At 62.1% G+C, this 54,162-nt stretch carries 42 protein-coding genes, 1 tRNA gene and 1 pseudogene; 25 read left to right on the top strand and 19 right to left on the bottom strand.

The window, feature by feature from the left end:
* Window positions 1-432: 432 nt before the first annotated feature.
* Complete coding sequence (locus M5G11_RS16255) at window positions 433-873, top strand: hypothetical protein (protein WP_273910639.1); 441 nt, start codon at window positions 433-435, stop codon at window positions 871-873.
* 167 nt (window positions 874-1,040) lie between these two features.
* On the opposite strand, the gene M5G11_RS16250 is transcribed toward M5G11_RS16255, so the two are convergent.
* Window positions 1,041-1,925 (bottom strand): dihydrodipicolinate synthase family protein, encoded by an 885-nt coding sequence (locus M5G11_RS16250; protein ID WP_273910638.1) that lies wholly within the window; start codon window positions 1,923-1,925, stop codon window positions 1,041-1,043.
* 25 nt (window positions 1,926-1,950) lie between these two features.
* The gene (locus M5G11_RS16245; RefSeq protein WP_273910637.1) at window positions 1,951-2,733 is read right to left on the bottom strand and encodes an aldolase; all 783 of its coding nucleotides are present in this window, start codon (window positions 2,731-2,733) and stop codon (window positions 1,951-1,953) included.
* Window positions 2,734-2,838: 105 nt separating this feature from the next.
* On the opposite strand from M5G11_RS16245, the gene M5G11_RS16240 reads away from it, so the two are divergent.
* Entirely contained in the window at window positions 2,839-3,381 is a 543-nt protein-coding gene (locus M5G11_RS16240; RefSeq protein ID WP_273910636.1) for a helix-turn-helix domain-containing protein, read from the top strand.
* A 25-nt stretch (window positions 3,382-3,406) separates the two neighbouring features.
* Window positions 3,407-4,192, top strand: coding sequence for a helix-turn-helix domain-containing protein (locus tag M5G11_RS16235; protein ID WP_273910635.1), 786 nt, complete (start codon window positions 3,407-3,409; stop codon window positions 4,190-4,192).
* Here the strand turns inward: M5G11_RS16235 and M5G11_RS16230 are convergent.
* Window positions 4,181-4,768, bottom strand: a complete 588-nt coding sequence (locus M5G11_RS16230; protein WP_273910634.1) for a LysE family translocator — start codon at window positions 4,766-4,768, stop codon at window positions 4,181-4,183. The genes M5G11_RS16235 and M5G11_RS16230 overlap by 12 nt on opposite strands.
* A 317-nt stretch (window positions 4,769-5,085) precedes the next feature.
* On the opposite strand from M5G11_RS16230, the gene M5G11_RS16225 reads away from it, so the two are divergent.
* Window positions 5,086-6,657 (top strand): TerC family protein, encoded by a 1,572-nt coding sequence (locus tag M5G11_RS16225; protein WP_273910632.1) that lies wholly within the window; start codon window positions 5,086-5,088, stop codon window positions 6,655-6,657.
* On the opposite strand, the gene rarD is transcribed toward M5G11_RS16225, so the two are convergent.
* From rarD to M5G11_RS16210, 3 genes are all read right to left on the bottom strand, one after another.
* Entirely contained in the window at window positions 6,620-7,507 is an 888-nt protein-coding gene (rarD, locus tag M5G11_RS16220) for an EamA family transporter RarD (protein ID WP_273910631.1), read from the bottom strand. The genes M5G11_RS16225 and rarD overlap by 38 nt on opposite strands.
* An 85-nt stretch (window positions 7,508-7,592) precedes the next feature.
* Window positions 7,593-9,125, bottom strand: a complete 1,533-nt coding sequence (locus M5G11_RS16215; protein ID WP_273910629.1) for an EAL domain-containing protein — start codon at window positions 9,123-9,125, stop codon at window positions 7,593-7,595.
* Between the two features lie 76 nt (window positions 9,126-9,201).
* Entirely contained in the window at window positions 9,202-10,083 is an 882-nt protein-coding gene (locus tag M5G11_RS16210) for a LysR family transcriptional regulator (protein ID WP_273910640.1), read from the bottom strand.
* Window positions 10,084-10,174: 91 nt separating this feature from the next.
* Here M5G11_RS16210 and M5G11_RS16205 point away from each other — a divergent pair, with 91 nt between their 5' ends.
* The gene (locus tag M5G11_RS16205; protein ID WP_273925318.1) at window positions 10,175-11,098 is read left to right on the top strand and encodes a DMT family transporter; all 924 of its coding nucleotides are present in this window, start codon (window positions 10,175-10,177) and stop codon (window positions 11,096-11,098) included.
* A 250-nt stretch (window positions 11,099-11,348) separates the two neighbouring features.
* Entirely contained in the window at window positions 11,349-12,425 is a 1,077-nt protein-coding gene (gene hppD, locus M5G11_RS16200) for a 4-hydroxyphenylpyruvate dioxygenase (RefSeq protein WP_273910625.1), read from the top strand.
* A gap of 57 nt (window positions 12,426-12,482) precedes the next feature.
* Here hppD and preA read toward each other — a convergent pair whose 3' ends face one another.
* The 3 genes from preA to hydA form a co-directional block, all read right to left on the bottom strand.
* A complete protein-coding gene (gene preA / locus M5G11_RS16195; RefSeq protein WP_273910623.1) occupies window positions 12,483-13,757 on the bottom strand; it encodes an NAD-dependent dihydropyrimidine dehydrogenase subunit PreA in 1,275 nt (424 codons plus the stop codon).
* Window positions 13,758-15,125 carry an NAD(P)-dependent oxidoreductase gene (locus M5G11_RS16190; protein WP_273910622.1) on the bottom strand — a complete coding sequence of 456 codons (1,368 nt, stop codon included), beginning with the start codon at window positions 15,123-15,125 and terminating at the stop codon, window positions 13,758-13,760.
* A gap of 145 nt (window positions 15,126-15,270) precedes the next feature.
* The gene (gene hydA / locus M5G11_RS16185) at window positions 15,271-16,710 is read right to left on the bottom strand and encodes a dihydropyrimidinase (RefSeq protein WP_273910621.1); all 1,440 of its coding nucleotides are present in this window, start codon (window positions 16,708-16,710) and stop codon (window positions 15,271-15,273) included.
* A 356-nt stretch (window positions 16,711-17,066) separates the two neighbouring features.
* On the opposite strand from hydA, the gene M5G11_RS16180 reads away from it, so the two are divergent.
* The 3 genes from M5G11_RS16180 (at window position 17,067) to M5G11_RS16170 (ending at window position 20,953) form a co-directional block, all read left to right on the top strand.
* Complete coding sequence (locus M5G11_RS16180; protein WP_273910620.1) at window positions 17,067-18,554, top strand: NCS1 family nucleobase:cation symporter-1; 1,488 nt, start codon at window positions 17,067-17,069, stop codon at window positions 18,552-18,554.
* 41 nt (window positions 18,555-18,595) lie between these two features.
* Window positions 18,596-19,879: a Zn-dependent hydrolase gene (locus M5G11_RS16175; protein ID WP_273910619.1), complete on the top strand. Its 1,284-nt coding sequence runs from the start codon at window positions 18,596-18,598 to the stop codon at window positions 19,877-19,879.
* 165 nt (window positions 19,880-20,044) lie between these two features.
* On the top strand, window positions 20,045-20,953 hold the full coding sequence (locus M5G11_RS16170) for an MBL fold metallo-hydrolase (protein WP_273910617.1): 909 nt from the start codon (window positions 20,045-20,047) through the stop codon (window positions 20,951-20,953).
* A gap of 7 nt (window positions 20,954-20,960) precedes the next feature.
* Here M5G11_RS16170 and M5G11_RS16165 read toward each other — a convergent pair whose 3' ends face one another.
* Window positions 20,961-21,845 carry a LysR substrate-binding domain-containing protein gene (locus M5G11_RS16165; protein WP_273910615.1) on the bottom strand — a complete coding sequence of 295 codons (885 nt, stop codon included), beginning with the start codon at window positions 21,843-21,845 and terminating at the stop codon, window positions 20,961-20,963.
* Between the two features lie 143 nt (window positions 21,846-21,988).
* Here M5G11_RS16165 and M5G11_RS16160 point away from each other — a divergent pair, with 143 nt between their 5' ends.
* Window positions 21,989-22,468, top strand: coding sequence for a VOC family protein (locus M5G11_RS16160; protein ID WP_273910614.1), 480 nt, complete (start codon window positions 21,989-21,991; stop codon window positions 22,466-22,468).
* A gap of 12 nt (window positions 22,469-22,480) precedes the next feature.
* On the opposite strand, the gene M5G11_RS16155 is transcribed toward M5G11_RS16160, so the two are convergent.
* Window positions 22,481-23,458, bottom strand: coding sequence for a DMT family transporter (locus M5G11_RS16155; RefSeq protein WP_273910612.1), 978 nt, complete (start codon window positions 23,456-23,458; stop codon window positions 22,481-22,483).
* A 106-nt stretch (window positions 23,459-23,564) separates the two neighbouring features.
* Here M5G11_RS16155 and M5G11_RS16150 point away from each other — a divergent pair, with 106 nt between their 5' ends.
* Complete coding sequence (locus tag M5G11_RS16150) at window positions 23,565-24,455, top strand: LysR substrate-binding domain-containing protein (RefSeq protein ID WP_273910611.1); 891 nt, start codon at window positions 23,565-23,567, stop codon at window positions 24,453-24,455.
* A 216-nt stretch (window positions 24,456-24,671) separates the two neighbouring features.
* Entirely contained in the window at window positions 24,672-33,647 is an 8,976-nt protein-coding gene (locus M5G11_RS16145; RefSeq protein WP_273910609.1) for an autotransporter-associated beta strand repeat-containing protein, read from the top strand.
* A gap of 196 nt (window positions 33,648-33,843) precedes the next feature.
* Here M5G11_RS16145 and M5G11_RS16140 read toward each other — a convergent pair whose 3' ends face one another.
* Window positions 33,844-35,022, bottom strand: a complete 1,179-nt coding sequence (locus M5G11_RS16140; RefSeq protein ID WP_273910607.1) for a trans-sulfuration enzyme family protein — start codon at window positions 35,020-35,022, stop codon at window positions 33,844-33,846.
* Window positions 35,019-36,395: a cystathionine beta-synthase gene (locus tag M5G11_RS16135; protein WP_273910606.1), complete on the bottom strand. Its 1,377-nt coding sequence runs from the start codon at window positions 36,393-36,395 to the stop codon at window positions 35,019-35,021. Before M5G11_RS16135 ends, M5G11_RS16140 begins: the two co-directional genes overlap by 4 nt.
* A gap of 321 nt (window positions 36,396-36,716) precedes the next feature.
* Here M5G11_RS16135 and M5G11_RS16130 point away from each other — a divergent pair, with 321 nt between their 5' ends.
* The 3 genes from M5G11_RS16130 to M5G11_RS16120 all read left to right on the top strand — a co-directional run bounded on the left by M5G11_RS16130 (window position 36,717) and on the right by M5G11_RS16120 (window position 38,254).
* On the top strand, window positions 36,717-37,166 hold the full coding sequence (locus M5G11_RS16130; RefSeq protein WP_273910604.1) for a hypothetical protein: 450 nt from the start codon (window positions 36,717-36,719) through the stop codon (window positions 37,164-37,166).
* Between the two features lie 78 nt (window positions 37,167-37,244).
* On the top strand, window positions 37,245-38,033 hold the full coding sequence (locus M5G11_RS16125; protein ID WP_273910603.1) for a hypothetical protein: 789 nt from the start codon (window positions 37,245-37,247) through the stop codon (window positions 38,031-38,033).
* 147 nt (window positions 38,034-38,180) lie between these two features.
* Window positions 38,181-38,254, top strand: a tRNA-Cys gene (locus M5G11_RS16120).
* A 137-nt stretch (window positions 38,255-38,391) separates the two neighbouring features.
* Here the strand turns inward: M5G11_RS16120 and osmE are convergent.
* Window positions 38,392-38,754, bottom strand: coding sequence for an osmotically-inducible lipoprotein OsmE (osmE, locus tag M5G11_RS16115; protein WP_273910602.1), 363 nt, complete (start codon window positions 38,752-38,754; stop codon window positions 38,392-38,394).
* A gap of 114 nt (window positions 38,755-38,868) precedes the next feature.
* Between osmE and M5G11_RS16110 the strand changes: the two genes are divergently transcribed.
* The 4 genes and pseudogenes from M5G11_RS16110 (at window position 38,869) to M5G11_RS16095 (ending at window position 40,713) form a co-directional block, all read left to right on the top strand.
* The gene (locus M5G11_RS16110; protein ID WP_273910600.1) at window positions 38,869-39,045 is read left to right on the top strand and encodes a hypothetical protein; all 177 of its coding nucleotides are present in this window, start codon (window positions 38,869-38,871) and stop codon (window positions 39,043-39,045) included.
* Window positions 39,041-39,300: pseudogene (locus M5G11_RS16105) on the top strand (transposase); the annotation flags it as partial. The gene M5G11_RS16110 and the pseudogene M5G11_RS16105, both read left to right, overlap by 5 nt.
* A gap of 525 nt (window positions 39,301-39,825) precedes the next feature.
* Window positions 39,826-40,251, top strand: a complete 426-nt coding sequence (locus M5G11_RS16100) for a hypothetical protein (protein ID WP_273910599.1) — start codon at window positions 39,826-39,828, stop codon at window positions 40,249-40,251.
* Between the two features lie 114 nt (window positions 40,252-40,365).
* Entirely contained in the window at window positions 40,366-40,713 is a 348-nt protein-coding gene (locus tag M5G11_RS16095; protein ID WP_273910598.1) for a hypothetical protein, read from the top strand.
* A gap of 377 nt (window positions 40,714-41,090) precedes the next feature.
* On the opposite strand, the gene M5G11_RS16090 is transcribed toward M5G11_RS16095, so the two are convergent.
* From M5G11_RS16090 to M5G11_RS16075, 4 genes are all read right to left on the bottom strand, one after another.
* Window positions 41,091-41,690, bottom strand: a complete 600-nt coding sequence (locus M5G11_RS16090) for a hypothetical protein (protein ID WP_273910597.1) — start codon at window positions 41,688-41,690, stop codon at window positions 41,091-41,093.
* Entirely contained in the window at window positions 41,683-43,473 is a 1,791-nt protein-coding gene (locus M5G11_RS16085; protein WP_273910596.1) for a hypothetical protein, read from the bottom strand. Before M5G11_RS16085 ends, M5G11_RS16090 begins: the two co-directional genes overlap by 8 nt.
* Before the next feature lie 615 nt (window positions 43,474-44,088).
* A protein-coding gene (locus tag M5G11_RS16080) for an IS5 family transposase (RefSeq protein ID WP_420793809.1) occupies window positions 44,089-44,945 on the bottom strand; the annotation gives its coding sequence in 2 pieces (ribosomal slippage) (window positions 44,089-44,597 and window positions 44,597-44,945; 858 coding nt in all).
* Between the two features lie 211 nt (window positions 44,946-45,156).
* Window positions 45,157-45,582 (bottom strand): hypothetical protein, encoded by a 426-nt coding sequence (locus M5G11_RS16075; RefSeq protein ID WP_273910594.1) that lies wholly within the window; start codon window positions 45,580-45,582, stop codon window positions 45,157-45,159.
* A gap of 458 nt (window positions 45,583-46,040) precedes the next feature.
* On the opposite strand from M5G11_RS16075, the gene M5G11_RS16070 reads away from it, so the two are divergent.
* A complete protein-coding gene (locus tag M5G11_RS16070; RefSeq protein WP_273910593.1) occupies window positions 46,041-46,217 on the top strand; it encodes a hypothetical protein in 177 nt (58 codons plus the stop codon).
* Between the two features lie 63 nt (window positions 46,218-46,280).
* Here M5G11_RS16070 and M5G11_RS16065 read toward each other — a convergent pair whose 3' ends face one another.
* A complete protein-coding gene (locus tag M5G11_RS16065; protein ID WP_273910592.1) occupies window positions 46,281-46,565 on the bottom strand; it encodes a hypothetical protein in 285 nt (94 codons plus the stop codon).
* 453 nt (window positions 46,566-47,018) lie between these two features.
* Between M5G11_RS16065 and M5G11_RS16060 the strand changes: the two genes are divergently transcribed.
* The 5 genes from M5G11_RS16060 to M5G11_RS16040 are packed head-to-tail and all read left to right on the top strand — an operon-like array spanning window position 47,019 to window position 54,160.
* The gene (locus M5G11_RS16060) at window positions 47,019-48,641 is read left to right on the top strand and encodes a hypothetical protein (protein WP_273910591.1); all 1,623 of its coding nucleotides are present in this window, start codon (window positions 47,019-47,021) and stop codon (window positions 48,639-48,641) included.
* Between the two features lie 46 nt (window positions 48,642-48,687).
* Complete coding sequence (locus M5G11_RS16055) at window positions 48,688-50,526, top strand: hypothetical protein (protein ID WP_273910590.1); 1,839 nt, start codon at window positions 48,688-48,690, stop codon at window positions 50,524-50,526.
* 12 nt (window positions 50,527-50,538) lie between these two features.
* Complete coding sequence (locus tag M5G11_RS16050; protein ID WP_273910589.1) at window positions 50,539-52,953, top strand: SAM-dependent methyltransferase; 2,415 nt, start codon at window positions 50,539-50,541, stop codon at window positions 52,951-52,953.
* Window positions 52,953-53,696 carry a phytanoyl-CoA dioxygenase family protein gene (locus M5G11_RS16045; protein WP_273910588.1) on the top strand — a complete coding sequence of 248 codons (744 nt, stop codon included), beginning with the start codon at window positions 52,953-52,955 and terminating at the stop codon, window positions 53,694-53,696. Before M5G11_RS16050 ends, M5G11_RS16045 begins: the two co-directional genes overlap by 1 nt.
* On the top strand, window positions 53,693-54,160 hold the full coding sequence (locus M5G11_RS16040) for a hypothetical protein (protein ID WP_273910587.1): 468 nt from the start codon (window positions 53,693-53,695) through the stop codon (window positions 54,158-54,160). The genes M5G11_RS16045 and M5G11_RS16040 overlap by 4 nt, the downstream gene beginning before the upstream one ends.
* The last annotated feature ends 2 nt before the right edge of the window (window positions 54,161-54,162 follow it).

Here is a 54,162-nt window from a genome sequence, read left to right as displayed (position 1 = left end):
TGATACTGTTGGTGCAAAAGCAACAAGTAAGGTAATTGCTGAGTATGGGCCTATGAATCAAGTCCCATTGCCTAAACCCTTGGCTGTAGGCCGCGCAATTTCTGAGATTGGGCGACTACAAGCTGTGTACGGCCGCTGTAGCTGCGTTTTTATTTAGCTGCCAGCTCTGTTGTCGGTGTCCGTTCCCATGATTTTCGATGCCTGATACTTGAGAACCATCCCATCGAGCAGCGCCTTGATAACCGACTTCTCGGCTTCGGGCATATGGCTGACGGCCTCGAAACGCAGGCGCAAATCGTCGGACGGCGCTGTTGCTCTCTTTTGAATGATTGCCTTTGATGATCGAGCGCACCCGCCTTGTGCGCCGGTGTCATTCTATCGACGTACTGCATAATCTCTCTTATTTTCCTTGAGCAATGGACCGACGCTGTTATGGATAAGCAGGTTTACGATCTAACGGGTGAAGACCTCACCGACGCCGGCGTCTGGTACTTCCCCACGGATGACTCGGTGGACGATGAGTTGTCGGTCCGTCCCTTGCTCGCAGCCGAAGAAGGCAGTGACGTTCAGATAATCGTCAGAACCCGCTTCGAGGCAGCTGATGGTGCTGTCTTTCTTGGCTACATCTATTGGGTCGGTGAGCAGACCGTCAACTATCGCCAGCCAAATATGTTCGTGGGCGACGAGTGTGTGTCGTTCTGGAATGGCCTGCGCGAGCCGCATTGGGAGCACTATTCGCAGCAGGTCCAGGCACTGCGAGGCGTATTCCCGATCCGCTATGTTTCCGAGGCATTGATGGGCTTGCCCTCGCTGAGCGGGACGCTTGAAGGGCTTTACTACGTTGGCGGTGTTTCAACTGATAGCGCCAAATAGCAGCCGCCAGAGAGATTTTTGAACATCACGAGAATCTCTGCGGCACAGTAGACTCCTGTGGGAGCCGGCCTTGCCGACGATGAGGCACTGACGGTACAGCGCCCATGATTGCTGCGCAATCAATCGCCGGCAACGCCGGCACCCACAGAATCGTGCCGGCTTGTCTTTTAGCGCAGTGCTTCCAGCAACGCTGCCAAGCGTGCCCGGCCTGGTGCATCCAGTGGGAACACCGGCAACCTCGGCTCACCCATTTCCAGCCCGGTAAGCGCGAGGCCTGCCTTCACCGTCGCCGGCAAGCCACCCTTGAGAATGAACTCCAGCAATGGCAACTGGCGGTAGAACAACGCGCGTGCCTGTACCAGGTCATTGGCCAATACGGCCTGATACAACTGCTGGTTCAAATCAGGAATCAGGTTCGCCGCCGCCGTACACCAGCCCGCCGCACCCGCCACGAAGGCTTCCAGGGCCAATGGGTTGCAGCCGTTGTAGAACGGCACCTGGCCTTCGCCCAGTTGTTGCAGCTTGTGCATGCGCTGGATATCGCCCGTGCTCTCCTTGACCATGGTCACGTTCTCGACCTGGCGCACGATGCGCATGATCAACTCAACCGACATGTCGGTGCCGCTGGTGGCCGGGTTGTTGTAGAGCATGATCGGCACGCCGATGCTGTCACCAATACGCTGGTAGTGCGCGAGGATCTCCGCTTCGCTGAGCTTCCAGTACGCTGCCGGCAACACCATCACCGCATCGGCGCCATGTTCCTGGGCGTAACGCGCCCGGCGCACGGCGCTGGCAGTGGTCAGGTCGGAGACGCTGACGATGGTCGGCACCCGCCCGGCAATGTGCGACAGGCTGAAGGCCGCTACTTCATCCCATTCGCGGTCACTCAGGTAAGCGCCTTCGCCGGTGCTGCCCAGCGGGGCGATGGCCTGCACGCCGCCGTCAATCAAACGGTCGATGGAATGCCCGAGCGCCGCCAGGTCGAGCGTTTCGCCACCTGCGTCGAACGGGGTGACGGTGTAGCCGATGATGCCGTGAAAAGTCGTGGTCATGGAAAAGTGCTCCGTAAAAGGCAGGTCAGTTCAGGCAGTCGGCATGCACGCGCAGGCACTGGCGAGCATAGTAATTGAACGCGGCGCCGTGGCGCTTGGGACGCGAAATCCAGTCGTGCGCCTCGCGCCCCAGCTCAGGTGCAATCGGCTTGATTTCACCCGCCGCCATGGCCAGCAGTTGCAGCTTGGCTGCACGCTCGATCAGCTGTGCGATCACGCAGGCTTCCTCGATGCTCGCCCCGGTAGACAGTTGGCCGTGGTGCGACAGCAGGATGGCGCGCTTGTCGCCCAGCGCGGCACTGATGATCTCGCCTTCCTCGTTGCCCACCGGCACCCCCGGCCAGGCTTCGAGGAACGCGCAGTCCTCATACAGCGGGCACAGGTCCATGTGCGATACCTGCAACGGCACTTCGAGCATCGACAGCGCGGCAACATGGGTCGGGTGGGTGTGGATGATGCAGTGCACATCCGGCCGTGCACGGTACACCCAGCTGTGGAAGCGGTTGGCCGGGTTGGGCATGCCGTCGCCTTCAAGCACTTCCAGGTCTTCGTTGACCAGCAGCAGGTTGCTGGCGGTGATTTCGTCAAAACCCAGGCCCAGTTGCTGGGTGTAGAAGGTGCCCGGCTGCGGGCCGCGGGCGCTGATCTGCCCGGCCAGGCCAGAGTCGTGACCGTTGTCGAAGAGGATGCGGCAGGTGAGCGCCAGCTTTTCTCGCACAGTCCACGTATTATCCGCGAGCGAACCCTGCATCTGCGAAAGGGCCTGCTTGACCAGCTGGTCCTTGGGGAGTGCTAATGTCTTGGCCATGGGGAGTGTCCTCGGTGGCAGTTGATGACACAAAACAAGCTATATGACACAGAGTGTCATTGGCAAGTAAAAAGTTGCCTGCCGCATGGGGAAGATCCGCGTCACATGTCTATCCGATTGAAATTATTAAGAAAAAAACTTGGCATCACCCTGGAAGGGTTGGCTGAAAAAACCGCCATGACCAAGAGTTACCTGTCCAAGGTCGAGCGCGGGCTCAACACGCCGTCGATTGCGGCGGCGCTGAAACTGGCGCGGGCCTTGAACGTCAACGTCGAGGAGCTGTTCGCCGAAGACCAGCCCGGCCAGGCGCGCTACAGCCTGGTACGCAGTGGCGAGCGCCAGCCACTGGCGGGCCGCAGCGATGGCCCGGGTTACGCGGTGCTGGCCAACCAGATCGGCCAGCGCAGCCTGCTGCCGTTCATCATCTGCCCGCCAATGGACTTCAGTGATTCCACCTTCAAGGAGCACCTGGGCGAGGAGTTCCTGTTTGTTCATGAAGGGCAGGTCGAGGTCGACTTCATGAACGAGCGGGTGCTGCTGGAGCGCGGCGACGCCCTGTACTTCAACGCCCAGACCCCGCACCGGCTGCGCTCGGTGGGCGATGTGCAGGCGCAGTTGCTGGTCGTGGTGCACGACGCCGACGAGTAGTCACAAGGTTGCCGGGAGACTTGCGATGCGTACCCCTTCACGATTCTGGCGAGACCCGGCGCTGCCCTTTATCGAGGCGCGTGAAGTCGCCGACGGGCGCAAGGTCTGTTACGCGTTGCACTCCCATGCGAGCTTTTCGATCGGCGCGGTTACAGCGGGGCGTAGCAGCTACCTCAATGGGGACTGCTGGCAGGAGATCGACGCTGGCAGCGTGGTGATCATGAACCCGGGCGTGGTGCATGCCTGCAACCCGATTGCCGAGCAGCCCTGGTCGTACCTGATGCTGTTCGTCGAGCTGCCCTGGCTGGCCGAGCTTGGTTTTACCCCGGTGAACGCAACGCTGAGCCGCTCGCCGGCGCTGTTCGAAGCGCTGACGGCGTTCTACGCATTGCTGGTCGATGAGCGCATCGAGGCGGCGCACAAGCAGGCGGCGGCTCGGCAATTCTTCCTGGGCTTGAGCCAGCACCTGCAGGCCCCGCCAGCCAGGGCAACACCGGCTGACCTGCGCCTGGAGCGGGCGGCAGCGTTCATCCGGGCGCATTGCACCGAGCCGCTGAAGCTGGACGACATTGCCGAGGCGGCCGGGTTGTCCGCCTCGTACCTGATTCGCGCGTTCAAGCGGCACTTCGGCCTGACACCCCATGGCTACCTGCTGGATCGGCGCGTGCAATATGCCCGCGCCCAGTTGCGTCAGGGCCGGTTGATTGCCGAGGTGGCGCTGGACGCCGGCTTTGCCGATCAGGCGCATTTGCAGCGTGCCTTCAAGCAGCACCTGGCGGCTACGCCGGGCCATTACCGCTCAGCCCAGTAGCAGGTACACCGCGCTGGCTATCAGCAGCAGCGCAAGGCTTCGGTTGAACAGGCGGATGCGCCGAGGGTTGTCCAGGTAGCGGCGGATCGCGCTGCCGGCCCAGGCCCAGCAGCCCAGCGACAGGTAGCAGATCACCAGGTAGATCAAGGTGAACTGCCACAGCACGGTATTTTCACCCTGGCCGACGAAGGCGCCGATGCCGGCGACGCAGGCCAGCCACGCCTTGGGGTTGAGCCATTGCATCACCGCGCCATCGAGCAGCGAAGGCACGCGGGTGGGGCGGCCATCGCCCAGTTGGCCGTTGTCGCGGGCCAGCTTCCAGGCCATGTACAGCAAAAACAGTACCCCGGCCCAATGCAGCGCCTGGGTCAGGCCGGGCCAGTAGCGCAGCACTTCATGCAGGCCCAGGCCAACCAGCACCAGCAATAGACAGAAGCCCAGCGTGGCCCCGGTCACATGGCGTAGAGCGGGGCGCAAGCCGTGCCGGGCGCCGGCGCCGAGGGCGACGATGTTGACCGGGCCGGGGGAGATGGAGGCGGCCAGCGCAAAGGCGGCCATGGATAGGGTCAGGCTCATGGGGAGGTTCTTCGATGGTGTTGGTGGGGCGAGCTTATGCAGCTGCCGCAGCCGGGTATTGAAGGAAATCACCCAGTCCAGTGCTTGCACTGAGCAACTGCCGCCCGCTCCCACAAGGGCAGCGGTGCATGACAGTTGCTCCTGTGTGTACAGGTTTTGAAATACTTTCCCGCTGTGAGGAAAACCAGCTGAACTAGTAGGATCTTCGTCCCCAATTGTTCCAAGGTAACCATGACTTCGTTCTCGGAGCCCCCCAGTTGCTGGCCTAACCGGCCAATCCCCCGTCCTTGCGACGTCCTTAACATGAGTGTCCGCCCATGGAATGGCTAGCCGATCCTACGGCCTGGCTGGGCCTCGCCACGCTGATTGTCCTGGAACTGGTTCTGGGCATCGACAACCTGGTGTTCATCGCGATCCTCGCCGACAAGCTGCCGCCGCATCAGCGCGACCGCGCGCGGGTGATCGGTTTGTCCCTGGCGCTGATCATGCGCCTTGGCCTGCTGGCCAGCATCTCGTGGATGGTGACCCTCACTGCGCCATTGATCGATGTGTTCGGCAAATCCTTCTCCGGACGTGACCTGATCATGCTGTTCGGTGGTGTGTTCCTGCTGTTCAAGGCCACCATGGAACTGCACGAACGCCTCGAAGGGCACGTCGCCCAAGCCTCCGGCGCGGTGCGTCATGCGCTGTTCTGGCCGATCGTGGCGCAGATCGTGGTGCTCGACGCGGTGTTCTCGCTGGACGCGGTGATTACCGCCGTGGGCATGGTCGAGGAACTGTCGATCATGATGATCGCGGTGATCTTCTCCATCGGCATCATGATCGTCGCCAGCAAACCGCTGACCCGCTTCGTCAACGCCCACCCGACAGTGATCATGCTGTGCCTGGGCTTCCTGATGATGATCGGCTTCAGCCTCACCGCTGAAGGCCTGGGCTTCCATATTCCGAAGGGCTACCTGTACGCCGCCATCGGTTTCTCGATCCTGGTCGAGATCTTCAACCAGCTGGCCCGGGCCCGCCGCAAGCGCAGCCTGCAGCAGCATCGGCCGTTGCGTGAGCGTACCGCCCATGCGGTATTGCGCATGCTGGGCGGGCGCCGCATGGACGCCGACGAAGTGGGTGATGAGATCGCCGACCTGGTCGGTGATGGCGACGAGCAGGTGCTGTTCGACCGCCGCGAGCGGGTGATGATCAGCGGGGTGCTGAACCTCGCCGAACGTCCGATCAAGACGGTGATGACGGTGCGCGCCAAGGTCGATGCCATCGACCTGACGCAATCACCTGAGGCGATTCGCACCGCGCTGATGCATTCGTCCTACTCGCGTCTGCCGTTGATCCGTGACGGCCGTATCGAGGAGCCGCTGGGCTTCGTGCACAAGAAGGAACTGCTCAAGGAACTGCTCGCAGGCCATGAGCCGGACCTCGAACGCCTGGCCCGTACGCCGTTGAACCTGCTGGAAAGCTTCAGCATCCTCAACGCGCTGGAGCAGATGCGCAACGAGTCGACGCACATCGCCTTCGTGGTCAACGAGTTCGGTGACTTCACCGGCGTGCTGACCATGACCGACATTCTCGAGTCGATTGCCGGGCAGTTGCCGGATGCCAGCGAAGTGGTGGGCCCGGACATCGTCGCCGATGAACAGGGCTACCTGGTCAGTGGCGCGTTGAACCTGCGCCAGTTGCAGGCGCAGATCGGCTTTGCGGCCAAGCCCACCGAGGACTATCAAACCCTCGCCGGGCTGGTGATGAGCCTGCTGGACCGCTTGCCGGTGGTCGGCGACCAGTTGGTCTGGGAGCACTGGACCATGACCGTGGAAGCGGTGGAGGAACGCCGCGTGCGCCAGGTGCGCCTTACACCGAGCGTCGTCGCTGACGTTGCAGGTGCCTGAAGCCTTCGAGCACCAGCACCACCACCGCCAGCCAGATCGGCAGGTAGGTCAGCCATTGGTCCGCTGCGATGCTTTCACCCAGCAGCAGGGCCACGGCGACCAGCAGCACCGGCTCGACGTAGCTGAGCAGGCCGAACAGGCTGAAGGCAAGCATGCGGCTGGCCAGCACGTAGCTGATCAGCGCCAGTGCGCTGATCACGCCCAGTAGCGGGATCAATACGTAGAGCTGCGCGTGGGCGGCCAGGTCGGCGCTGCTCAGCGGGCCCTGGATCACGAAGTACAGGGCCGCTGGCAGCATCAGCGTCATGTCGGCCCACAGCCCGCCAAGGTGGTCGGTGCGCAGCTTGCGCCGCAACACGAAGTACACCGGGTAGCCGCTGGCCACCAGCAGGGTTTCCCAGGCGAAGCTGCCGTGCTGGAACAGCTCATGGCCCACGCCGGTCGCTGCGCACAACACTGCCACTTTCTGCAGGCGCGACAGGCGCTCGCCATACACCAGGCGGCCAGTCAGCACCATGCTCAGCGGCAGCAGGAAGTAGCCCAGCGACACCTCCAGGCTGCGCCCGTGCAGCGGCGCCCAGAGAAACAGCCACAGCTGCACCGCCATCAACGACGAAGTACCGATCAGCCCCAGCAGCAATGCCGGGGTCTGGCGCACCCGTGCCAGCAACCCGGTGACCAGTGGCCAATCGCGGGTAATCAGCATGAACAGGGTGACGCAGGGCAGGGTCAGGAGCATGCGCCAGCCGAAGACTTCCTCGCCATCGAGTGGGGTGAGCAGGGAGGTGTAGTAGTACATCACGGCGAACAGGCAGGACGCTGCGACGGATAGAACGATGCCTCTGGACAAAAGTGCCTCGGGTACAGGGAAGGGAAGAGCGGGTGACCGACAATGATCTCAGGGGGACGGGCGGCTCGGCAACCGCCGGTGTCGATCAGGGCTTGATTGCCGACAGGAAGTCGTCGAGCGGCATGGGCCGGGCGAACAGGTAGCCTTGCTGGAAATCGACCTGGCGTTCGGCCAGGTAATCGCGCTGCCCGACGGTTTCCACGCCCTCGGCAACCATCCCCAGGCCGAGCTTGCCGGACAGCGTGATGATGCTGTCGAGGATATGCAGCGACAGCGCGTCGACGCCGATCATGGCGACGAAACTCTGGTCGATCTTCAGGTAGTCGACCTTGAACTGGCGCAGGTAGCTCAGGCTCGACTGGCCGGTGCCGAAGTCATCGATGGCGATCATCACCCCCAGTTCATGCAGTTTGTCGAACAGCTCGGTGGTGGTGGCGCTGGCCTCGATCAGCTTGCGTTCGGTCAGTTCCAGGGTCAGCAGCACGCGGCCGGGCGGGAAGGCGGCGAGGAAGCGCCGGCACTCCTCGTAGAGGCTCAGGTCCTGGCAATGGTCGGCGGTGATGTTGATGCCGATATGGAAGCCATCCTCGAATTTGTCGGCGTGTGGCGCAAGGTCGGCGGCCACGCGTTGCATCAGGCGCCGAGTCATCGGCACGATCTGCCCGCTGTGTTCGGCATAGGGGATGAACAGGTCCGGGCGCACCAGGCCCTCGCGCGGGTGCTGCCAGCGCATCAGCACTTCGGCGCCGGCCCAGCGGAATTCGCCACCGCGCACCACCGGCTGGTAGAACGGCACGAACTCGTCAGCCTCGATTGCCCGTTGCAACTCCGCCCGCGGCGAGCTGGCGCGGCGCAGTTGCCAGCGGCAGGCTGTGCCCGCCGCTACCCCGAGAAACACCATCAGGCCATACAGGGCCGGGTACTCGCTGCCCATCAGGCGCCAGGATTCGCCGGCTTCGAAACCGCTGTGGATCGAGTAGGGGAAGCGTTTCGAGGTGGCGACTTCGTGGGATTCGGCATAGGCCTGCATGGCCTCACTGTGGACCTTGCCGTCTTCGCCGATCCAGCGCGGCCCCACTTGCATGCGCAGGCCGACCCCCGGGCCGATCAGGCGCAGCGCAGTGATCAGGTGATCGCCATCGGCGGTGCTGATGGCGCCGTCTTCGCCGTTGCTGACGCGATAGACCAGCAGGGCATGCCCCGGGGTGACCGAGTTGCCATCCATCAGCCAAAGGGTGCCATCGACATAATCGGTGGCATTCACCGGCTCGCTGTAGTCGCCGAACAGCGAACTGCAATACAGGTTGCCGGCATGGAACAGGTTGGTCGAGCGCACGAACGAGGTGCGCGTGACCACCTCGCGCAGCGCCAACTGGACCTCGGCACACGGGTTCCCGGCCAGCGGCAGCAGGCTGGTGGCCGCACCGGACAGGTTGCTGACGATCCAGTCGAGGTGCTCGACCGCCTGCTCGGCCGTGCTTTGTGCGCGGTATTGCAGTTCACGCTGGGCCTGCCAGTGCATGATCAGCACCCCGAACAGGATCGGCATCACGCCAACCAGCCAGGGCAGCAGTGCGCGAAAAGGCGAGCGGCCGGTGCGTTTTATCGTGAAGGGCATCGAGCAGAACCTGTGTGGACGGGGAAAGGGCGCACGGCACGCCGCTTTGGGATCCATAAGCGCTGAGCATAGCCGCTCATCGCTCGGCACACAGTGACTGTGCAAGCGTGATGAAGGCGAGGGTGGCGGGGGACGCCTGGGCCGGGTCCAGCACGGCCAGGCCGATCTTGCGCCGGACCTTGGGTGCCAGCGGCCGGGTCTGGTAGCGCGCCGGGCCTGCGCCAGCTTCGGGCAGCGACAGTTCGGCGACCACGCTCAGCGCATCGCCGCGGGCGACCGTTTCGAGGGTGCTGAGCAACTGCCCGCTGCGATAGCGGATATTGGGCCTGACCCCGGCCGACTGGAACAGGCTCTCGACCAGTTCGGCAGAGCCGGCCTGGGACAGGATGAACGGGTCCTCGCACAGCGCCTTCAGGCTGACCGCAGGTTCAGCGCACAGTGCATGGCCGGCGGGCAGCAGGGCGACCATCTGGTCTTCGAGCAGCGGGAAGGTGTGAAAGCTGGTTTGCGGCAGCACCACGAAGCCGACATCAATGCGCCGTTCCAGCAGCCATTGCAGCACGTCGCGGTCGGGGCCCTCATCAATGTGCACCTCGATGCCGGGAGCCTGCTGGCGAAACGCCTGGAGCATCGCTGGCAGCAGGCGAATCGAGGCGCTGGGGCCGAACGAGCCGATGCGCAAGGTGCCTTGCTTCATGCCACGGCTGTCGGCGGCTTCCTGGCCCATGGTGGCGGCCAGGCCGAGCATGGCGCGGGCGCGCTGCAGCAACTGCTCGCCAATCGGGGTCAGGGCCAGGCCACTGGCATGGCGCTCGAACAGCGACACCCCGAGTTCCTGCTCCAGCGCCTTGATCGCGTGGGACACCGCTGACTGGCTGATGCCCAGGCGCAGCGCGGCGCGGGTGAAGCCGCGCAACTGCGCGACCTGGGAGAAAATCTCCAGCTGGGTCAGGGTCATGGTGGCTACCGACATGAGTAATCGCTCATTTTACGATGAGCTGTGATTAGCGCCAGTCTATGGGCTCCGATTTCTCCACTGGATCACTCACATGTCCCCTGCATTGCGCGACGACCTGCCGGCCTACCTGAAGTTGTTGGCCGTGGTGCTGATTTGGGGCGGGACTTTTGTGGCGGGGCGCCAACTGGCCGGCTCGGTGGCGCCGTTGCTGGCGGCGAGTGTGCGCTTCCTGCTCGCCAGCCTGGTGCTCGGTGGCCTGCTGGCGTTGTTGCCGCCCTTGCGCCGGCTGCCGAGCCGGCGCCAGTTTGGGCAACTGGCAGTGCTCGGCTTCTTCGGCGTGTTTGTCTACAACCTGTGCCTGTTTCAGGGCCTGCAATCGGTCAGCGCCTCGCGCGCCTCATTGATCGTGGCGCTTAACCCCGCAGCAATCGCGCTGGCCAGCGCCGTGCTGTTCAAGGAGCGCCTGGGGCTGGGCAGGCAACTGGGCATCGCGGTTTGCCTGTTGGGCGCCGGCACGGTGATCCTCGGGCGTGACCCCCAGGCGCTGGGCGCCACGCAAGGGGTGGGGCAGGGCGACTTGCTGATGCTCGGCTGCGTGCTCAGTTGGGGGGTCTACAGCCTGTTTGGCCGAGCGTTGATCGCCAGCCTCGGGGCATTGGCCACGGTGGCCTGGTCGGTGCTGCTGGGCAGCGTGATGCTGTTCGCGCTGGCGATCAGCCAAGGCGCATTGAACCTGCCGGCACTGGCGGCACTCAACCGTAGCGACTGGTTCAGCCTGGGCTACCTGGGCATCGTCGGCTCGGCGCTGGCCTACTATTGGTACTATCAGGCCATTGCCCGCATCGGCCCGACCCGTAGCGGGGTGTTCATCGCCTTGAACCCGCTGAGCGCCGTGCTGTTCGCCGCGTTGTTGCTGGGCGAGCAGTTGGGTCCGGTGATGGCCCTTGGCGGCGCCCTGGTACTGCTCGGTATCGTGCTGTGCAACTGGCCTGGGCGAGTACGACCAAAGGCGTGAAGTTAATTGCGGACAAATATTTTTACGCACTGTAGAATCAGGTTACGCATACAATAATAAGGTTCTCCACGCCTCGGAGAATCAGCCCGCGGAGAATGGGTCCCATATGAAGTGTCATGGGTTCAAACTGATTTATGGTGACTACCTTGCACGCAGTGTGAGGGGCATCTCTTGCGCGCCACCACGTTCGCTCGACATCGACAGCTACTAACAAATCGTTATTACCCGTTTTGATGATGAGGACACGAACATGGCAGATATCTTCGAAAACCCGATGGGCCTGATGGGCTTTGAATTCATCGAGTTTGCATCGCCGACCCCTGGCACCCTTGAGCCGATCTTCCAGATCATGGGCTTCACCAAGGTGGCTACCCACCGTTCCAAGGATGTGCACCTGTATCGCCAGGGCGACATCAACCTGATCCTGAACAACGAACCGAAAAGCGTCGCCTCGTACTTTGCGGCCGAGCACGGCCCGTCGGTGTGCGGCATGGCGTTCCGTGTGCGTAATGCTCACGAAGCCTATGCCCGTGCCCTGGAACTGGGTGCGCAGCCGGTCGAGATCGAAACCGGCCCGATGGAACTGCGCCTGCCGGCGATCAAGGGGATTGGCGGTGCGCCGCTGTACCTGATCGACCGTTTCGAGGAAGGCAGCTCGATCTATGACATCGACTTCAAGTGGATCGAAGGTGTTGATCGCAACCCGGTCGGTGCCGGCCTGAAGATCATCGACCACCTGACCCACAACGTGTACCGCGGGCGCATGGCCTTCTGGGCCGGCTTCTACGAGAAGCTGTTCAACTTCCGCGAGATCCGTTACTTCGACATCAAGGGCGAGTACACCGGCCTGACCTCCAAGGCCATGACCGCGCCGGATGGCATGATCCGTATCCCGTTGAACGAGGAATCGTCCAAGGGCGCCGGGCAGATCGAAGAGTTCCTGATGCAGTTCAACGGCGAGGGCATCCAGCACGTGGCCTTCCTCTGCGATGACCTGCTCAAGAGCTGGGACACCCTGAAGTCGATGGGCATGCGCTTCATGACCGCGCCGCCAGAGACCTACTACGAAATGCTCGAAGGGCGCCTGCCTGGGCATGGCGAGCCAGTAGGTCAGTTGCAGGCTCGCGGGATCCTGTTGGACGGTTCGTCGCAGCCGGGCGACACGCGCCTGCTGCTGCAGATCTTCTCGGAAACCCTGATGGGGCCGGTGTTCTTCGAGTTCATCCAGCGCAAAGGCGATGATGGCTTCGGCGAAGGCAACTTCAAGGCGCTGTTCGAGTCGATCGAGCGCGACCAGGTCCGTCGTGGCGTGTTGGCGACCGACTGAGGCCGCTGGCTGTAAAAAAAGCCGCCCCCAGGGGCGGCTTTTTTTCGCCTGGCGCCTCTACACCGCCTCCCGGTACGGGTTGCGCGGATCATGCAGCCAGTCCAGGAACGGTTTGCCGGTGTCCTGCGCGACCATCTCGATACAGTCCTCCACCGGGCAGGTGATCTGGCACAGGTTGCAACCCACGCACTCGGCATCGACCACTTCATAGCGGTGGCTGCCGTCGGCCAGTTTCTGGTTGGCAATCGCCTGGTGCGAGGTGTCTTCACAGGCGATATGGCAACGCCCGCAACCGATGCAGGCCGCCTGGTCGATCTTGGCGATCACCTGGTAATTGATGTCCAGGTACTTCCAGTCAGTGGTATGCCCAACCGCACGCCCGGCAAAGTCCTCGATGCGCTGATAGCCCTGGCTGTCCATCCAGCGCGACAGCCCGTCCTTCATGTCCTCGACAATCCGGAAACCATGCAGCATCGCCGCCGTGCACACCTGCACCGCGCCGCAGCCCAGCGCCATGAACTCCGCCGCGTCGCGCCAGCTGCCAATGCCGCCAATGCCGCTGATCGGCAGGCCCTGGGTGGCCGGGTCGCGGGCAATCTCGGCAACCATGTTCAGGGCAATCGGCTTGACCGCCGAGCCGCAATAGCCGCCGTGGGTGCTGGCCTGGCCGACGATGGGCAGGGCGATCATGCGCTCCAGGTCGACACTGGTGATCGAGTTGATGGTGTTGATCAGCGACACGGCGTCCGCGCCGCCACGCTGCGCGGCGCGTGCCGACTGGCGAATGTCGGTGATGTTCGGGGTGAGCTTGACGATCACCGGTAGCGAGCAATAGGTCTTGCACCAGCGCGTGACCTGCTCGACATACTCCGGCACCTGGCCGACCGCCGCGCCCATGCCGCGTTCCGGCATGCCGTGCGGGCAGCCGAAGTTCAGCTCGATGCCATCGGCACCGGTGGCCTCCACCAGCGGCAGGATGGCTTTCCACGACTCTTCGACACACGGCACCATCAGCGAGACGATCAGCGCCCGGTCGGGCCAGTCCTTCTTCACCTGGGTGATTTCGCGCAGGTTGATCTCCAGCGAGCGGTCGGTAATCAGCTCGATGTTGTTGATGCCCATGACCTCGCGGTTGGCCCCGTAGTGCGCGGAATAGCGCGAGGACACGTTGACCGCCGCCGGGTCTTCACCGAGGGTTTTCCAGACCACGCCGCCCCAGCCGGCCTGGAAGGCGCGGACCACGTTGTAGGCCTTGTCGGTAGGCGGTGCGGAGGCCAGCCAGAAGGGATTGGGCGCCTTGATGCCAGCAAATTCGATCGACAGGTCAGCCATTTATGCAGCCTCCACAGTGAGCATCAGGTCGGCATGGATGGCCTCGGCGGCCAGCTTGCCGTGTTGCACGGCCTGGACGGTGAGGTCCTGCCCGGCGTGGGTGCAATCCCCGCCGGCATACACGCCGGGCAGGCTGGTGCGCAGCTGTTCGTCGACCCGGATGCGCTCGCCGTCGCGGGCCAGTTGGGTGGCCTGGGCATCACTCAGGGCACTACCGTCGAAACCCTGGCCGATGGCCTTGAAGATCGCGTCGGCGGCCAGTTCGAAGGTCTCCCCGGTGGTCTGCAGGCGGCCCTCGACCAGGTGCGTGCGGGCAAAGCGCATGCCGCGCACCTGGCCCTGCTCATCGAGCAGCACCTGTTCGGGCTGTGCCCAGGTCAGCAGGCGCACCTGGTTCTCCTTGGCGATGTGTTGTTCATGCGCGGTGGCACCCATGTCCTCGACTCCGCGGCGGTACACCAGGTTGACGTCATGGGCACCGAGGCGGGCCATCTGCACGGCCATGTCGATGGCAGTGTTGCCGGCACCGAGGACGATGCAGTGGTCGGCGAGGGGCAGGGCGCTGAGGTCGTCGGCCTGGCGTAGCTCGCGAATGTAGTCGGTGGCGGCGAGCAGGCCCGGCGCCTGTTCGTCGGGCAGCCCGAGCTGGCGGCTAGCCGCCAGGCCCAGGCCGAGGAACACTGCGTCGAATTGCTGTTGCAGCTCGCCCAGGCTGAGGTTGTCGCCCAGCTTCTGGCCGTGGCGGATCTCGATGCCGCCGATCTCCAAAAGGAAGTCCAGCTCATGCTGGGCGAAGTCATCGACCAGCTTGTACTTGGCGATCCCGTATTCGTTGAGGCCACCGGCCTTGGCCTGGGCTTCGAAGATCACCACGTCGTGCCCGTGCCAGGCCAGGCGGTGGGCGCAGGACAGGCCGGCGGGGCCGGCGCCGACCACGGCCACGCGCTTGCCAGTAGACGGGGCGCGCTGGAACGGGTGCCCATTGAACTCGGCATGGTCCAGTGCATAGCGTTGCAGCAGGCCGATCAGTACGGGGGCGCATTCCTGCTGGTTGTTGCGTACGCAAGCTTGCTGGCAGAGAACTTCGGTGGGGCAGACGCGGGCGCAGCTGCCGCCGAGGATGTTCGCCGACAGGATTTTCACCGCCGCGCCCTGGACGTTGTCCTGGTGGATATTGCGGATGAACGAGGGGATGTCGATTTCGCTGGGGCAGGCGTTGACGCATGGGGCGTCGTAGCAGTACAGGCAGCGGGCGCTTTCGACCATGGCCTGGCGCGCGGTGAGCGGGGGCGCCAGGTCGGTGAAGTGGCTGGCCAGGGTCGGGTTGTCGGCACTGGGGTGGGGAAGGTGGCTCAGGGAATTGATCACGGTGGTGGCCTCGTTCTTATGGTTTTGCTTTCGTGCCGCTCTCACAGCCGTCTGACAACGTTGTAGCCGCTGCCGAGGGCTCCCAAGGGCGGCGCCCGCTACGCAGGCGAGCGCAGCCTCACGGCAGCGGCTACAAGCGGCGTCTTCAGCGTTTGACGGCGGTGGGCTTGTTCAGCTCGGCACGCTTGCTCAGCAGATCGAACACCGCCGGGTACGCTGGGCGCTCGATATAGCGCCCGGCACCGCGCTCGGCGCGCAAATCACCGTCGGCCCACACCAGCCGGCCCTGGCTGATGGTATGGCTGGGCACCCCACGCACGGTCTTGCCTTCGAAGATGTTGAAGTCGACCTGCTGGTGGTGCGTCTTGGCCGAAATCGTCCGCGTCCCTTGCGGGTCCCACAGCACCAGGTCGGCATCGGCACCCACGCGCAATGCGCCCTTGCGCGGGTACAGGTTGAAGATCTTCGCGGTGTTGGTGGAGGTCAGCGCGACAAAGTCCTGCATCGACAACCTGCCGCTGTTCACCCCTTCATCCCAGAGCACGGCCATGCGGTCCTCGATGCCCGCCGTGCCATTGGGAATGCGACTGAAGTCATCGCGCCCGGCCGCTTTCTGCTCGGCGCAGAAGCAGCAGTGGTCGGTGGCCGTGGTGTGCAGGTTGCCCGACTGCAAGCCATGCCAGAGCGCCTCCTGATGCCCGCGCGGACGGAACGGCGGGCTCATCACGTAGCCGGCCGCCGTCTGCCAGTCCGGATGCCGGTAGACACTGTCATCAAGCAGCAAGTGGCCCGCCAGCACCTCGCCGTACACCGGCTGGCCCTTGGCCCGGGCGTAGGTGATTGCATCCAGGGCTTCACGGGTCGACACGTGCACCAGGTACAACGGTGTGCCGAGGGTTTCGGCAATGCGGATCGCCCGGCTGGCCGCCTCACCTTCTACTTGCGAAGGGCGCGACAGCGGATGCGCTTCCGGCCCGGTGATGCCCTGGGCCAGCAGCTTGCGTTGCAGGTGATAGACCAGCTCACCGTTCTCGGCGTGCACGGTGGGCACCGCGCCCAGCTCCAGGCAACGCTCGAAGCTGGCGACCAGGGTGTCGTCGGCCGCCATGATGGCGTTCTTGTAGGCCATGAAGTGCTTGAAGCTGTTGACCCCATGCTGGCTGACCAGCTCGGCCATCTCTTCGCGCACCTGCTCGCTCCACCAGGTGATTGCCACGTGGAAGCCGTAGTCCGAGGCGGATTTCTCAGCCCAGCCACGCCACTGGTGGAAGGCTTCGAGCAGCGACTGCTGCGGGTTGGGGATGACGAAGTCGATGATCGAGGTGGTGCCCCCGGCCAGGCCCGCCGCGGTGCCGCTGTAGAAGTCCTCGCTGGCCACGGTGCCCATGAAGGGCAACTGCATATGGGTGTGCGGGTCGATGCCGCCGGGCATCAGGTACTGGCCAGTACCGTCGAGCACTTCACAACCGGCCGGCACGTCGAGGTCGTCACCGATGGCCTTGATCACGCCGTCGGCGCAATAGACATCGGCTTTGAAACTGTCGTCATGGGTAATCAGGGTGGCGCCACGAATCAAAAGCGTCATCACGAAGCTCCTCGCAGGCTTGACCGGTTGCTACCGGTTCTAGGTTTTGTGCAATGAACCGGCGCCACCGGTATTCCTGGCAGGCCTGTCAAGATTTGAATCTAGTTGCGGTTGCGGGATACGGCAAATTTATTTTTTATAAGCTTATATTCGATTTAACTCTTTGAAATATAACAATTAAATTGATTGTTTCGACTCCATTGCGGCTGTCGCGCTCATCTGTCTTGCTTGACAGAAAGCCCAAATGGTCAAGATTTCACTTGGGCGCCCTTGACCGTGATGGCCCATCAATTGCTGTGCAAGAACTCCAGCCATCCTCGTGATGCGCACACAACGAAAAGAACAGTGGAGCGGCCATGCAACAGAATAGATCGCAGGTGAGCGAGCGTGATGGCTTGTTCGAACTCGAGGCGGGCAGCGACGTCCTCGACAGCCCCCGGTACAACCACGACATCGCCCCGACCAAGGTGCACGAGCGCACCTGGAACAAATGGCACATCACTGCACTGTGGGTCGGCATGTCGATCTGCGTGCCGACCTACACGCTGGGTGGGGTGCTCACCGCCTATTTCGGCCTGTCGGTCGGCGAGGCGCTACTGGCGATCCTGCTGGCCAACACGGTGGTGCTGATCCCGCTGACCCTCAATGCCTTCCCCGGTACCAAATACGGCATCCCCTTCCCGGTGCTGCTGCGCTCATCGTTCGGCATCATCGGCTCCAATGTGCCGTGCCTGATCCGCGCGCTGGTGGCGTGCGGCTGGTTCGGTATCCAGACCATGTTTGGCGGGCTGGCGATTCACCTGTTTCTCGGCTCGCTGTCGGCCGACTGGAAAAGCCTGGGCGGCACCGGCGAGGTGATCGGCTTCATGGTGTTCTGGTGCCTGAACCTGTGGGTGGTGTTGCGTGGCGCCGAGTCGATCAAGCTGCTTGAAACGCTCTCGGCGCCCTTGCTGGTGCTGGTAGGGGCCGGGTTGCTGGTGTGGGCGATGCCCAATGTGTCGCTCAGCGAGCTGATGGCGCAACCGCCAAAACGTCCGGAAGGCGCCAGCGTGACCGGTTACTTCTTTGCCGGGCTCACCGCCATGGTCGGCTTCTGGGCCACCCTGTCGCTGAACATCCCGGACTTCAGCCGCTACGCCAAAAGCCAGAAGGACCAGATCATCGGGCAGATCATCGGCCTGCCGTTGACCATGTTCCTGTTCGCCGCCCTCGGCGTGGTGCTGACGGCGGCGTCGGCGTCGCTGGTGGGCGAGACCGTGGCCGATCCGGTCAGCCTGATCGGGCATATCCAGAGCCCGGTGTGGGTGGCCCTGGCCATGGCCCTGATCATCATCGCCACGCTGTCGACCAACACGGCGGCGAACATCGTTTCACCAACCAACGACTTCCAGAACCTGGCCCCGAAATGGATCGGGCGCACCACCGCAGTGCTGCTCACCGGGGTGGTCGGGTTGCTGCTGATGGCCCATGAGCTGCTCAAGAAACTGGGCCTGATCGTCTCCGATGTCAGCCTGGAAAGCGTCTATTCCAACTGGCTGCTGGGCTACTCCAGCCTGCTCGGGCCGATTGCCGGGATCATGGTGGTGGACTACTTCCTGATTCGCCGGCAAACCCTCGACCTGGCCGGGTTGTACCGCGACGACGTGTACCCGGCCTGGAACCTGGCCGGCTTCATCGCCTTCGGGGTGCCAGTGATGCTCACCCTGCTGTCGTTGCAGAGCACGGCGTTCAGCTGGTTCTACGACTTCGGCTGGTTCACCGGTTCTGCCCTGGGTGGGCTGATCTACTACATCCTGGGCAGCCTCAAGGCTGCCCGCTCCGCCAGCCTCAAACCGAGTCTTTGACGCCACGGCCCGTAGAGGCTGATTGCCTGAAGGAGAACCGCATGCAAACCGCACAGGACGTTCTGCAAAGTAGCCACGCGCACATCAACGGCGACCGCCTCTGGCAATCGCTGATGGACCTGGCCCGCCTGGGTGCCACGGTCAAGGGTGGGGTGTGCCGCCTGGCCCTGACCGACCTCGATCGCCAGGCCCGCGACCTGTTCGTGCAATGGGCCGAGGCGGCCGGTTGCACCGTCAGTGTCGATCAGGTCGGCAACATCTTCGCCCGTCGACCGGGGCGCAACCCGCAGTTGCCGCCGGTGATGACCGGCAGCCATATCGACACCCAGCCCACTGGCGGCAAGTTCGATGGCTGCTTTGGCGTGTTGGCCGGGCTGGAAGTGCTGCGCACGCTCAACGACCTCAAGGTCGAGACCGAAGCCCCGCTGGAAGTGGTGGTGTGGACCAACGAGGAGGGCTCGCGGTTCGCTCCATGCATGATGGGCTCCGGGGTGTTTGCCGAAAAATTCACGCTGGAGGAAACCCTGGCCAAGGTCGATGCCGAGGGCGTCAGCGTCGGCGCTGCGCTCAATGCCATTGGCTATGCCGGGCCGCGTCAGGTCAGCGGGCATGCAGTGGGTGCGTACTTTGAAGCGCATATCGAGCAAGGGCCGATTCTGGAAGATCAGCACAAGACCATTGGCGTGGTGTTGGGGGCCTTGGGGCAGAAGTGGTTCGACCTGACCTTGCACGGCGTCGAGGCGCATGCCGGGCCGACGCCAATGCACCTGCGCAAGGACGCGCTGGTGGGCGCCAGCGTGGTGGTCGCAGCGGTCAATCGGGTGGCGCTGGAGCACCAGCCGCATGCGTGTGGCACGGTGGGTTGCCTGCAAGCCTACCCTGGGTCGCGCAACGTGATTCCAGGGGAGGTGCGCATGACCCTGGACTTCCGTCACCTGGAGCCGGCGCGGTTGGACTCGATGATCGCCCAGGTCAAGGAGGTCATCGCTGCCACCACCGCGCAGCATGGCTTGACCTACACCTTGACGCCGACCGCCGACTTCCCGCCGCTGTACTTCGAAAAAGGTTGCGTGGACGCGGTGCGCAGTGCCGCGCAGGGGTTGGGCCTGTCGCACATGGATATCGTCAGCGGCGCCGGGCACGATGCGATTTTCCTCGCAGAGCTCGGCCCGGCGGGGATGATCTTCGTGCCCTGTGAAGGCGGGATCAGCCACAACGAAATCGAGAACGCCGCGCCGGCCGATCTGGCCGCCGGTTGCGCCGTGCTGTTGCGAGCGATGCTGGCGGCGGCGCAGGCGCTGGCCAAGGGTCGCGAGGCGGCCTGATGTGGAGCCAGGGCCGACGCTGTCGGCCCTGGCCCGGCAGATTAACTAAAGTGTGATGGTTTAAATCTAATGCATTGAGCTGCGGGTGTCGGGGTCGCTAGATTCGTTCGGGCATTGACGGTGTTCGACCATAAAAACTGACTCGACAAACAAGGCTGGCAATTTATGCAACGACTTATCGCGGCACTGGTGGTAATGGCATCGACGGTTGTCGGCGGGGTGGTTCAGGTGGATGAAGCAGCCCAGGCCAGCGGCGTTGGTCCCGCATTCGTGGTGCACAAATTGAGCGACACGCTGTATGCCATCGGTGAGCCGGATTACTACCAGAAGAACTACTCGTACCTGTTGGTGGGCAGTGAAAAGGCGCTGATGTTTGATGCTGGCGCCAACCAGGCGGCGGACATTACCAAAGTGGTCGAGACCATCACCAAAAAGCCGCTGTCGGTGCTGCCTTCGCACCTGCACTTTGATCACCTGGGCGGCCTGCACAACTTCAGCAGCATTTATCTCGCCGACCTCCCGGCGATCCGCCGCTTCAAGCAAAGCGATGGCCTGTACCACGTCCCGGAGGCGGTCTACCTGGGCAATTTCGACCATATGACCTTGAAGCCGTTTCGCGTCGAGCGCCTGATCAAACCCAACGAAGTGATCGACTTGGGCGGCCTCAAGGTGCGCCTGCTGAGCACCCCGGGGCATACCCAGGATGAAGTGGCGCTGCTGGATGAAACCCACAATGTGCTGCTGTCGGGCGATCATCTCTACCCGTCCTGGCTGCTGGCCGGCAACCTTGCGGACTACACCACCTCGGTTGCCGCCACGCTCGAACTGATCAACCCGGACACACGCATCTACGGCGCCCATGCCGACGAAGATGCCAGCCGCGTGCCTGCCATGAGCTACGCCGATGTGCAGCAGATTCATGAAAAGCTGGTGGCGATCCAGGCCGGGCGCGCGACCGGCAAATCCTTCTCCGACCCGGAGCTGATCCGCAGTTCGAAACTGTTCGAGGTGCAAAAGGGCATCAGCATCCTGACGGACATCACCTTCACCGACGGACGTGGCTACGGGTACTGAAAGCGCGTCAGTTGGCCGTTGACAGCAGCCAGTCGATGAACGACTTCACTTCGCGGCGTTCCCAGGCGTCTTCGGTGCAGATGCAGTAGTAGTTGTGCACGGCCGGCACCGAGATTGCCAGGGGCTGTACCAGTCGGCCTTCGTTGAGGTCGCGGGCCGACACCGTCTCATCACTCAGGGCGACGCCAAAACCATCGCGGGCGGCTTGCAGCACCAGGGCAAAGTCCTCGAAGTAGACGTGCGAGGCGCTGCGCGAGGTGCCGCCGGCTTCTGTCAGCCATTGCTGCCATTGCTCGCCGGCGTCTTCGTGCAGCAGGCGGTGGCGGGCCAGGTCGTCCACGCTGCGGATGGCCTGCGGGCCGCGCAAGTATTGTGGGCTGCACACCGGGGTTAGCTGGATGCCGTGCAGCTGCCGCCACCAGTAGCCCGGCCAGGGCGGTGAGCCATAGACCACGGCGATATCCGCCTTGCGCCAGTTGACCTGGTTGAAATAGGTGGCGGTCAGCAGGTTCAGGGTGAGGGCGCGGTTGTCCGCCATCAGTTCGAACAGCAGGGTGGCCAGCCAGGTGATGCCTTCTGCCGGCGGCAGCGACAGGGTCAACGTGATGGGCGGGGTTTGCACGTTTGCGCTGGCGTGCAGTTCCTCGACGCCGTCGCGGATTTCGCCCATCGCCCGGGCGACCCGTTGCTGCAGTACGCGGCCGCTGGCCGTAAGGGCCAGTTGCCTACCGCGCTTCTCGAACAGCTCGACCCCCAGGCTGCCCTGCAACGCCTTGATCTGCTGGCTGACTGCCCCGCTGGTCACGTGCAGCTCGACCGACGCCGCCGCCAGGCTGCCCAGACGGGCAACGCATTCGAATACCTTGAAGCTGTAGAGCGGTGGCAGGGCCATGGCGTGTCCGTGTGGTCGGCGGGGCAGTGCGAACTGTAGCGCACCCATGCGTCGGACCAGCAGCAGGTTGTCGACGGGGTGCCGGTTGATACACGGCCAGCCGACTAGAATCGTGGTGTTCCCGCCTTCCATGGAGCACCACCATGTCCCCCAACCTGACCCTTTGCCTGTGGTACGACGGCACGGCGCTGGACGCCGCGACGTTCTACGCCGCCACATTCCCCAACAGCACGGTGGGCGCCGTGCACCGCGCCCCCGGTGATTTCCCGTCGGGCCAGCAAGGTGATGTCCTCACGGTCGAGTTCACCGTCATGGGCACGCCTTGCGTGGGCCTGAACGGCGGCCCGATGTTCACGCACAGCGAGGCGTTCTCGTTCCAGGTGGCCACTGACGATCAGGCCGAAACCGATCGCCTGTGGCAGGCCATCGTCGGCAACGGCGGCGAGGAAAGTGCCTGCGGCTGGTGCAAGGACAAATGGGGGCTGTCGTGGCAGATCACCCCGCGCGTGCTGGTCGCAGCCATCACCAGCGCGGACAAGGCTGCCGCCAAGCGCGCCTTCGATGCCATGATGACGATGTGCAAGATCGACATCGCTACCATCGAAGCCGCGTTCAACGGCTGAGCATGCCTGCGCTCAGCGGCCGCTGTTCGGCGCCGTCAGCGTGTCTGCGGGCGCATTGGTTGCCGGGGCGGTTTTCTGCCCCGGCTTCAGGCGCGACACGCCGAGCAGTACAAACGCCAGGCCGATCAGTTGATACACCGAAATCTCTTCGCTAAGCAGCGCCCAGGAGGCCAGCAAGGTCAGCACCGGCCCCAGGTTGCCGACGGCCGCCGTGTGCGTGGCGCCCATGCGCTGGATCGCCAGCGAGACCCAGTAGATCGGCAGCACCGTGGACACCAGCGCCATCAACCCGGCATGCAACCACACCACTGACGGCAATTGCAGCAGTTGCGTGGTGTCGCCCACCAGCGCGTAGTGCCCCAGCACCATGAGCGATGACGCACAGCCGGCAAGCCCCGCCAGGCGCATCGAACTCATGCGCTTGAGCATCATGCCGGTGCCACAGTAGTACAGCGCGTAGGTCACCGCGCTGGCGAACACCCATGCCGAGCCGACGATCACCTGGCTGCCGAGACCGGCCACGCTCAGGTCATGCACAAAGGCGATGCCCAGGCCGAAGTAGCACACGCCCATTGCCGCGAGTGTGCGCAAGGTCGGCCGTTCGCGCAGGGCGATGGCCTGGAAGATCAGCACCAGGGTCGGGTAGGTGAACAGGATCAGCCGTTCCAGGCCGGCGCTGATGTACTGCAGGCCATAGAAGTCGAACAGGCTCGCCAGGTAATACCCGAGCATGCCGAGCAGCAGCACGCGCAGGCCGTCGCCCAGGTTCAACGGGGCGTTTGATGCGCTGCGGCTGAACCACAGCAGCCAGGCAAACAGCGGCAGCGACAGCCCCATGCGCATGGCCAGCAGGGTCACGGCATCGACCGTGCTGGCGGCATAGGCCAGCTTGACGAAGACCGCCTTGAGGCTGAAACCGAGCGCGGCCAGTACCGCAAACAAGCTGCCGTTGTGGATGGAGCGTTGGCAATAGGCGCGCACGCTGTTCATGAAAACCCCTGCGGTGGAGGAAATTGGCCTTATTCTAGGGCGAAGGACAATTCCCCAGAATCGCTATTTTGCGAACCAAGCCTTCGCCAACGGAGAAGCCCCTGATATGCACTTCGACTTGCTGGATCTACGTTTGCTGCTGGTGATTTCCGCCACCGGCAGCCTGAGCAAGGCGGCAGCGACCTTTCCGGTGGCGCTGTCTGCCGCCAGCACGCGGCTGCGCCTGCTGGAGGAGCGCTGCGGCGTGACGCTGTTCATTCGCAAGGCCGACGGCATGCACCTCACGCCCAACGGCCGGCTGGTGCTGGAGGCCGCACGCAGCGTGCTCGGCGAGGCGCAAAAGCTGCAAGACACGCTCAAGGAGCTGGCCGGGCAGCGGCGCATCACCCTCAACCTGGCGGCCACCACAGTGACCAACAGCACCGTGCTGCCCACCGTGCTCGGGCCGTTTCTGGCGGACTACCCGGAAGTCGACCTGGAACTGGTCGAGTACCGCAGCGCCGATGTGCTGCGCGCGGTGTTGAACGGCGAATGCGAGATCGGCGTGTATGACGGCAACCTGGTCAGCGAAGGGGTGATCTCCCTGCCGTTTCGCCGTGAGCGCCTGGTGATGCTGGTGCCGCTCGGTCACCCGCTGGCAGAGCGCGAGCATACGCACCTGCGTGACGCCCTGGGCTTTGCCTTTATCTGTTTGCCCGCCGAGCGGGCGATGCAGCGCTTTGTCGAGGCGCTGGCGATGAAACTGGCCATGCCGCTGCAAGTGCGGGTGAGGGCGCCGGGTTTCGAGGCGATCGCACAGTTGGTGGCGCAACGCGCCGGCATCGCCATGCTGCCGGAAACCACCGCGACCCGACTGGTGCAGGAACTGCCGGTGCGAATGGTCCGGCTCGAGGAAAGTTGGGCCAGTCTGGAGCTGCGTTTGTGCATCCGCAGTTGGGAGTCGCTGAGCTCCCATGGACGGCAGTTGCTGAGCTTTCTGTCGGGCAATGACGCATAACGCTCAGATTCGCTCAGGTAGCCGTATTCATTGGGCGAAACCGATTTCAGGCGTCAAAAAATAGATCGAATATTTGTGGTTTCGGGCATAGACAGAAGTCATTTTGCCATCACATAATCCGCGCCAATTTTCAGGGTGTGCGGGCGTTGATTTTGCGCCTGCCCCAACACTGCTGCCTTTCTGGCAGCAGCCTCTCTCATTCAAGGGAATGACGCGATGAACCACGTTTTTGCGCTGGTGTGGAATGCTTCGATGGGTTGCTGGACCGTCACCCACGAACACAGTAAACGCTGCCGCAAAAGCACGCGTCGCATGGGCAAGCTGGCCCTGCCGGCATTGCTGCTGCCATTGATCTTCGACTCGACTGCCCAGGCCGACTGTACCCCGGCAAACCCCGGGCCAACGGCGGCGGTAACCTGCACGAGCGAAACCACCATCACTCAGGACAACGCGTTCTCCAGCGCTTACACCGGCATCATCACCTTGAATTCCGGTAGTTTGGTGCTCGCCACCAACGCGGCGTTGGGTGCGGGCCAATTGCAGGTCAGCAGAACCTCAACGTTGCGGACGAGCGTCATCGACGTGGTGTTGAACAACAACGTGGGGCTGGACGCCAACCTCAACGTCTATGGCGACTACAGCCTCGGGTTGAACGGGGTCGTCTACGGCGCCGGCCAATTGCTCAAGAGCGGTACGGGCAACCTGACCCTGGCGGGTATCAACAGCTTTGCTGGTGGTGTTTCGCTCGGCGGCGGCACCTTGACCCTGACCAACAGCAATTCGATGGGTACCGGTGCACTGACCGCCATACGTACCAGCACCTTGACCAATACCCAGGCAGTGGCACTGGCCAACAGCCTCAACGTGAATGGCACCCTGACCCTCAACACCCCCAATGCCTTGACCCTGGGTGGCCAGATCAATGGCAGCGGCAACCTGATCAAGGACGGTCTCGACGAACTGGTGGTGGTGGGCAACAACAGCTTCAGCGGCACGCTCAACATCCTCAGGGGTGCCGTGACCACGCTGGGCGGGACAGCGCTGGGCAACCTCAGCTCAGCCAACATCAACAGCGCAGCAGCGCTCAATCTCAATGGCAATACCAGCATCGGCAGCCTGACTGGGACCGGGACCAGCAACATTGCCCTGGGCAGTACCTTGAGCCTGGGCGGCAACAACCTCGACAACGTATTCGCCGGTAGCCTGAATGGCGACGGTGCACTGAGCAAAGTGGGGACCGGCGTTCTCGAGCTGGGCGGGAGCAGCAGCCTTACCGGCAACAACCAGGTCAGTGCCGGCACCTTGAAGGTGAGCGGGACCTTGGGCGGTGGCCACCTGTCGGTCAATGCCGGTGGCACCTTGGCCGGCACGGGTACGATCGCGGGGCCTGTGACCGTGCAAAATGGCGGTCACCTGGCCGGTACCAGTGGCAGTACCCTGAATATGGGGGGGCTGACCCTGGCCGCCAACTCCATCACGGATGTTGCATTCGGCTCGCCGGTGACCGCCAGCACGCCGGTGTTCAGCGTGGGTGGCAACCTGGTGCTCGACGGTACCCTGAACATCAGCGACGCCGGCGGCTTTGGCAATGGCGTGTACCGCCTGTTCAACTACGGCGGCAGCTTGACCAACAATCTCATGGCCTTGGGCACGTTGCCCGCAGGCTTGAACCCGGGCGAGCTGAACTTGCAGACGGCGATCGCCAACCAGGTCAACCTGCTGGTCAACTCACCGAACCTGATCGTGCAGTTCTGGGACGGCAGCGCCGGTTTCCCTGATGGCATGGTTCAGGGTGGCAACGGCACCTGGAACAGTGGTGGCACCAACTGGACCGACCTCAACGGCAATATCAACAGCAATTGGTACGGCCAGTTTGCAGTGTTCCAGGGGGCTGCCGGCAACGTGCGGGTAGATGGGGCGAAAATCCTCGGCGGCATGCAGTTCATGACCGATGGCTATGCCCTGAACGCCGGTACTGCGGGTGTGATCAGCGCGGTCAATGGCAACAGTGGCACCTTCGCCGTACGGCTCGACCCAGGTGTCACCGCCAGCATCGATGTCGCTATCAACGGCCCGGCAACCCTCAACAAGCTCGACACCGGCACCCTGGTGCTCAACGGCGCCAATGCCTACACCGGCGGCACACTACTGAGTGGTGGCACCCTGGTCGTGGGCAGCGACAGCGCGCTGGGCACTGGCACCCTGAGCGCTGCGGCAGGCACCACGCTGGACAGCAACAAGGCCGTGACGCTGCTCAACGACACCAGCCTGTCCGGCTTGCTGAGCGTGGGCGGGAGCAATGCGCTGACCCTCAACGGCGTGATCAGCGGCAGTGGCAGCCTGGCCAAGAATGGCGCCGGGACCCTGAGCCTGGGCGGCAACAACAGCTATCGCGGCCCGACCGCGCTGAATGCTGGCGCCCTGGTTCTGACCTCCGGTTCGGCACTGGGCATGGGCGCGCTGAATGTGGCCAACGGTACCCAGCTGGACAACAGTGGCGCATTCAACCTGGGCAACACCGTGAACCTGCTGGGCAACCTGACCGTGCTCGGCAGCAACGACCTGGCTCTCAGCGGGCAGGTCAATGGCGTGGGAGGCTTGACCAAGCAAGGCGCCGCCAAGCTGATCCTCAACGGTAGCAACAACTTTACCGGCAACACCGAGGTCAACGGCGGAACCCTGCAGCTTCTTGGTTCGTTGAAGAGTGCCCAGGTCAACGTCAACAATACGGGCACCTTGGCGGGTAGCGGTACGCTAAACGGCGCACTGACGGTCAACAGCGGCGGCCATCTCAGCCTGAGTAGCGGCACCACCCTGTCAGTGGGATCGCTGACCATGAGCAGCGGCTCCAACTTCGATGCCGCACTTGGCGCGCCTTCGACGCAGGCATTGCTCAGCACCGGCAACCTGACCCTGGACGGCAATCTCAATGTCACCGACGCCGGCAGTTTTGGCGCGGGTGTCTATCGCCTGATCAACTACACCGGCAGCCTGGTCGACCTGGGGCTGGATGTCGCCAGCGCGCCGAGTGGTTTCGGGCTGGGTGATCTGCAAGTGCAGACCGGCGCTCTCGGCCAGGTCAACCTGGTGGTGAATACGCCGGACCTGGGCATGCGCTTCTGGGATGGCAGCAATGCGGTTGCCAACGGCGTGGTCGATGGCGGCGCGGGCACCTGGACTGCTGGCGGCGGCAACTGGACCTCGGTCAATGGCAACGTCAACAAGAGTTGGGCGGACGACTTCGCGGTGTTCCAGGGCACGGCGGGCAGCGTGACGGTCGAAGGGCCGCAACTGTTCAACGGCATGCAGTTCCTTACCAATGGCTACCGCCTGGAGCAGGGCGCTGGCGGGAAACTGACAGCGGTCAACCGGCTGGACGGCTATACGCTGATGCGCGTCGACCCGAATGTCACGGCGACCCTCGATGTGGCCATCGACGGCACCGGCACGTTGAACAAGGTAGACAGCGGTACGCTGGTGCTCAACGGCGCGAACAGCTACACCGGTGGCACCCTGCTCAATGGCGGGACCCTGGTGGTCGGCAACGACAGCGCCCTGGGCAGTGGCGCACTGAGCACTGCCGCCGGCACCACGCTGGACAGCAACCGCGCCGTGACCCTGGCCAATGCCATGGGCCTGAACGGCAACCTGACGCTGGCGGGCAGCCATGCGCTGACCCTCAATGGCGGCATCGTCGGCAGTGCTGGCCTGGTCAAGAACGGCTTGGCCACCCTTGCCCTGGGCGGCAACAACAGCTTCGTCGGGCCGGTGGCGTTGAATGCCGGTGGCCTGGTGCTGGGCTCCAATCGGGCGCTGGGCGCGGGTGACCTGAATGCGGCGGGGGGCACCACGCTGGATGCCAGCAAGGCCGTCAGCATTGGCAACACGGTAAACCTGGCCGGCAATCTGGGCATCGCAGGTAGCGCCGGCATCAACCTGGCGGGCGTTGTAGGCGGGGCGGGTGGCTTGACCAAAAATGGCCAGGCCAACCTGGAGCTCAGCGGCAACAATACCTACCAGGGTGGCACCACCCTGAATGCCGGGACCTTGACCCTGGGCAGCGCAACCGCCCTGGGCCAGGGCAGCCTCACTGTCGCGGGCGCCGCGTCGCTGGACAGCAGCAGTGCGCAGGTGTCGAGCAACGCTATCGGGCTCAACGCCAACCTGACGGTCGCCGGCAGCAATGACCTGACCCTGGATGGGGCCATCAGCGGCAACGCCGGGCTGGCCAAGAATGGCAACGCCAACCTTACCCTCAATGGGGCCAACAGCTATCAAGGCGGTACCACCCTGAACGCCGGCTCCCTGACCCTGGGCCAGGCGGGCGCCCTGGGCAGCGGTGCCCTGACGGTGAGTGGTGCATCGAACCTGAATGCCACCGGGCCGCTGGTGCTGGCCAACAACCTCAACGTCAATGCAGGCCTGACAGTCGCCAGCACCCACGACCTCACCCTGGCTGGTGTGCTGGCGGGCAATGGCAGCCTGACCAAGACCGGTCTGGCTGACTTGACCTTGAGCGGCAACAACAGCTTCAACGGCCAGTTCAATGTCCTGGTCGGCAGCCTGAACACCCTGGGTGAGACCGCGCTGGGCAGCAACGCCCAGGTCAACCTGGGCTACGGCAGCCAGCTCAACCTGGGCGGTTCCACCCACATCGCCAACCTGACCGGCAATGGCAACGCGAACGTGGCTGCGGGCACCACCTTGAACCTCGGCGCCACCGACCTGAGCAGCACCTTTGCCGGTGCACTGGGCGGCGCGGGGCAACTGAACAAACTCGGCAACGGCACGTTCATCCTCTCCGGCAACAGCGCCTTGAGCGGTGACACCCTGGTCAATGGCGGCACCTTGACGGTCAATGGCTCGCTGGCCAGTGGCAATGTCATCGTCAACAACGGCGGCACGCTGAACGGTGGCGGCAACCTGATTGGCGCGGTAAGCGTGGCCAACGGCGGTCACCTGGGCTTGAGCACGGGCAGCACCTTGTCCGCCGGCTCGCTGGTGCTGGCGCAGAATGCCAACCTCGACGTGGCACTGGGCACGCCGGTAGCGGGCGGCGGCACGGCACTGCTGAATGTTGCGGGCAACCTGACCCTGGATGGCACCTTGAATGTCACCGATCAAGGTGTCTTTGGGGCGGGGGTCTACCGCCTGGCCAACTACGGCGGGAACCTGACGGACAACGGCCTGAACATCGGCACATTGCCGGGGGGTACCGCAGCAGGTGACCTGACCGTGCAGACGGTGGTGGGCAATCAGGTCAACCTGCTGGTGGCCACCGCCAATACCACCGTGCAGTTCTGGGACGGCGGCCAGTTGGCCGGCAATGGCAGCATCGATGGCGGCAACGGCACCTGGGCTTCGGGCGTGACCAACTGGGCCAACGTCGACGGCAGCTACAACCAACACTGGGTCAACCAGTTCGCGGTCTTCCAGGGCGCAGCGGGCAATGTCTCGGTCAATGGTGTGCAGAGCATCACCGGCCTGCAGTTCGCCAGCGACGGCTATCGTCTGCTGAGCGGCGTGGCAGGCAGCCTGAACCTGGTCAACGGCACTGCCAGTGTGCGGGTTGATCCAAACAGCACCGCCACCCTGGATCTGGCCATCAACGGCAACGGTACGCTGAACAAGCTGGACAGCGGCACCCTGGTGCTCAACGGCGCCAACGGCTACACCGGCGGTACGCTGCTCAATGGCGGCAGCCTGGTGCTGGGCAACGCCGGTGCCCTGGGTAGCGGCACCCTGACCAGCGCTGCTGGCACCACGCTGGACAACCGCGTGGCGCTGACCTTGAACAACGACGTGCTGCTCAACGGCGGCCTGACGCTCGCAGGCAGCAATGACCTGGTGTTGGCCGGCAACATCGCCGGTAGCGGCGGCCTGACCAAGCAAGGCGCCAGCAACCTCACGCTCAGCGGCAGCAACAGCTTCGGCGGCGCGCTCGATGTATTGGCGGGTAGCCTCACCACGGTCGGTGGCGCAGCCTTGGGCAGCGGCACCGGGGTCAACCTGGCCAGCGGCGCCTCGCTGAACATCGGCAATTCCCTCACGCTGGCCAGCCTGACCGGCAACGGCAGCACGCAGATCGCTGCGCCCGCTGTGCTCAGCGTTGGCAGCAATGGCCTCGCCAGCAACTTTGCGGGTGCCTTGAGTGGCGCCGGCCAACTGAACAAGGTTGGCAACGGCGTGCTCACCCTCGGCGGCAACAACACGCTGAGCGGTGACACCCGCGTCGCTGCGGGCACCTTGAATGTTGCGGGCTCGCTGGCCAGTGCCAGCGTAGCAGTCGACAACGGCGCCACCCTGACCGGCAACGGTAGCCTCGCAGGCGCGGTCAACGTGGCCGATGGCGGCAACCTGAACCTGAACGCCGGCAACACCTTGTCGGTGGGTTCACTGGTACTGGGCCAGAATGCCAACCTCAACGTCGGCCTGGGCGCACCTGCGCTGGGCGGCGGTTCGTCGCTGCTCAATGTGGGCGGCAACCTGACCCTGGACGGCAAGCTGAATATTGCCGACCTCGGTGGCTTCGGCACGGGTGTCTATCGCCTGGCCAACTACGCCGGCAACCTGACCAACAATGGCCTCGCCATCGGCACACTGCCAGGCAACCTGACAGCGGCCGACATGCAGGTGCAGACGGCCGTGGGCAACCAGGTCAACCTGCTGGTGCAGGCGCCGAATACCACCGTGCAGTTCTGGGACGGCAGCAACGCCCAGAGCAACGGTGCGATCAACGGCGGTGCCGGCACCTGGAGTACCGGTGCGAGCAACTGGACCAGTGTCGACGGTGTCTTCAATCAGGCCTGGGGCAACAGTTTCGCGGTGTTCCAAGGCACTGGCGGGCAGGTCGGCGTCGAGGGTGCACAACGCATCGGCGGCATGCAGTTCGCCGGCAATGGCTACCAGTTGGTGGCCGGCAACGCGGGTAGCCTGACCCTGGTCAACGGCACCACCGGCAACACGGCCGTGCGCGTCGACCCGAACGTCACTGCCACCCTGGATGTCGCCCTCAACGGCAGCGGCACGCTGAACAAGCTGGACAGCGGCACCCTGGTATTGAATGGCGTCAACAGCTACAGCGGCGGCACACTGCTCAATGGCGGTACCCTGGTGGTCGGCAACAGCGGCGCGCTGGGCAGCGGCAGCCTGACCGCCGCCGACGGCACGCGCCTGGACAACAGCAGTGTGCTGGCCCTGAACAACGCAGTCGTCCTCAATGGCGGCCTGACCCTGGCCGGCAGCCATGACCTGACCTTGGCCGGTGCAATCAGCGGCACCGGCTCGCTGCTCAAGCAAGGCAGCAGTGCCTTGACCCTGAGTGGTGACAACAGCTTCAGCGGCGCACTGAACATCCAGGGCGGCAAGCTGACCCTGGACGGCATCAACGCACTGGGCAATGCCACCCTGATCATCGGCAGTGCAGGCAGCGTGGGCATGAGCGGTGCAACCACCCTCGACGTGCTCGGTGGTACTGGCCACATGAACCTGGTGGCTGGCAGTGCCTTGCAGGTAGGCGCCAACCATTCCGGCAGCGTATATGACGGCAACCTCAGCGGTCGCGGCAGCCTGAACAAGATCGGCAACGGCAAACTGGTGCTCAATGGCCAGTCCAGCGTTGGCGACACCCATGTCACCACCGGTAGCCTGATTGTCGGTGGCGCGGCGGGCAGCACCGCCAGCCTGGCCAGCAATGTGCAGGTCGACAACGGTGCCATGCTCGGTGGCCATGGCCTGATCGACGGCAACATCAGCCTGGCCAGCGGCGCCAAGCTCAACCCGGGCAACTCCATCGGTACCCTGCGTGTGGACGGCAACGTCAACCTGACGCCGGGCTCCATCCTGGAGATCGAAGCCAACCCGGACGGCACCTCGGACAAGCTGATCGCCACCGGCACCGTCAGCCTCGGCGGCGCGCGCCTCAACGTGTTGGCGGGTGCCGGTAGCTGGGCACCGGACAATCGCTACGGGATCATCCAGGCTGCAGCGGTCAACGGCACCTTTGCCGAGATCACCAGCAACCTAGCCTTCCTGACACCGAATGTGGCGTACTCCGCCACGGGTGTGGAGCTGCAGTTGCAGCGCAACGATGTCAGCTTCGCCTCGGCGGGCACCACCTCCAACCAGCGTGCGGTTGCCACGGCAGTGGACGCAGGTGGCAAGGGCGCCCTGTACAACGCAGTGTCGTCATTGAGTGTGGCCCAGGCTCGGGCCGCATTCGACAACCTCTCCGGCGAAGTGCATGCCAGCACCCAGGGTGCGTTGTTCGATGACAGCCGCCATGTACGCGACGGCATCAGCCAGCGTCTGCAGGCGGCCCAGGGCAGGGCGCCGGCGGATGGCGTGCTGCACAGCGACGCCGACAGCGGCATGACCTTCTGGATGCAGGGTTATGGCGGCTGGGGTGACAGCGCTGGCAACAGCAACGCGGCCAAGGCCGAGCACAACAGCAGCGGTACCTTGCTGGGTATCGACCTGCCGCTGAACGAGCATTGGCGTGTGGGTGTGGCGGCCGGTTACGGCAGCAACAAGCTCGATGTGGACGCGCGCAATTCGTCGAGCGACATCGACAGCACGTCGCTGACGTTGTATGCCGCAGGGCAGTGGGACGCGATCAACCTGCGCCTGGGCGCCTCGCATGCCTGGAACGACATCGACAGCAGCCGTCGGGTCAGCTTCGACGGGATTGCCGACCACGACAAGGCCAACTATGACGCCAAGACCACTCAGGTGTTCGGTGAGTTGGGTTATGCAGTCAAGGCGGGTGAGTTCACCGTTGAACCGTATGTCGGGCTGGCCCGCGTGAAGGTGGATAGCGACAGCTTCAACGAGAAGGGCGGTGCTACGGCGTTGCGTGGCGATAGCCAGAACGACAGCGTTACCTACAGCACCCTGGGTGTGCATGCCTCGACGCCGCTGGCGAAGGTTGCTGGGGTGCCGGTGTCGCTGCAGGGCACCTTGGGTTGGCAGCATGCCTTTGACGACCTGGATACCGAGCGCCAGATGGCGTTTGCCGGTGGCAACAACTTCACCGTGCAGGGTACGCCGTTGGCCAAGGACTCGGCAGTGGCGCAACTGGGGGTGAAAGCCCAGGTGGCTGCGGGCACTACCGTGGAACTGGGTTATGCCGGGCAGTTTGGTGATGGCTACAAGGACAACGGGGTGCGCCTGGGGCTGAATGTGAGCTTCTGATCTGCTGTGTAGGAGCCGGGCAAGCCGGCTCCTATCGGTCTGTGGGAGCGGGCTTGTCCCGCGATCGAGCGTGAAACGCTCGTAAACCCTGGCGTGGTGATCGTTCTGACACACCGCGTTTACTGGTTTTGCTGCCGCTTTGCGGCAGATCGCGGGGCTAGCCCGCTCCCACATGATTCACAGCGCCAATGACATCTCAGATCCGCGCCAACGCCTGCGCCAGGTCTGCGCGCAAGTCTTCCACGTCCTCGACCCCCACCGACAAGCGCACCAGCGCATCACCAATGCCCAGCGCCGCTCGGGTATCTGCCGGAATGGTCGCGTGGGTCATGATCGCCGGGTGCTCGATCAGGCTTTCCACACCCCCCAGGCTCTCGGCCAAGGCAAAAATCTCCACGGCCTCCAGGAAGCGCCGGGAGCCCGCAAGGTCAGTGTTCAAGTCCATCGAGATCATCCCGCCAAATCCGCGCATCTGCCGTTTGGCCAGCTCATGCTGGGGGTGTGACGGCAAACCGGGGTAATACACCCGCGCCACCTGCGGCTGGCGCTCCAGCCAGTGCGCCAGTTCCAGCGCATTGCTGCAGTGGCGCTCCATGCGCAACGCCAGGGTCTTCACCCCGCGCAAGGTGAGGAACGCATCAAACGGCCCGGCAATCGCCCCCACCGCGTTCTGGATGAAACCCAGGCGCTCGGCCAGATCAGGGTTGTCACCCACCACCGCAATACCACCGACCACGTCGGAATGACCATTGAGGTATTTGGTCGTCGAATGCACCACGATATCGAAACCAAGCTCCAGCGGCCGCTGGATCCACGGGCTGGCAAAGGTGTTGTCGGCCACGCAGAGAATCCCCCGCGCCTTGCACAAGCGAGCGATGGCGGCCAGGTCCGCCAGGCGCAGCAGCGGGTTGCTCGGGGTCTCGATGCAGACCATCTGCGTGTCATCGGTAAGCGCGGCTTCAAACGCCGCCAGGTCCGTCAGCTCGACAAAGCTGTAGCGGTGCCCGGCGCTGCGCCGGCGTACCCGCTCGAACAGGCGGAAGGTGCCGCCATACAGGTCGTTGCCGGAGACCACATGGGCCCCGGCATCAAGCAGCTCCAGCACTGCCGAAATCGCCGCCAGCCCGGAGGCGAAGGCGAACGCCTGGCTGCCACCTTCAAGGTCCGCCACGCAACGCTCCAGCGCCCAGCGCGTGGGGTTGTGCGAGCGGCCGTAGTCCAGGCCCTTGTGCACGCCGGGGCTCTGTTGCAGGTAGGTGGAGTTGGCATAGATAGGCGGCATCAGCGCCCCGGTGGACGGGTCTGGCGACTGCCCGGCGTGAATCACCCGCGTGGCAAAGCCGTGGGCGGCTGCCGGTTTATCGTGTTGGCTCATGGCAGGGATCTCCGTAAATGGTTGAGTAGATCAGAGCGGGTAATCAATCCATGGAAGCCCGAGGCATCGGCGATGATCGCCACCAGGCCACGGTCAAGCTCGGCCTGAAGCTCAGCCAGGCTGGCATTGGGCGGCAGGGTTTCCAGCTGGCCGGTCATGGCGCTGGCAACGGTTCGGCTGAAGTGCGACGCGTCTTCGTAAACGCCCAGCAGAATGTCGGACTCATCGATCACGCCGACCAGTTGCTTGCCATTGACCAGCACCGGCAGTTGCGACACATCGGCCAGGCGCATGCGCTGGAAGGCGGTGAGCAGGGTGTCGTCCGGGCCGACGCTGATCACCCGGCCATCCTCGAAGCGGCGCGCGACCAGGTCGCGCAGGTCGCCATAACGGGTACGTTGCATCAAGCCCTGGTCGGTCATCCATTGGTCGTTGTAGACCTTCGACAGGTAACGCGTGCCGGTGTCGCAGACAAAGCTGACCACCCGCTTGGGTTCGGTCTGCTCGCGGCAGTAGCGCAGGGCGGCGGCCAGCAGGGTGCCGGTGGAAGAGCCGCCGAGGATGCCTTCGGCGCGCAGCAGTTGGCGGGCATGGGCGAAGCTGTCTTCGTCGCTGACCGAATAGGCGTGGCGCACGCTGGACAGGTCGGCAATCGAGGGGATGAAGTCTTCGCCGATGCCTTCTACCGCCCACGAACCGGCGCTGCCGATGGCCCGGCTGCGGCTGTATTCGGCGACCACCGAACCGACCGGGTCGGCCAGCACCATTGCCAGTTCCGGCTGCACCCGTTTGAAGAAGCGGGTCAGGCCGGTGAGGGTGCCCGCCGAGCCGACGCCGACCACGATGGCGTCCACGTCATGTTGCATTTGCGCCCAGATCTCCGGCGCGGTGCTGCTCTCGTGGGCCAGCGGGTTGGCCGGGTTGTTGAACTGGTCGGCGAAAAAGGCGTCGGGAATGTCAGCGGCCAGGCGCGCGGCGACGTCCTGATAGTAATCGGGGTGACCCTTGCCGACATCGGAACGGGTGATGTGCACCTCGGCACCCATGGCCTTCAGGTGCAGGACCTTCTCGGTCGACATCTTGTCCGGCACCACCAGCACCACCCGATAGCCTTTGGCGCGGCCGACCAGGGCCAGGCCCAGGCCGGTGTTGCCAGCGGTGGCTTCGACAATGGTGCCGCCGGGGCGCAGGCGGCCATCGCGTTCTGCTGCGTCGATCATCGCCAGGCCGATACGATCCTTGATCGAGCCTCCGGGGTTTTGCGATTCAAGCTTGAGATACAACTCGCACGGGCCGGTATCAAAACGGCTGACGCGCACCAGCGGCGTGTTGCCAATCAGGGCAAGCACGGCGGGGCTGGAAGGGCTATGCATGTCGGTACACTCCTTGTGACAGGCGTAAAGGTTGCGCATGCACCATAGGCGTGCGATGGCCAACCCGCAACCGGCAGCTCGGCCAAAGCGTGGCCGGGTAGATCAGCAACTGCATGTGGCTGTGCCGAGAGTGGCGCAGAAGGCTGCCGAGTTGATCTTTCAGGGTGCCTGAACAGTGGGGGGAAGTTCCTCTTCTTTGAGAGTTGTAGGAGCGGATGTGTGAACTTTCTATGGGGGCGGTTAGTTTGCTAAACGCACTGTTCAATTCTATTTGTTGTGGGGTGTGATACGGTCGAAAAATACAAGAAAGGAGTGGTTTGTATGACCGTTTTGCGCGTTCTGATTGGCGGAGTTTTGTTTGGGCTTACGGTGTTTTCCACGGTTGCCAATGCTGGCCCGACGGTGACGGTAACTGTTAAGAATATTGGAGTGGAGGATGCTGTTTACACAGTGGTAACTGCCAACGAGGCGAGCACCAAACAAAATGCCAGCCCTACACCGGAGGTCACTGTTCGCGGTGGTACGCTCACGACCTATCGTGTTCAAAGCAAGGTCAGCCCCGATGCCAATGCGGCAATGGTTCGTTATGTCATGGGCCGGAAGGTCTGCCAGTTCTCAACCACCTACACGCTTGGCGTCGGAAGTGGAGGCGTTCGGGTGCCCAAGTGGAACAAAACTGCAACACCCAGTGCAGGTGCGGTATGTACGGCCAACATAACCTCGTTTGATGCTACGACCCGCGAGTGGAATGTCGAGTTCACCATGAAGTAGCACGTGCGCGCGCAATAGATGAAAACTGTCCATTCTCCTCAGGAGTGGACATTGTATTTCAGCCCTGGAGGGGTACTTGTGATTGGTTTGATTGGTTATGGTTCGGCAGCCAACATGATGTCAGTAGGCGTTGTTGTACCTGGCGTGGCAGTAGCCGTTACGCCCATTGCGCGCCCTGTCGAAGAAGGAATAAAAGAAAGCCTCTCGTCACTTGCGAAACAGTTGAGTGCTGCTGTTGCTCGTGCGGAACAACGAGACTCAAGTCTGTCGCGAGATCAACTCTTCAAAAAAGCCGAGGAGGTCTGGAGCAGGCTTCAGGGTATTACCTACACTGCCTACCGTGAGCTTCATGATGCCGAAGTCCCATCGAGTGGCGACCCTGAACGGTTGGCCCGGGCTGAGGCTGCAACCATTTTTATGCACGGGAAGGGTAGTAACCCGTTCAGTGGGCTCAGCCCCAAGGAGCTGGCGGCGATAGCCTATGATGAAAGCGGCGACTTTACCGTTAACGAGCGCAACGCTGCGTTGAGCGAGTCCTACCGGCAGCAGAGTGAGTGGAATCAGAAAATCGCAGCGCGCATGCGCGATGAGAGCGCTCAGACAGGGCAAATCGTCGAATCGCTGAAAGAGATTCTTGGGCATTACCAAGGTATGCCTGCCATAGAGTTGGCGCGCTATGGCATGGATGTCATCCAGAACACTCAGCGGCAGATCGACGAAGAGTCACTTGAGGGGCCGACCAGCACCGCCAAGATGCTCACCCTGTTCGAGCTGCTCAGCAAGCAGCGTTTGAATCCGCCTGACAGCAGTGATGAGCAGCAGGCAGCAGACAAGGCGCCGCTGCCGAGCGCGGGGCCCCAACGCTAAGAAACGGAGAATAATTTTTTTGAAATCAGGGGCTTGCAAGCGTCTGCGAATACGTACATAATTGCGTCCATTGAAAGCGAGGGGAAATAAAAATTCCCAGCGTAATCAATGAGATAGAGCAAATACATTGTATTTGTCTTATCTTATGGCCGAGTAGCAAAATGGTTATGCAGTGGATTGCAAATCCATCTACGCCGGTTCGATTCCGACCTCGGCCTCCATATTCGAAAGCCCCGCAGATCAACGTCTGCGGGGCTTTTTTGTGGCCTGCGAAAAAGCCAATCGTTTTCGCAACTATACCCATCGTTTCCGCAACTCGGCGCCAAGGGCTTGTGGGGCGAATTTGCCCTGTATGCCGTCAATACCCAGCCCCTCCAGTCACACCCTTGCTTTTAGGGGCTTGGCGGGATTTTTGTTGGGCGTTGCTCCATTCTGCGCAGGTGGTAAAGCCGCTGTGGTCCACTTTGCCTTTGCCGTCGAAACTGACGTTGTACGGCTGGCGCTGACTTGATTTTGTAAACATATAGTCATAGCACGTACCCAGAACCACCGTACGGTCAGACACCGCGAGCGGCTTTCCGCCGATTTGCTCGACTTGCTCCATGCTCATGCCGCTTTGAACCTTCGATACCAGAGGTTGGTTATGAAAGGTTCGTGAGTTCGTGCTGCAACCACTGACAATCACGATCAGTGCCAGCAGTACAACGCGTGGTGCGGTCATGGCAGGGCCCCCGTTCTCGGGTTTTTCACATGCCTACCAGTAAAGTCGAGATTCGCTTCAGCTACCACCCCTCTTACCCAACGCCGCCCTGCGGTCGCTCAATGGAGTGAAACGATGTTCCCGACGTACCTGCGCTGGCCAATGATGATTGGCCTCTTTGCGGCTGTGGTCGTATTGGTCACCACCGCCCTGCAGTGCATCAGCGGCAAGAGTGAAATAGCCGAAGTGGTGTTGCCGTTGCTGCTGGCAGCGGTGTTTATCTGGTGTCACCACAACACAGCCAGGTCTTAGGCGCTGTACGAAATACCGAGAAACCCAATCATCCCGCTGCGCTCGATGAAGCGCAAACCCAAGCCTGGCTTATCAAGACTGTTTGATCGGCCCAAGTACCGTCAGCGCAACATCATCGAGCGCATGTTTGGCTGGCTGAAAGAGAACCGCCGGATCGTGACACGCTTTGACAAGCTCGCGAAAAGCTATGCCGCTATAGTCTCGCTGGCTTGTTCAATACGGTGTTTGCGACATCTCCTTTCCTACAGAACCTAGGTCATCAATACCCCAGTCCATGGGCTTGCAGGCAAAGGACTGGGCAAGTCCTTTACGCTTTTGTTTGGGTTTTGACGATCAACTGCCACTGTACGGGGGCCGATTGGTTAGCGTGCTGGTGTCGGTTTTGAGGGGGGAATTTGTCGTCTTTGTTGGAAGTGATCTCGTCGCCGCATCCTGTGCATCGGTAAATACCGGAAGCAGGTACGGTGGCTCCGATTCCGTAAGCGTTGCTCCACTCCGGTGCGCCGCCCAGTAGCGTGGTTGCTACCTGGGTAACGTGTAACGCCGTGTTTGCAGTTATCTGTGCCATTGTCATTCCCTCGCATGGCTTGCTGGAGGCACAAAGCTTCTACGGTAGGCCCGAGGCATTCCATCCACGCTGGATGCCCGGCCAGTTGGTAAATTGCGGGTAAACCTCGGGAACTTTTTCTTTTGATAGTGTCAATTTGACATACCGATGCGCAGAGCACGCTAGGTGTTAAAAATACCGGGTAGCCTCCCGGCAAACCAAGGAAGAAAGAGATGAAACTGATTTTTGTCCTGCTGATGATGATTAGCGGCTATACCTTTGCCAGCTGCGACAGCATTGGTGATTCGGATCAGCGTGCTTATTGCAAAGCGAAGGAGGGCCACGGCAGTTGCAACTCGATCTCCGCCACCGACCTGCGATATGCCTGTAACGCGGAAACTAATGGGGGTAGTTGCAACAGCATCAGCGACAGTGACCAGCGTTACTACTGCAATGCCAAGACCAACCATGGAAGCTGCAACTCGATCTCCGACCGCGATCTACGCTACGCCTGCAATGCTGAAACCAACGGAGGCAGCTGCAATAGCATTGACGACAGAGATCAGCGCTATCTGTGTAATGCGAAAACCAACAACGGTAGTTGCGGTTCGATCTCCGACAGAGACCTGCGTGCGCAATGTGATGCTTTGAAGCGTTGATTGAAGGTCCAATTCATCAATTTTAAGCATCGACGACGCATTGGAAAAAGTTACCGCCTACGAGATTTTGAATTCGGAAATGCTACAGTCCCGCCAAACCAACGAGGAAACGGCATGCGAATTTTGATTGGGGCGGTAGCGGTGGCGCTGCTGGCAGGTTGCACCACTCCTTCAGAGCTGAAGTCAGGTGATGCTGTATTCGTTTCGGCAACCAAAAAACTGCCGAAGCAATATGCCTTATGCGTTTTCCCTAAGTGGCAAGACCTCAACGCCGAGTCGGCAATGACCGAAACTGAGACAGGGTATCGTTTGGTGATGGCCAACCCAGGTGTAGGGCAAACCGATGAGCTTTTGGAAGTTTCAAAGACTTCAACTGGCTCGACGGTTCGTCATTTTCAGCGAATCGCCTTGATGCAAGTAGGCAGGGGTGATGTCTCTGAATCAGTAAAAAGCTGCATTTGAATTCATAAAAACAAGCCGCCTACGGGCGGTTATTTTATATCTGGAAAAAAGTAATGTCCTTACTCGCTACCGAATACTCGCCGCTCGTAATCGTCAGGCTCGGCGGTCCAATGCGCCAATTCGGTAAGGAGTTCAAGCTCGCGGTTCGTACTCCAGTCGAGGCGATTAGGACTCATAGGCGCTGTCTGAAAAAGGTGTCGCAGACACCGCATGACACAAGCCAACGAGACCATCGGTTTCTATGAGTTTCAGACAGAACCTAAAGTGCGAACTCAGCGGGCGGCAAAAAGAGTAATTATCTGACGGATTGCTGGATTTGATTTTTTGGTCGATGAAGAGCGGAGGATACCTTCGGAAAATTCAACTTTCCACATGGTTCATGGAACTGCTAGCTGTGCTTGCCGAATAGCGGCCACGGCCACATTAAGTTTCCGCACTAGTTCCTCTATGCCGCCAGATTCGTTTAGAGCTACCATTAATTTCAATTCGGCCTCAACTTCCCATATGCAGGTAGTATGTGTGGCTACACGTTCCCGTAGATCTTTGAGCGACTGCTGTCCACCTGCATAGTCCTCAACATACTGCGCGACCAGCGTGAAGCATGATGAACCAAACGCGATGCATCCACTTACCAAAGCAGCTCGAGTGGAGCCTTGAGTCAGAGCTGCGATAATTCCGGCCGAGGACAATGATGAAACAACTGCACCGGCCAGGCGAAGACGGGCCGACATACGGAATCTTCGCTGTATCCTCTGCGAGGTTGCCAGGCCCTCCTCCTTAGCTACAGCTATAGTCTGCTGCGCGAGGTCTTGTAACATTTGCGATGACGGAAGTGAATCATCACCGAGTTTCTTACCGGGTTCGAGTGCGCTTTTATACGATGGATACTCCGACTGTAAACGCGTAAGTGCGTCAGGTTTCCGGCGATTTAGCAAATCCACAATTGATTGAATCGAGAGTATAGCTGTGTCAGTCATCTGCGGTGTCTCCCTTGTGAAGCACTCTGGATACACAAAACTCAATCAGCAAAAGAGCTCCCGCAATTACAAGTCCCGGGATATCGGCAGGGTTCCAGTTGCTGTTTCTTCGAGTCAAGAAGCGCAGTGCGAAAGCAGATATGAGCATTGAAGTGCTGCCACTTACAATCCAATAGATGAGCCGCGTTTGCAGGTCTGCGTACTCAATGCCTCTAAATAGCTCAATTGGAGACATTAAAATAGCGACCAGAATTCCTATAACCCCCACAAACAGAGGTATCCCTAGGTATCTGACTGTCCAGGGCTCGCCATTTGCTTCTTCTGCAAAGTGTCGAGACCATTTCCAGCCAAAATAAGCGGGCACCAAACTAGTCCAGCCCAAAGTCATAAAAAGCGGTACTGTTCCAACTACCCAAGCTCCTAAAATGATGGCTAGGTTGAGACAAACCGCCAACGGCATTAAAACCGCAAAACCGAGTATTCGAATGCCTTTTACCAAGGTGGAAATAATTGGGTTTCGTGCAAACGCCGGGGCTGGAGTGCGAAAGCTTTTCCATTCACGCACGATGCTGCGAGCAGAAAATATGAGGAAGAAAGCTCCAGCGAAGTACGGATATTGTACCCATGATGGAATGTATGGAACTATTCGGTCGGCCAATTCTTCCGCGCGCTCACGCCCAACAGTTGTTAACTTCAGTACGCGATAACTACTTTCTATTCGCTTGTCGACGAGTAGAGCTTTCTGCTCTGCGAAAAGCATCACTCGAGCGGAGTGCACAACCTTTGAACTGACCACTAGGTCGCCAGCAGTCGACAATGCAGATAAAGCATCACCTAATGTTGCGCGAGAAATTGCGTCCTTCAAACCATCCGCAACTCGTAAGGCATTTACTGGGTCGATAAAGGCAGATGTAGTTGAGCATGCCGCCGCTGAGCATCCAAGAAGGAATAGTGATGCATCGGCTTTTTCTGCTGCATCCTCCAGTTCGGAAAAAGAGATTTCACTCTTGATTTGACCTGCGGAATCGCGAACTATGAACTTGTCTTTCTCTACATGACCTACTATGAATACTATTTTTTCGCGTTGAGAGCGTATTTGATGAACGGCTTCGCTAGGCGTATTTGACCCGGCTGGTATATGGTACTCTCCAACTGCTTTGTCAAGTCTTGCCAGTTCGTCCGCATCAGAAGGATCCATGAGCGATACAACTCGAATCTTGTCGTTCTGGAATGGCCGCTCAAGCGCCCAACTCAACTCGCCTGAATGCTCTCCTATTCTGATGAATATTCCCGGATATTTTTCCATAAGCAGAGTCTCACCTGTAGGCGTGGCGCGAACGACCAAACGGCCGACTGTGCCAGTCTCGCTGACAACAAACGCAGGTTTGCCTGACGCTTTTATTGCATCTCGTACTATATTTTCTAGACGGTTGATGTCTATCTCAGAAACAATCAGCTCCACTTGTTTAAGAAGCGCAGTCCCCTGAGGTGTTAGAGTCATCGCAGCACCGGTCGACATAGTGGCTATTACAATTTCACGCCCCGCGATATCAATAGCACGAACCTCGCTACCTGAAATTTCTAGGGCGTGCGCCCCCTGTCGCGATTTGGGAAGTGTCTTTAATACTGCACGGCCTGTCACGACACTGGCTTTTTTCGCAAGTTTCGCTACCTCTTCTCCAGAATTTAAAAACGCGCCCCACCAACTGGCGTGACTTTCGCTGATGAAGAACAGGAGGCAAAATGTAATATAGCTCAAAGTCGAAAAGCGACCATGGCACATGTCTTCTCTCCGGTAATTTTGCCACTTCTGTTAGGCGACCACCCGCTCAACAATCAGCGCGGAGAACAGTCGCCTAGCGATCAGCCTTACCCATCGGGAACCCCCTGCTTGCTTGAGCGCTGCACCAGAAACGAGACATAAGGTGAGCAGGAAAGTCGACATGGCTTTGGTTGTTTGTGGAGTTTAGCAGCGCGCTCATGGTCTGCTTTTGGCCGATTTTTTTGAAAAAGTCGGTCCGACCAAACGGCCTGATCATTGACTGGTGAAAACGCCTTTTTTGCACGCTGCTACGTGAAATCCGAGTCCGGAAGCCTCTGCCAAAAGTAAAGATTTCAATCTCTGGCACATGCTTTTTTGATGCGCAAACCATGGCAGACTTTTTCAACAGAATCGGCCGATTTCCGCCGGTCATCGCCACCCATTTAGCTGGTCACATCCTGCACCAATGACTGGTCTAGTCGAATGCAAATGGGTGGTCAATCCCATGCAATTACGCAGCTGTTCACTCCCCCTCTGATTGTTATTCTGTGGAAGAATCTAAACATGCTAGCGCGGTCGGCTGTGCGTGCAGGTTGATTCTGAGGACTTAAGAGAGATCAACGGCGATCAGGGCTCTTAGGCTCTGTCTGAACAAAGGTGTCGTAGACACCGCATGACACAAACCAACGAGACCATCGCTCCATAACTTTTTGCGAGCTTGTCGAAGCGTGTCACGATTCGGCGATTCACTTTCAGCCAGTCGAGCATACGCTCGATCACGTTACGTTGGCGGTACTTGGGACGATCAAACAGGCGGGGCAATCCTGGCTTGGGTTTGCGCTTCATCGCACGCAAAGGAATAACCGGTTGCATACGATATCGCTCACAGTAACGCCAGAGTGCATCAGCGTCGTAGCCCTTGCCAGCCAGAAGCCAGCGGCAGCGCTTGCGAGGTCGGCCGCGTTTGCTCGCCGGGATGCAGACCTCGTCCAGCAATGGCTGTGCGTAGCTGATATCGCTGGCTTGACCGCCTGAAAGAAGAAAGCGCAATGGCACGCCGTTGGCGTCGCAGAGCATGTGAATCTTGGTGGTGAGGCCACCGCGACTTCGGCCTAGAGCAAGGTCGGCGGGTTCATCAGGCCCCCTTTTTTACCTGCACCTGATGAGGCGCGGGTAGCACGAACAGCAGTTGAATCGATCATCCAGATTTGTAGATCAATAAGCCCTTGATCATTGAGCTTGAGATGTAATCGCTTGAGCATCTGATCAAAAGTTCCTCGGTTTCGCCAAACCCGGAAGCGGTGATAAACCGTACGCCAAGGCCCAAAACACTCGGGCATGTCCCGCCAGGCAGCACCTGGCCGTAACAACCACAGCACGCCATCGAGCATCAGGCGATCACTTGATCGTGGTCGGCCTCTGGTGTGGGTTGGGGTGAAGAGATCAGCGAGCACATCCCATACCTCATCCGAAATTTCGTAGCGCTTAGCCATCACAGGATTCCTTTCCATAGATGGCTGAAAACCATACAAAATCTCAGCGTTCGCGCCACTGGCGTTCGGTTTCTATGAATTTCAGACAGAACCTAGTTGTGCTCATTGCATGCCAATCGTGCGCAATGTTTTTCTGCGAATAGCGTGCGATAAAAAAGCCCGCCGAAGCAGGGCTTTTTTATGAGCGGGTTAAAGACTGGCTCAGTTGGCGCTATGCTTTTGCTGAAAAGCGAGATTGCCAGGAAGCAGAGGAAGATGTGTTTGCATTCATGACTTCCCCGCCTACAGCCTTCGCTATCATTGCGGCACGAAGCGAGCCCAACTCTCCAGAGTTATCACCAGGGAGATTCAGGTTTTTCAGCTGTGCGGCGTAGGCGTCGGTAACCGCTACCACGCCAGACTTGTAAATTGTCGCAACAAGCTGATCACCCTTCATGACAACGTTGGCTGCATTATGGGGAGCGTTATCGGCATCAAGACGACCTATGCCTCGTTCCACTTCTTCGGCTTTACGCAGACCTTCAGCTGCGGCCTTCAGGTCATGAGCGAAGTTGGCGTTCGATTTGACCTGCGGAAGATTCAACTCTGCAATGCTGCGCGACGTTGTCGCCAAAGGTATGCCTTTAGAAATTTCCATGAAATACACCTCCTTTTGTTCAACTCTTTCCAGTCCCAGGAAACTTACACCAACGCCAGGTTCTGCAACGAGGTCTCGGTGTACGAAGCCTGGTCAGTGGGCAGCAACTGGGACAGATCGAACCCGGCACCAGTGCTGTCTGCCAGGTAGTCGGTATTGGTATTGACATTGTTCAGGTAGAAGTCCTGAGCATGACCCCATGCTGAATGATTCCATTCTGATCCACGTCTTCCGAAGTGTATAGCAGAAGGTCATTGTTGACCGCTTGATAGTGGATGTTGACAAGAATGTGTCAACATTCAGTCATGCCACGTACCCAGCCCCCCCGTACGATAAGACTCCGCGAGCGGCTTTCGGCCGATGCGCTCGACCTGTTGTGTTCATGCCAGGTCGAGTTTCGCTTAATCCTCCCACCGCCTACCCAACGCCGCCCTGCGGTCGCTCAATGGAGTGAAACGATGTTCCCGACGTACCTGCGCTGGCCAATGATGATTGGCCTCTTTGCGGCTGTGGTCGTATTGGTCACCACCGCCCTGCAGTGCATCAGCGGCAAGAGTGAAATAGTCGAAGTGGTGTTGCCGTTGCTGCTGGCAGCGGTGTTTATCTGGTGTCACCACAATACAGCCAGATCCTAGGCCAGTACGAGCGGGGCAGGGGCGTGCCGTAGCACCAACGTGCCCCGCTCAGCGGCCGCTTACCTAGACAAACGGTTGTGAGCCGAACCCGCGCGGCAGGCGCTGCAAGCCGGACATCGCGGTCAGGCGTTCCACCCATTCACTGCGCCAATCATTGGCGGCATGCGTGGCCTTGGCCTTGCGGGCTGCGCGGCGGGCGGCATTGCGCTGGTCGCGACGGGCCTCCTTGTAGGCATCGGTGTTGCGGCAGCTGCGGCACTTCACCCGGTTCAGCTCGGTACTCGATTGCAGGTTGGCGCCGTGGTGACCACAGGCAAGGTGCCCGGCGGTCCTGAAGTGAATGACCATGTATGCGTCTCCGTCGATGTCCAGGCGCTGCCTTGATGCAGCGTCGGGGGACTGAAGTCATCATCCCGTAATGATGTCGACCATTGGCTGCGGTGCGCGTTCGATTTGCGTTCCTGGTTGGTAGCGCTGGCCTCTCGGCAGGCAAACTCGTACGAAACGTCCTGCGGGCGCTGGAGTAGGCGTTTCATCTCGCGTTTGCTTATTTTTCCAGGCAAGAAAACGTATCGCCAAACAATCTAAGTTGCCCCTTCAGCGCTGGCTATATTGCATCACGCATCGCTATCAACGACCGCTCAGGAAGAGACTGGAAGCCAGCAAAGGACTGCCCTGGCCGCAAGGGTTGACGCACGCCCCTGCCTGTCATGCCACGGCCTGTGCCCCTGATTTCATTGATTTCCTTCCTGGTTTCAGTACGAGCAGCCCTGGCTGCATACGTCGACCAAGGAGGATCTCATGCCTGCTGCCCCCCTTACCCAGAACACACCCTTTGCATTGGCCCTGCGCAATGACACCGACCTGAGCCTGGTGGTGGTGCAGGTGGCCCGTCTTGACCACGGCGGCCTGGTGCTCGGCCCCGACAGCCGGCGCTTGGCGCTGGAAGACGGCAGCCTGGTGCTGGCGCCGCATACGCAAGCCCGGGTGGCGCTGCCGGCCGGGCCTCAGGGCATTGTCCTGGCCGACGCCAGCTCGCTGTTTCCCGTGGCCAGTGGGGTCGTTGACCTTGAAGCCAACCCGGGTCAGCAACTCAGCTTGGGCCAGGTGCAAGTCGCGGCCATGGGCCAGGCCCTGAACCTGGTGCGCAACCTGATGGCCGCGCCCAGCTCGCAATTGGCCAGCGACCTGATCGACAGCCTGCAAGCCAGCCTGAAAAACCCCGGCACCGACGCTGATGCGATCCTGCGCGGGTTCTTCGACAGCCACCCGCCGTTCCAGGCCATCGATGCCACCCAGTTCGGCCTGGCCCTGAGCTGGGCGCGCAACTACGCCTACCTCTGGAGCATGGCCAGCGACGCTGCGCCGGGCCTGGAATATGACCTGCAAGCGGCGCCTTACCTGGGGGTGGCCACGGCCTCGCTGGGCCGCATCGGTTTTCGCCGCCAGGCCGGCGCGACGATTGCCGACCCCAGCGATCCCACCTGCGGCCTGCAACTGCAATGGACCCCAACGGGGGGCACCACCACCCGGCTGAACTACGCCAACGGCTGCCTCAGCGATACGGGCGCGCTAACGCTGATCGGCTCGTTCGTGGCCGCTGGCTGGGTCACCGGGCCTGCGGCGGCGGGGCTGTTGCCGGTGCTGGTGGGGAGCCTCGATGGCCAACGGGTCATCGCCGTGCCGAGCGATACCGGCATCGGCGCATCACTGGCCACCCCCAACGCGACGGCAGCAGCGGCCAAGGACACCGAGGGCCTCGGCACCCTCGACATCGCCAACCTGACCATGAGCCTGATCGGCCTGGTGTCTTCGGTGGTGACCATCGTCGGCGCGGTGATCGCGGTGGTCGGCTACTTCAAGTCGCGGCGCGCTGCCAACCAACCGATCGATCGAGTCGCCGTGCTGGATGCCCAGGCGGTGGCGCAGGAGGTCAGCGATGCCCTGCGCGACCAGCTTCGTGAGGAGTTGGCTGGCGTGCATGAGGCCCTGCCCATGATCAACGAGCTCGCGGGCCTGGTGAAGCGCCTGCGCGAGAGCATCCCGGAAACACTCCGGGAAGTGGTGCGCGAGCAGTTGGGCGACACCCTGAACACGCTGCAGGAGCAGGTGCGGGAATTGGGCGCCATCGAGATCACCCGGGGCCTGCAGGAAGTGCAGGGCAACCTGTTCGAAGCCCGGGAAAGCCTGGGCAAGGACCTCTCGCTTGCCACCCGCGAACTGCTGGATGCGCACGCGCAGATCCCCCAGGTGATCCGCGAGATGGGCGCCCAGGTAAGCCACCAGCTTGGCGAGCGGATCGAGTCCGCGCTCGAAGTCACCCGGGAAACCCTGAAGGTCAGCGAGCAAGTGCAGGAGGACATGGAGGAAGTCCGTGAAGGCGAGGAGAAAGTCGTGGAAGTGAAGTCACCGCTCGAAAAATAGACCCCGCGCGCCCGCGCGATCAATCACCCAATGGAGATGCTTTGACATGGCTGCCACCTATCCCATTCAGGTCAACAACACCACGGCCGAGGCCTTGGACGTCTACACCACGATGTCGCCGGCACAGACCGACCCGCCCTCGACCAACCCCGCCGACTATGTGCCGACCTACACCCTGCTGGGGTCGGTGGCGGCCAACGACAATGCCAGCTTCAGCACCAGCGAGGCCCTGGCCCGTGTCGTGGTCACCCGCCACAGCGACCAGTTCCCGCTCAAGGTCGCGGTCAGCAACGTGCTGATCAGCGGCAGCAATCTGATCGACCTGGGCAGCGCCGATGTGAGCATTGCCACCTCCGGCTGGAGCTTCTACCAGTCCTTCGCCAGCCAGCCCTACAGTCCTGTTTCGCTGAACTTTGCCGCGCTGGTCGAGCAGACTCCGGTCACCGCGCTCAACGCCGCCGCGCAAACCTTCTTCCAGGACAACGGTGCCCCCGGCCTGACCTTCGGCCTGTATTCGGCCATCGGCTACTGGGCCACCAACCAGTTGTATGCCTACCCTGGCAGCTACTACTGCTACGAGCCGCCGAGCGGCAGCTCCATGGGCTTCATCCTGCCGAGCACCACTGTTGGCACCCTGACCATCGCCAATGGCCAGGCCAGCTACACCCCGGTCAGTGGCGGCAATAACCTGAGCCTGGATTTCCTCGCCAGCAGCCTGGCCAGCGCCGGCGCTACCGCCAAAGGCGGCCTGCTGACCACCGCGATCATCCGCGACCTGGCTTGGGAAGGTAAACCCGACACCATCACCTGGGGCTTCGTCGGCACCCTCGATGGCCAGCAGTTCATTGCCCAGTCCTATGCCAACCCGCAAGTTCCCTGGTATGCCGTGGCCTACGACATGGTCTACGGGGCGTTCTTCACCGTGCAGTTGGCGATGACTCTGGACGCCGCGATCAACCTGCTCGGCAGCGTCGCCAACGGCCTGCAATGGTTGGGGCAGAACGTCTCCAAGCTGGCCAGCCGGATCCAGAGCAGCCTCAACAGCACCGGTGACACCGCCGGCCCCGGCAGTGGCGTTGGCGACAGTGCCGACCCGGTCAACGTCGATGTGGATATCGATGTCGACATCGATGTGGACGTGGATGTGGACATCGACATCGATATCGATGTGGACGTCGACGTGGACATCGACATTGATATCGACGTCGACTTCATCGCCGTGGTGGACGTGGATGTGGACGTCGATATCGACGTGGACATCGACGTGGTCACCGACACCGAGACGGACATCGACATTGATGTCGATACCGACATCGACACCGACGTCGATGTGCAGCCGGGCGCGGTGATGAAGGTGCTCAACAGCATCGGCAACTGGGTCATGACCAAGGCGCTGCCGACCCTGATCGAGGGCGCGGTGATCTACGTCGCCTTCCAGAGCGTGAGCAAGATCCTCGAGGCCTGGAAAAACCAGGACGAGAAGGACATCGCCAACCTGCAACCGCGCCAGAGCACCGGCCTGGGCCTGCTGGTCAACTACATGCTGCAGGACAGCACGCCGGTGGCGACACGCTGGCAGACCTTCAGCGAATACGTGCAGGACGTCTACGCCAACAGCCAGGACAGCGACCACGTGCAGACCCTGCAGGTGACCCTGTCGTCGCTGTTGCAGACCGGCAATACCCAGGCCGACAACGAGGCGGCAGCCTGGCGCTGGTCCGACCAGGACCAGGCCAATGTGGTCAACAGCATGAAGGCCGACAGCGGCAACAACACCTACCTGGCGTTCCAGGTGCTGGGCAACACCACCTACCAGGGCAAGCCCCTGCCGGTGAAAGTCGGGGCCACGGTGGCCATGAATTACCTGGCCACGCAGAGCGCGTGAAGGAGAGCCTCAATGAGCATGACCACCCCACGCCCACAGATCCCCGAGAACGGCTACCCGGATATCGAGAGCCACCGCCGTCGCTGGCGCAAACTGGCCCGCGAGATCGCCGCCCGCGGCCCGCTGGTCACCGACGATGCTGCGCTGCTGACGCCACCGGTGCGCCCCGGCACCCTGGAGATCCTCGGCTCCGGCATCGAAGCTTCGGGCTTTACCCGCAGCGACGAAGCGCGCATCCAGGCGGCCGACCATGTCTTCTACTGTGTCGCCGACCCGGCGACGAAGATCTGGATTCTCTCCGAACGCCCGGATGCCTATGACCTGTACGTGCTCTATGACGACAGCAAGCCACGTTACCTGACCTACATGCAGATGACCGAGGCGATGCTGCATTACGTGCGCGAGGGCGCCCATGTGGTGGCAATCTTCTACGGCCACCCCGGCGTGTTCGTGCTGTCCACCCACCGTGCGGTGACCATCGCTCGCCGCGAAGGGCACCAGGCAACCATGCGCGCGGCGGTCAGTGCGCTGGATACGCTGTGCGCCGACCTGGGGGTCGACCCCAGCCAGCCGGGGATGCAGATGTATGAAGCCACCGACATGCTGATCCGCCGACGCCAGCCCGACCCCGGCCTGCACCTGGTGCTGTGGCAGGTGGGGCTGATCGGTGAGCTGGGCTATCGACGCCAGGGCTACCTGAACAGCAACTTCGCCGTGCTGCTGGACTACCTCGAAGCGCTGTACGGCCCCGACCACCCGGTGATCAACTATGTAGGCTCGCGGTACCCGGGGATCGACCCGCTGATCGACCACCAGACCCTGGCCAGCCTGCGTGACCCGGCGGCGCAGTCGTGGGTCACCGGCATCTCGACCTTCTACCTGCCGCCGCGCTCGGCGGGGCAGTCCGACCCGGTGATGCTTGAGCGGCTGGGGCTGATCCGCCCCGGTCAACCGGTGCGTGCGGCCACCGAGCCGTTGCGGGTGATCGACCGCTATGACAAGCGCGAGCGGCGGGCCTTCAGTGACTTCGCCGGTTTCGATGTGCCGGCCAGCTACCAATGGCAGCCGGACACCGCTGCCGGGCGCTTTGTCCTGGCCTTGAGCGACGATGCCGGGCTGCGCGAACGCTACCGCGCCGACCCGCAAGCCGCCTTGCTGGCCTGGGGCGGCGGCCTGGATGCGCGCGAGCGGCACCTGCTGGCCCAGCGCGAGCCGGGGGCGGTGCAGCTGGCGGCCAAGGGCAGCGAGACCCAGCGTCACCCGGGCAACCGCGAGGCGCTGGAACACCTGCTGACCTACTCCTCGGCAAGCGCGGCACTGTCGCGGGCGATCCACAACGCCGCCCCCGGCGGCTTGCGCGGCGCGGCGGCGGCCTGGTCGCGCAAGGCCGGCCTGACGGTGGACTGGCCGCGCATGACCGGTGAGCTGGGGGCGCTGCTGCAATCGAGCCTGGCGCCTTGGACCGGCTTCTACATGGACAGTGCCCGGCAACTGACGTTGTCGGTGTTCTGCCGGATCAAGAACGCCGGCCTGCGCCTGGACCTCAACGGCCAGCGCCTGATCGGCGTGCGCTACCAGGCCGGGGTGCTGACCTGGAAGGCCGAAGCCGGCAACCCGACTTCCGGCTACCTGCAGTCGGACCTGTCGGTGCCGGGCTTGCGTAGCTGGATCGGGCTGGTCTGGCCGGCGGGAGAGAGTGCCGGCAGCGCGTTCAAGGTGGCCCTGCGCGGCCAGTCGCTGGCACGTCCGGCGTGCCTGGCGGTGGGGGATTATCGGGCCAGGGGCACGCACCTGAGGATGGTGCCCGCGCCCCTGGCACCACAGGGGGTGGCGGTCCTGCGTGACGGTATGGCGCTGGAGCAGGCACTGACCTTCAATGGCCGGGAAACCCTGATCGGCGACCTGCGCCTGCCCTTGTCGACCCGCCGTACGGACGATCTGCCCGGCTGGGCGGTGGGTGACTATCGCTTGCGCCTGGTGCATGGCCGCCTGGCGGAAATGCTGACCTTGCGCCTCACCCATGGCGGCCTGGAAATCGCCGGCGTGGTGGTGAACCTCAAGCTGGAACGCGGGCGCATTGCCTGGACCGATGGCCCACCCGCGCTGGCTTCGGGCGAGCTGGAGATCGTGCTCGACCCGATCACCCTGCAACCGCTGCTGCACGGCGACGGCCGTTCGGCTGCCGATCACCCGATCCGCCTGCGCGGCATGGCACTGCTCGACCCGCAGCACATCGGCCAGCTACTGGCCAACCCGAGGCTGGGCTTGCCGGCCTGGGCCTGGGCGCACCTGGTCGGGCAGATGGTCGAGGCCAGCGACAAGGGCGGGCTGTTCCTCTGGCACGGCTATGACCGCGCGCGCACCAACTTGCGGCTGGTGCGTCAAGTGCTTGAACGCCTGCGTCAGGACGACACGGAGGCCTTGTGATGATGCAAGCGCCAGCCCTGACCGCCGGGGTCGACCGCGCCGCGCTGGTGCTAGCGGCCGGGCCCCGGCCGCAACGCCGCTGGGTGCTGCTGGACTACGACACCCGGCGCTATCCGTTTGCCGCCTTGCTGTCGCGGGACGTGTTCAAGGTGCAGCGCCTGGAATTGCTGCACCACTACCTGCAACAGCAGCAGGCCGCAGCGGGCAGCCGGGCAGGGCGCCTGCGCCCGCGAGACAACCTCACGCTGACCGGCATGATGGAGCGCCAACCGGCCGATGCCGCGTTCTACCGGCTCTACCACAGCTTCATGTTGCAACGCCTGGCGCCGCTGGTGGGGCGCGGGATCTCCTACACCAGCCACCCGAAGCTGCGGGTGCACCTGGCCGGCACGCCGAGCGTGAGTTCGTTTCACCACGACATCTGCGTCACTAAGCGGATCGACCAGGTGAACTTCTGGATGCCCTTCACCGATGTCCAGGACGGCGCCACGTTGTGGTTGGAAAGCGACTACGGCAAGGGCGATTTCGCCCCGGTGCCGGTGCGTTACGGGCAGATCCTGGTGTTTGACGGCGGTTACCTCGGGCATGGCTCGATGCGCAACGACAGCGGGCGCACGCGGGTCAGCCTGGACATGCGTTTTTCCTACAAGAAAGCCACCACCCGTGCCGAGGGCGTGGCCTTGCTCGACCATCTGGCGCAGGTGCTCGAACCTGCTGCCGTTCGCGAAGGAGTGCCGATATGAACAGTCATCCCGTGCAAGAGCTGTTGAGTAGCCTGGTCGATCCGGTGCGTGGGCAACTGCCGCCCAAGGGCGTGGCCATGGTGCATTACGGCCCGGACGGGGTCAGCGTCGCCACCCGTGGCCAGGCCGACTACAGTGCCCAGGCCGGCGGCGGCCTGGCGATCCGCTACAGTGCCCGCAGCGCCGGCGGTGCGCCGCACTCGCAGAGCCAGTTGGCGGTGGACACGCAGGGGCGGGTGCTGCATTCGACGACCCAGTTGATGACCCCGGCAGGCCAGGTGCGCCAGGTGGTCAGCGGTGCCTACGACGGGTTGCAACTGACGGCTGCCGGGACCCCGGCCACCGGCGTTGCCCAGCTGTCGGTGAGCGATGCCAACGGCCAACTGACCCACCGAGCGCAGATGGTCTACAGCGATGAACTGTATGCCAGCTATCAGCTCAGCAGCTGGGTGCTCGGAACATAGTT

It is taken from the genome of Pseudomonas fontis (assembly GCF_028656955.1).
Taxonomy (GTDB): Bacteria; Pseudomonadota; Gammaproteobacteria; order Pseudomonadales; family Pseudomonadaceae; genus Aquipseudomonas; species Aquipseudomonas fontis.
This window is presented reverse-complemented; position numbering and strand designations above follow the sequence as displayed.

What these genes read in the sequence shown, in the direction of transcription:
- M5G11_RS16255 (WP_273910639.1), top strand. Translation starts at nt 433, where the DNA reads ATGGATAAGCAGGTTTACGATCTAACGGGTGAAGACCTCACCGACGCC.
- M5G11_RS16250 (WP_273910638.1), bottom strand. Translation starts at nt 1,925, where the DNA reads ATGACCACGACTTTTCACGGCATCATCGGCTACACCGTCACCCCGTTC.
- M5G11_RS16245 (WP_273910637.1), bottom strand. Translation starts at nt 2,733, where the DNA reads ATGGCCAAGACATTAGCACTCCCCAAGGACCAGCTGGTCAAGCAGGCC.
- M5G11_RS16240 (WP_273910636.1), top strand. Translation starts at nt 2,839, where the DNA reads ATGTCTATCCGATTGAAATTATTAAGAAAAAAACTTGGCATCACCCTG.
- M5G11_RS16235 (WP_273910635.1), top strand. Translation starts at nt 3,407, where the DNA reads ATGCGTACCCCTTCACGATTCTGGCGAGACCCGGCGCTGCCCTTTATC.
- M5G11_RS16230 (WP_273910634.1), bottom strand. Translation starts at nt 4,768, where the DNA reads ATGAGCCTGACCCTATCCATGGCCGCCTTTGCGCTGGCCGCCTCCATC.
- M5G11_RS16225 (WP_273910632.1), top strand. Translation starts at nt 5,086, where the DNA reads ATGGAATGGCTAGCCGATCCTACGGCCTGGCTGGGCCTCGCCACGCTG.
- M5G11_RS16215 (WP_273910629.1), bottom strand. Translation starts at nt 9,125, where the DNA reads ATGCCCTTCACGATAAAACGCACCGGCCGCTCGCCTTTTCGCGCACTG.
- M5G11_RS16210 (WP_273910640.1), bottom strand. Translation starts at nt 10,083, where the DNA reads ATGACCCTGACCCAGCTGGAGATTTTCTCCCAGGTCGCGCAGTTGCGC.
- M5G11_RS16205 (WP_273925318.1), top strand. Translation starts at nt 10,175, where the DNA reads ATGTCCCCTGCATTGCGCGACGACCTGCCGGCCTACCTGAAGTTGTTG.
- hppD (WP_273910625.1), top strand. Translation starts at nt 11,349, where the DNA reads ATGGCAGATATCTTCGAAAACCCGATGGGCCTGATGGGCTTTGAATTC.
- preA (WP_273910623.1), bottom strand. Translation starts at nt 13,757, where the DNA reads ATGGCTGACCTGTCGATCGAATTTGCTGGCATCAAGGCGCCCAATCCC.
- hydA (WP_273910621.1), bottom strand. Translation starts at nt 16,710, where the DNA reads ATGACGCTTTTGATTCGTGGCGCCACCCTGATTACCCATGACGACAGT.
- M5G11_RS16180 (WP_273910620.1), top strand. Translation starts at nt 17,067, where the DNA reads ATGCAACAGAATAGATCGCAGGTGAGCGAGCGTGATGGCTTGTTCGAA.
- M5G11_RS16175 (WP_273910619.1), top strand. Translation starts at nt 18,596, where the DNA reads ATGCAAACCGCACAGGACGTTCTGCAAAGTAGCCACGCGCACATCAAC.
- M5G11_RS16170 (WP_273910617.1), top strand. Translation starts at nt 20,045, where the DNA reads ATGCAACGACTTATCGCGGCACTGGTGGTAATGGCATCGACGGTTGTC.
- M5G11_RS16165 (WP_273910615.1), bottom strand. Translation starts at nt 21,845, where the DNA reads ATGGCCCTGCCACCGCTCTACAGCTTCAAGGTATTCGAATGCGTTGCC.
- M5G11_RS16160 (WP_273910614.1), top strand. Translation starts at nt 21,989, where the DNA reads ATGTCCCCCAACCTGACCCTTTGCCTGTGGTACGACGGCACGGCGCTG.
- M5G11_RS16155 (WP_273910612.1), bottom strand. Translation starts at nt 23,458, where the DNA reads ATGAACAGCGTGCGCGCCTATTGCCAACGCTCCATCCACAACGGCAGC.
- M5G11_RS16150 (WP_273910611.1), top strand. Translation starts at nt 23,565, where the DNA reads ATGCACTTCGACTTGCTGGATCTACGTTTGCTGCTGGTGATTTCCGCC.
- M5G11_RS16145 (WP_273910609.1), top strand. Translation starts at nt 24,672, where the DNA reads ATGAACCACGTTTTTGCGCTGGTGTGGAATGCTTCGATGGGTTGCTGG.
- M5G11_RS16140 (WP_273910607.1), bottom strand. Translation starts at nt 35,022, where the DNA reads ATGAGCCAACACGATAAACCGGCAGCCGCCCACGGCTTTGCCACGCGG.
- M5G11_RS16135 (WP_273910606.1), bottom strand. Translation starts at nt 36,395, where the DNA reads ATGCATAGCCCTTCCAGCCCCGCCGTGCTTGCCCTGATTGGCAACACG.
- M5G11_RS16130 (WP_273910604.1), top strand. Translation starts at nt 36,717, where the DNA reads ATGACCGTTTTGCGCGTTCTGATTGGCGGAGTTTTGTTTGGGCTTACG.
- osmE (WP_273910602.1), bottom strand. Translation starts at nt 38,754, where the DNA reads ATGACCGCACCACGCGTTGTACTGCTGGCACTGATCGTGATTGTCAGT.
- M5G11_RS16110 (WP_273910600.1), top strand. Translation starts at nt 38,869, where the DNA reads ATGTTCCCGACGTACCTGCGCTGGCCAATGATGATTGGCCTCTTTGCG.
- M5G11_RS16100 (WP_273910599.1), top strand. Translation starts at nt 39,826, where the DNA reads ATGAAACTGATTTTTGTCCTGCTGATGATGATTAGCGGCTATACCTTT.
- M5G11_RS16095 (WP_273910598.1), top strand. Translation starts at nt 40,366, where the DNA reads ATGCGAATTTTGATTGGGGCGGTAGCGGTGGCGCTGCTGGCAGGTTGC.
- M5G11_RS16090 (WP_273910597.1), bottom strand. Translation starts at nt 41,690, where the DNA reads ATGACTGACACAGCTATACTCTCGATTCAATCAATTGTGGATTTGCTA.
- M5G11_RS16085 (WP_273910596.1), bottom strand. Translation starts at nt 43,473, where the DNA reads ATGTGCCATGGTCGCTTTTCGACTTTGAGCTATATTACATTTTGCCTC.
- M5G11_RS16075 (WP_273910594.1), bottom strand. Translation starts at nt 45,582, where the DNA reads ATGGAAATTTCTAAAGGCATACCTTTGGCGACAACGTCGCGCAGCATT.
- M5G11_RS16070 (WP_273910593.1), top strand. Translation starts at nt 46,041, where the DNA reads ATGTTCCCGACGTACCTGCGCTGGCCAATGATGATTGGCCTCTTTGCG.
- M5G11_RS16065 (WP_273910592.1), bottom strand. Translation starts at nt 46,565, where the DNA reads ATGGTCATTCACTTCAGGACCGCCGGGCACCTTGCCTGTGGTCACCAC.
- M5G11_RS16060 (WP_273910591.1), top strand. Translation starts at nt 47,019, where the DNA reads ATGCCTGCTGCCCCCCTTACCCAGAACACACCCTTTGCATTGGCCCTG.
- M5G11_RS16055 (WP_273910590.1), top strand. Translation starts at nt 48,688, where the DNA reads ATGGCTGCCACCTATCCCATTCAGGTCAACAACACCACGGCCGAGGCC.
- M5G11_RS16050 (WP_273910589.1), top strand. Translation starts at nt 50,539, where the DNA reads ATGAGCATGACCACCCCACGCCCACAGATCCCCGAGAACGGCTACCCG.
- M5G11_RS16045 (WP_273910588.1), top strand. Translation starts at nt 52,953, where the DNA reads ATGATGCAAGCGCCAGCCCTGACCGCCGGGGTCGACCGCGCCGCGCTG.
- M5G11_RS16040 (WP_273910587.1), top strand. Translation starts at nt 53,693, where the DNA reads ATGAACAGTCATCCCGTGCAAGAGCTGTTGAGTAGCCTGGTCGATCCG.